Source organism: Sphingomonas mangrovi, assembly GCF_047975845.1.
Classification (GTDB): domain Bacteria; phylum Pseudomonadota; class Alphaproteobacteria; order Sphingomonadales; family Sphingomonadaceae; genus Sphingomonas.
The window spans coordinates 1-57,671 of sequence record NZ_JBIUCZ010000016.1 but is presented as its reverse complement, the minus strand read 5'-3'; the positions used below and the strand labels follow the sequence as shown (position 1 = coordinate 57,671).

Here is a 57,671-nt window from a genome sequence, read left to right as displayed (position 1 = left end):
CACGCCCGCCATCGCGGCGACGTCGGCGATCGTGGGCGCGCCCTTGTGCCGCGAGGTTCCGCTTCGGGGTTTGCGCGTCGAGCCGGCTGCCATAAGGCTCCGTAGCATCTGTTCGGCATCTGCAAAGCAGCAAGTGTGGCGCGTCGGAAAAGCTGATAGCGTTATCAAACACGTTCTCCTATTCGGAGGCGGATAAAAAGACGGAGAGGGAAGAAATGCGTCGCGTGAGCTATTGGGCGGTAGCGGCCCTGATGGGCATGGTGGCAAGCGGAACGGCGGCGCAGGTCGCCACCCCGGCAAGCTGGCCGGAGGCGAAGAGCCCCGCCGCACTGGTCGATGCCAAGACCGAAGCGAAGATCTCGGCACTCCTCGCCAAGCTGTCTCTCGAAGAGAAGATCGGCCAGATGATCCAGGCCGATACGTCCGCGATCACGCCCGAGGACCTGCGCACCTATCCGTTAGGCTCGATCCTGGCAGGCGGCAGCTCGCCGCCGATCGGCGCGCCCGACCGCTCGCCCGCCGCACCATGGGTGGCGACCTCGCAGGCGTTCAACAAGGTCGCGATGGAGAAGCGGCCTGGGCACGTCGCCATCCCGCTGATGTTCGGCATCGACGCGGTGCACGGCAACAACAACGTGGTGGGCGCCACGATCTTCCCGCACAACAGCGCGCTGGGGGCGATGCGCGAACCCGCGCTGATCCGCCGCATCGGCGAAGCGACCGCGGCCGAGACGGCGGCGGCAGGGATCGACTGGGCGTTCGGCCCGACGCTGGCGGTGCCGCAGGACGATCGCTGGGGCCGCGCCTACGAAGGCTATTCGGAGGACCCCGCGGTCGTCGCCTCCTATGCCGGCGCGATGGTCGAGGGGCTGCAGGGCAAACCCGCAAACTGGGGCATCCAGAAGGGCCATGTCGCGGCCAGCGTGAAGCACTTCCTGGGTGACGGCGGCACCAAGGACGGCATCGACCAGGGCGACGCTCAGGTCGACGAGGCGACGCTGATCGCGACCCACAACGCCGGCTACCCGGCGGCGGTGAACGCCGGCACCATGACGGTCATGGCCAGCTTCTCCAGCTGGAACGGCGCCAAGATGCACGGCAACAAGTCGCTACTGACCGACGTGCTCAAGGGCCGCATGGGCTTCGACGGCTTCGTCGTCGGCGACTGGAACGGCCACGGCCAGATCCCGGGCTGCACCAACGAGAACTGCCCCGCGACCTTCAACGCCGGCCTCGACATGGCGATGGCGCCGGACAGCTGGAAGGGCCTGTACACCACCACCCTCGCCGCGGCGAAGGCGGGCACCATCCCGATGGCGCGCATCGACGATGCGGTGCGCCGCATCCTGCGCGTGAAGATGAAGCTGGGCCTGTTCGACGCGCCGCGCCCCTATGAAAGCCGCCCGCAGGTGATCGGATCGGCCGAGCATCGTGCGGTCGCGCGCGAGGCGGTGGCGAAAAGCCTCGTCCTGCTCAAGAACAGCGGCGTGCTGCCGGTGAAGGCGAGCGCCAACATCCTCGTTGCCGGCGATGCGGCCGACGACATCGGCCGCCAGTCGGGCGGCTGGACGCTCTCGTGGCAGGGCGACGGCAACACCAACGCCGATTTCCCCGGCGCGACCTCGATCTACGCGGGCATTGCCGCGGCCGCCAAGGCGGGCGGCGGCACCGCCACGCTGTCGGCGGACGGCAGCTTCACCACCAAGCCCGACGTCGCGATCGTGGTGTTCGGCGAGCAGCCCTATGCCGAGATGCGCGGCGATGTGCGCTCGCTGGAGTTCGAGGCGGGCGACAAGCAGGCGCTGGCGCTGCTCAAGAAGCTGAAGGCGGCGGGCGTGCCGACCGTGTCGGTGTTCCTGTCGGGCCGCCCGATGTGGGTGAACCCGGAGCTCAACCAGTCGGATGCGTTCGTCGCCGCCTGGTTCCCGGGGTCCGAAGGCGCCGGCATCGCCGACGTGCTGATCGGCGGCAAGCGGGACTTCACCGGCAAGCTCGCCTTCAGCTGGCCCAAGACGGCCGCGCAGTTCGTGCTGAACCGCGGCGCGCCGGGCTATGACCCGCTGTTCCCGTTCGGCTATGGCCTGAGCTACGCCAAGGGCGGCACGGTGCCCGCGCTGAGCGAGGTCGCCGGCATCGACGCGAGCCTCGCCAACACCAGCCTGTTCTTCGCACGCGGCCGAGTGCCGGCGCCGTTCCAGCTGTCGCTCGATCCGGCGATCGGCCGCGCAGCGGTGGACAGCGCCAACGCGCAGGAAGGCGCGGTGCAGCTGAGCTGGAAGGGCAAGGGCACGGCCAAGATCACCGGCCCCGACCTCGCCCTCACCCGCGAAACCAACGGCGACCTGAACCTGCAGGTCACCTATCGCGTCGACAAGGCACCCACCGGGCCAGTCGGGCTGGCGCTGGGCGGCGGCCGCGTCGACATCGCCTCGACCCTCGACAAGAGCGCGGGCTGGCACATGCTGCGCGTGCCGCTGAAGTGCTTCCGCGATGCGGGCGCGACGATCGACAAGGTCTCCAGCCCGTTCGCGCTCGACGCGGCGGCACCCTTCTCGGTCGCGATCTCGGACATCCGACTCGCGACCGATCCCGCGGGCGCGGTATGCCCTGCCAAAGGCGGAGGGAAGTGATGACGCCCTCGCGACGCGACGTGCTGGCGGCAGCGGCGGCTCTGTCCCTTGTCGGCGCGCCGGCGCATGCGGCGCCGATCACCTGGGGCGAGACCGTCCAGCTTTGGCCCGGAAAGGCGCCGGGCACGCCGGCCCGCCTGCCGGTCCCCAAGGCGAATCAGGGGTCCAGCGATCCGGACGTCAACGATCGCGCGCTGACGGGCATCGATCGTGCGACGCTGATGGTGCGCCGCCCGTCGGCATCGAACGGCACGGCCGTGCTGCTGATACCGGGCGGCGGCTACGGCTTTCTCGCAATCGACAACGAGGGCGAGGAACAGGCGCGCTGGCTGACCGCGCGCGGGGTCACCTGCTTCATCCTGAGCTATCGTCTGCCGGGCGAGGGCTGGGCCGATCGCGCGCTGGTGCCGCTGCAGGATGCGCAGCGGGCGATGCGGGTGATCCGCGCACGCGCGGCGACCTATGGCGTCGATCCCAAGCGCGTGGCGGCACTCGGCTTTTCGGCCGGCGGGCATCTCGCCGGCAGCCTCGCGACCCGGCACGACGAGCGCACCTACGCGCCGGTCGACGCTGCCGACCAGCAGTCCGCTCGCCCCGATCTTGCCGGGCTGATTTATCCGGTGGTGAGCCTTTCCGCACCTTTCACCCACGGCGGCTCGCGCGACGCGCTGCTGGGGCCGGACGCGGGCGAGACGCTGCGGCGCACAGCCTCGGTCGAGACGCGAGTCACCGCGACGACGCCGCCGATCTTCCTGGCGCATGCCAGCGACGACGGCTTGGTGCCGATCGCCAACAGCATCTCGCTGTACCAGGCGATGCTCGACCAGCAGCGCGAGACCGAGTTTCACGGCTTCGACAAGGGCGGCCACGGCTTTGGCGTGCGCCTGCCCAAGACCGTGCCGGCATCCGCTTGGCCCGATCTGTTCGTCGCCTATGCCAAGCGACTGGGAGTGCTGCCGGCATGAAGCGGATCGCGTTGCTGCTTGCCGGTGCGGTGATGCTCATCGCCGCCGACGAACCGCAGTATCAGAGCAGCCCGGAGCGTCGTACCGTCACCGAGACGCGCGATTGGGGTCCGTGGGGCGGGCCGTTTCGCGACAAGCTGGTCCCGTCGCTGATGCGGGATTTCGGCGAGCGCTATCTCTACGCGCCGGCCAACGCCGCCCTGCCGCCGCCGGCGCAGGGGGAGCAGCGGGTCGTGTTCCTGGGCGATTCGATCACCGATGGCTGGGATCTGGCCAAGTCCTTTCCCGGCAAGCCGTACGTCAATCGCGGCATAGGGGCGCAGGTGACGGCGCAGATGCTGGTGCGGTTCGAGCATGATGTCGTCGCGCTGCAGCCCGCCGCGGTCGTGATCCTGGGCGGCACCAACGACGTGTCGGGTTTCCTGCAGGTCGAGACGCCCGAGACGATCCTCGCCAACATCACCGCGATGGCCGACATCGCCGACGCGCGGGGCATCCGCGTGGTCCTGTGCGGGCTGCTGCCGGTGAACGACTATGGCGAGAACCGCGGCTACATGACCAAGGAACGACCGCCGGCGACGCTGCGCGCGATCAACGACGGGCTGCGCGCACTCGCGGCGGCGCGGGGCTATGCCTTCGCCGACTATGCCGCCCCGCTGGCGGACTCACGCGGAATGCTGACCGACGCCTACACTGGCGACGGGCTGCATCCGAACGCGGCCGGCTACGCGCGCATGGCGCCGGTGGTGCGTGCCGCCATCGCCGAGGCGCTGGCCCGCCCGCCGAGAAGACCGCGCCGATCCTGATGGCACCCCCGGCTAAGACGGGGTGTTTGCAAAAGGGATGTCCCCTGTCTTTTCGTCATTCTGACGGAAGTCAGGATCCATTGCCGTGCCGCTTGAGCCTCTGGCGCTGCGTGTCTGGATGCTGACTTCCGTCAGCATGACGGACGTTTTGCAAAGATGCCGCACAAGGAAGGTGCCGCGGGATCACGGGCGGACGCTGTCGCTGACCCCCTGCAAGGCGCGGTAGGCCAGGTTGCGGAACGTCGCCTTGCCCTCGCCCGCCACATACAGCCCAGGACGCAGGCTGAGAAAGCCGTCCGCGACATTGTGGTTGTAGCCGGAGACCTCGAACGAGCGCTCCTTGGTCCAGCGCTTCCCGTCGCGGCTGTAGAAGAAGGTGACGACATTCTCGTCGTTGACCAGCCGCAGGTGCAGGCGGCGCGTGTCGATCTGCGCGCCGGCCGGCCAGCGTTCCTCCTGCCCGATGCGATAGGCGTGGAGCTTCTCCTGCCCGAGGCCGAGGCCGCAGAACAGCTTTTCGTTGTAGAACAGGATCAGCCCAGCCTGGGCTGCACCCTCCAACTCCACCTCGACCCGCACCTCGTAGGAGCGGTCGCCCGCCAAGAACAGCAGCGGCGAAGCATCTGCAGGACCGGTCCCCTGCCCCGCCAGCGTCAGCGCGCCACCGGCGATGCGCGCGCGATCGAGATAGCCCGGCGCGGGTGCCCAGAAGGTCAGCTTGTTGCCGATCGCGTCCGGGCCGAAGCCCGACAGCGGCTGGCCGTGGGCTCCGCCCTTCCCACCGGGCTTCGGCAACGGGCGCGACAGGTCGCCGCCGGTGGCGCGCGGCCACCCGTCGGCGGTCCACTCGATCGGCTCCAGCAGCATCTGGCGTCCCAGCGTGCGCAGGCCGTTCTCGTAGCCGTGGTAGACCAGCCACCACTTGCCGTCCGGCCCCTCGATCGCCGTCGCATGGCCGCGCGACCACCAGGGCTCGTCGCGGCTGACGGTGCGGACGATCGGGTTGTGCGGGCAATTCTCCCACGGCCCGTCGATCGAGCGCGAGCGGGCGACCACCACCATGTGGCTGGTCGGCGGCCCGGCGGTACCGCCCTCGCCGGAGAACATGTAGAACCAGCCGTTCTTGCGGGTGATCTTCGGCCCTTCGAGCGCGAAGCCCTCGATGATCCAGTTCTCCGGGATGGGCCAGCCGTCGTACACATGCTGGACCTTGCCGACCGCCGACAGGCCGTCGTCGCTCAGCTGCACCCGGTTGCCACCGTTGAAGAACAGGTAGCGCTTGCCGTCCTCGCCCAGCGCATGGCCGGGATCGATGAGGCCGTCGATCCGCATGTCGATCGGCTCGCTCCACGGCCCCTTCATGCTGGGCGCGTGGATGACATAGGTCTTGAGCGCGCGGGCGGGATCGGCGTCATCCAGCACCGGGATGTAGATGAAATAGCGCCCGTCGTGCTTGGCGATGTCGAGCGCCCAGACGTTGCCGATCGGCGTCTTGAGCGCGGCGGTGACCGGAGTCCAGTTCACCAGGTCGCGCGAATGCCAGATCGGCACGCCGGGATAGTAGAGGAAGGACGAGAAGGCGGCGTAATAGTCGTCTCCGTCCTTCAGCACGTTAGGGTCCGGCCGATCGCCCGCCAGCACGGGGTTCCGATAGGTGCCGTCGCCCAGATCGGCCCGGCGCTGGCCTTCCACCGTCGTGCCCCAGCGAGCGCGCGTGGGGGCGGCAGGCGCCGTCTGGCCGGCGGCCAGAGCCCGGCCCGGCAGCGTCGCGCCGGCCGAGGCCAGCGCCAACAGGATCGTCTCGCGGCGGTTCACCGTCATCGTTTCTCTCTCGCCTGGTGCTGTTACTGTGCGGCGCCGGCCGGCTGGACCGACACGAGCACCACGTCGTTGGTGCTCATCTTCACCGTCATCGCATGGCGACCGTCGCGGCCGACCCGGACGGTCGTCTGCTTCTCGGGCAGGTCGCGCGTTAGTGCCTGCAACTCGGCGAGCTGCGCGGCGCTCAGATCTTTGGGCGAGCCCATTTCCAGGTAGCGCGTGTGCGCGTCGTTCGCCTTGAAGCCGACGCGGCGGACGGCGATGCGATAGCGGCCGGGCTGAAGGCCGGCGAACCGCAGCTGGGTAGGCTCGGACGGCTTGGCCGGCAGCACCTTGGTGAAGAACGGGCGGTTGCTTACGGTTTGCTCGGGCTGGCGCCAGGCCCACAGCACGACGTTGGTCGCGCCGCCCTCGGTCGCCGCCAGCGCTTCGCCGTCACCGGTGGCGATCTCCTTGCCGGTGAGCTGGTTCATGTACTTGTACGCGAACCATGCCGGCTTGCGGATGCCCTCGCGGTTCATCAGTCCGAAGCCGCCGTGGAACGGCGTCGGCGGCGGACCGGCTTCCTCGAACAGGTCGCTGTACGCCCAATAGCTCATGCCCTGCGCGATCCCGCGGGTCGCGAGCAGCTTGGTGAGGATGTACGGCCCGCTGATGTAGCTGTCGTGGACGGGATCGCGCGGATTGTAGCTGGCGCTCCACTCGGTGAAGTAGAGCGGCAGGCCGCGATACTGCGTCGCATCGATCTGAGCGCGGACCTTGCGGACGTCGGCGACGATCGCGTCGGGGTTGGTCGACAGCTTGTTGTCGTCCTCGCCCTTCTCGTCGAGGAACCCGCCCTCCACGCCATAGGCGTGGGTGGTGACGAAATCGATCGGGATGCGGCGCTCGGCCGTGAAGGCGAGCAGTTCGGGCACCCAGGCCGCGCCTGCGGTTGCCGGGCCGCCGACGCGCAGGGTGGGATCGACCGCCTTGATCGTCCGGGCGCTCGTCTCGTACAGGTCGAAATAGGCCTTCTGATCGGCGTCTTCCCAGAAGCCGTCGAGGTTCGGCTCGTTCCACACCTCGAAGAACCAGCTGCGGACCTCCGCCTCGCCGTAGCGGGCGCGGGCGTGGCGGACGAAGGCCTCGACCAGCGCGGCCCAGGCCTCGGGCTCGGGATGCGAGGTGTTGCCCTTCCAGTAGAACAGCGTCTGTTGAGAGGTCGCTATCGCGGTGGGGGTGAAGCCGAGCTCCACGAACGGCTTGATCCGTCGCGCGAGCAGGGCGTCGATCAGCGCGTCGATCTTGGTCCAGTCGTACACGGTCTTGCCGTCCACCACGCGGACGGTGCCGAGCTTGTCGTGGAACAGCCCGTGGAAGCGGATGTAGCGAAAGCCGAGTTCGTCGACCGCCGTCCGCAGCTGCGCCATGCTGTCGTCGCGCATCAGCGTGCCGGGATAGTCGGCACCGACCGAGAAGTTGAACGAGCGGTCGATCGGCGCACCGGCGCGCGCCAAATCGACGTCGATCTGCCGGGTCTGGGCGAATGTCGGCGTCGCGGTGGCGATCGCCGCCGCCATCAGCGCCCGGCCGGCCGCGCGGCGCAGGGTCGTGGCGGGGTCGTTGATGCGCATGGTGCTGGTCTCCGAAAGGCTCAGGCTGCGCAGTGGCGCGCGATGAACTGGTCGTGGGGCGGCATGGCCGCGGCGGTCTGGCCGATGACGCTGCGCAGATGCTGCAGGAAGCGTCCCGCCTCCGGTGCAGGAAGCGTGGCGACCAGCGGATCGACAGAGGCCGGCATGCCCGCCTGCCCCATCAGCACCGCGATCCAGCTGTCCTCGGTGAAGAGGCTGCCCGGCTCGGGCAGCACCCGGCCGCGGGCGCGCCACAGTTCCAGCTTGTGCGCCAGGCTGTCCGGCGGCGGCGTGGCGCGGCAGTGGCGCCAGAAGTCGAAATCGTCGCGCTCGCTGGCGTGATAGTGGAGGATCAGGAAGTCGCGGACCTGCTCATATTCGGCACGTCCCAGCCGGTTGTAGGCCTCCCGCTCGACCGGCGCGTGGCCGCTGTCGGGAAACAGGCTCATCAGCCGGGTGATGCCGGACTGGATCAGGTGGATGCTGGTCGATTCCAGCGGCTCCAGGAAGCCGCCCGACAGGCCGATCGCGACGCAGTTGCGCTCCCACAGCCGCTCGCGCATGCCCGCCACGAAGCGCAGCGGGCGCGGGTCGGCAGCAGGCGCGCCGTCGAGACCCTGAAGCAGCGCGTCGGCGGCCTCGTCCTCGCCCACGAAGGCGCTGGCATAGACATGGCCGTTGCCGGTGCGGTGCTGGAGCGGGATCCGCCAGCGCCATCCTGCCTGCTCCGCCGTCGCGCGGGTGTAAGGCCGCAGCGGGGTGGTGGGTGCACTCGGCACCGCCAGCGCGCGATCGCACGGGAGCCAACGCTGCCAGCTGGTGAAGGGCACGCCCAGCGCCTCGCCGAGCAGCAACGAGCGGAAGCCGCTGCAATCCACGAACAGGTCGCCTTGGATCCGGCGCCCGTCGGCAAGCTGCACCGCGCGGATGAAGCCGTCTTCGGGCGCGAGATCCACCCGGCCGACCCGCCCCTCGACCCGCGCGACGCCACCCCGCTCGGCGATGCCGCGCAGGAAGCGGGCATAGAGCGCCGCGTCAAAGTGGAAGGCGTAGCGCAGCGACGACAGCACCGCGGCGGGATCGCCGCTCGGTCGGGTGAACCGCCCCATGCGGGCCGCTACCGACGCCAGGCAATAGTCGTGCAGCGATCCGGTGTCGGCGATCGGCGGATCCATCCGCGCTTGCCGTAGCCAGAGCTGGTGGAACTTGATCCCCTCGACGTCGCGGCCGAAGGTGCCGAACGGGTGGAGGTATCGCTCTCCGCGCTGCGCCCAGTCGACGAACTCGATGCCCAGCTTGAAGGTCGCCCCGGTCGCGCGGACGAACGCATCCTCGTCGATGCCAAGGAAGCGGTTGAAGTCGAGTAGCGGCGGGATCGTCGCCTCGCCCACGCCGACGGTGCCGATTTCCTCGGACTCCACCAGCGTCACCGACGTGCCCGCCGCCGTGAGCCGCGCGAGCACCGCGGCTGTCATCCATCCGGCCGTCCCGCCGCCGACGATGACCACGCGGTCGAGCGGCGTTGCCGTCACCTCACCACGCCCTGCGGCGGACCGAAGCTGCGCGTGCGGGCATAGTCGATCAGTTGGCGGTTGCTCGGCAGGTTGGCGATCGCGAACGCCGCCTGCCGCTCCACCTCGGCAAAGGCGCGGCGCGCGTTGTCGACGTAGCGATAGGCGCCAGCGCGGGCGGACAGGTCGGTCTGCCAACCCATGCCGTAGAGGACATATTGCCAGCTCGCCTCGGTGAAGATGTCGACGTTCGTGTCGATATCGATCTCGGTCGGCGGCCGAAAGCGCCAGCGCTCGAGCAGGTCGTGCAGGCTGTCGGGGATCGAGGATGCGGCGACATTGTCGCACCAGAACGGTGAATCCCGGCGTTCCGAGATGCAGTAATGCAGCTTGATGAAGTCGCGTGCGCGTTCGTAGCGCTGCAGCATGTTGGCGTTGAACTGGCGCGCCGAGGTCTCGTGGTCGCCGCCCCAAGGAAACAGATTGGCGACCAGCCCCGCGGCCACCTCGGAAAAGACGATGCCGGTCGCCTCCAGCGGCTCGAAGAAGCCGCTCGACAGGCCGATGGCGACGCAGTTGCGGTGCCAGTTGGTCTCGCGATAACCCGCGTCGAAGCGGATCTTGCGCACCTCCTGGGTTCCGCCCGCATCGCCGACATAGGCGCGCAGCAGTTCCTCCGCGCGGGCATCGTCGGTATGCGCGGAGGAGAAGACATGCCCGATGCCGCGGCGGCGGTCGAGGCCGATGTCCCACATCCAGCCCGCCTCCTGCGCGGTGGCGAGCGTGTAGGAGACAATCGGCTCGCGCTCGTCTCGATACGGCACCTGGATCGCCAGCGCGGTGTCGCAGAACAGCACGTCCCGGCATGAGCGATAGGGCACGCCCAGCGCCTTGCCGATCAGCTCGGCGCGAAAGCCGGTGCAGTCGATGTACAGGTCCGCCTCGAGCCGGCCATTGCTCTCGGTCGACACGCCCGCGATCGCGCCGCTGTCGTCGAGGCTCACGTCAGTGACGCGGTCCACCAGATGGGTGACGCCATTTTCCACCGCCTTGTCGCGCAGCAGCCCGGCCAGCGCGACGGCGTCGAAGTGGAAGGCGTAGTTCAGCGGCGCGACATAGTCGGGGTGGCTGGGCAGCTTGGGCGCGCGGTGCGCGTCGGCCGCCTTCTTCTGCGGACTGCAGACTTCGTCCCAATTCGCGTCGCCGCCGTGGCCGAGCAGCCAATAGGGCAGCAGGTCGAGGCCGTTGTCCGACTGGGCGAGTTGGAACGGGTGGGTGTAATGATCCGGGCCGGGCGATCCCGGCGTGAAGCGCCAGTGGGCGAACTTGGCGCCCTGCTTGAAGCTCGCGCCGCACTTGCGGACGAGGTCGACCTCGCGGATGCCGATGGTCTGGAGCGTGCGGCGGATGGTGGGGAACGTCCCCTCGCCCACGCCGAGGACGCCGATTTCCGGCGATTCCACCAGGGTGATGGCGACCCCGCCCGGCAGGTCCGCACTCAGCCGCTTGGCGAGGTAGCCCGCGGTCAGCCAGCCGGCCGTACCGCCGCCGACGATCAGCAAGCGTTTGCGCATGGCGCCTCTCTATCACAGCAAGGGTGGCGCCGGGAGATGCCCCGGCGCCACGAAGTAGGTCAGAACACCAGGCTGATGCTGGTGGCGATACGGCGATCGCTCTGGAACCAGCTGCGACCGACCAGCTTGCCACCGGGATAGCCGCCCATCAGCACGCGCTGGGTCGAGTTGGTCAGGTTCTGCGCCTGGATGCCGAACGAGAAATTGTCGTTCACCTTGAAGCGGATGCCCGCGTCCAGCTGCCCATAGGAGTCGCTGTACGTCGGCAGCGCGATCTGCGTACCGACCGCTTCGCCCGTGGTGGGATTATATACGACGCCCGGCGCGGTGTAGTACGAATAGGTCGGGTTCGTACCGCTGGCGTTGGTCGACTGCAGATATTTCGACCGCCAGGTGTAAGCGATACGCAGCGAGAACGGGTCCTTCTCGTACAGGAAGGTTGCGTTCACATTGTGCTTCGACAGGCCGACCAGCGGCGCGTCGGTGTGGATCGCGCCGTTGATGTCACGATACACGTCGCCCGGGTTCTTGCTGTCGATGAACGTATAGTTCGCCTCGACCCCGATGCCGGAAAGCCAGCCGGGCAGCATGTCGAAGAAGTACCGACCGCCAACCTCGACGCCCTTGATCTCTGCGGCCTCGGGCGAGTTGGCGTAGATCGTCGCGGCGCCCAGGGATTCGAACGTCGTCCCATCCGTGAAGGTCGCCGTGATCGGCTGCTGCGTCAGCGAGAAGATCGCCGTGTCGAGCAGACGCTTGTAGAAGGGTGCGATGTGGAAACTCGAACCCGCACGGCCATAATATTCGAGCGAGAGGTCGAAGTTATGCGCTGTGGTCGGCTTCAGCGTCGGATCGCCGCTTTCCAACGTGAAGTTGGTGAAGATGCCGGGCTGGCCCGCCACCGGGTTCGTCGAGGTGGCGACTCCCAGCGTGCCCGACGAACGCAGCGCGGTGAAGCTCTGGTTGTCGAGCGTGATGTTATAGCCACCGCGCAGCTTGAACGAGTCGCTCAGCGCATATTCGACGTTCACCGACGGGAGGACACGGGTGAACTTCGCACCGGCCGACCGAACACCCGACTGCTGAGCCAGCGTGACCGTCTCGCCATCACTGTTGATGAACTGCACCGAGTTCTGCTGGAAGAAGCCGCTGCTGGTGTTGTCGATGTGGACGAGACGTGCGCCGACGTTTCCCGAGAACTGACCGCCCTCGCGCCCGAAGCGGACCAACGCATATCCGGCCCAAGTCTGGGTACGGTAATCGGTGCGGTCGTCAGGCTCGATGAATCCGATCTGTCGAATGCCGCTCCCACCACCATAGCCGGTGGTCGGCAGCGGCCCCGATGCGGAGCAGTCATATTGCTGCGCTTCGCTGCAGAAGCCAGCGGGCGGCGACTGGGTCAGCTGTTCGCGATCGAGGCGGCTGACCAGATCGTAGGACGGGAACAGCAGCTCGCCCGGGATGACCGCATCGCCGCGGAAGAAGTTCTTGAACGTGTGCCGCTCGATGTCGCCCGGCGCCGCGTTGGCGAAGGTGAGCTGCGGATCGCCGTTCCAGCCACGGCCGAGCGCGGCCCAATTGTAGCCGTTGTTGTAGTCGCGCTCCGTGCGCTCCGACCAGCGGCCGCCGACCTTGACCGAACGGAAGAAGCTGTCGTCGAAGCTGTACTCGAGGTCGAGATTGGCGGAGTCCAGACGGCCCTTGTTGTTCTCGTTGTGCGGCATCGACGCCGACCAGAGATAGTTGGCCGGATTGTCGAAGATCGCCTGCGAACCCGTGGGCACGCTCACGACCGGCAGATCGCCCGTCAGGTCGAAGCCGAAGCTGGTCGGGAAGTTGAGGTCGCGGAACACGTCCAGGCGGTTCAGGACATTGGTGGATTCGACGCGCTGGATCGCACCCTTGATCGACAGCGGGCTGTCGGCCGGGGTGAACTGCGCGGCGAGCGAATAGTCGCGGGTGACGGTTTCGCTGTCCCACACGCCCTTGTTGCCGCCGCTGACGATCGAGCCGCCGCTCGGCAGGAAGGTGTTCTGGTCGCGGACGAACACCGACGGGCTGGAAACCAGCAGGCCGTTCTCGTCGAACTGCGATTCGGACGGGTTCACCGCCAGCACCTGCGACGCGACCTGCGCGCCATAGTCGCTCGACAGGTTCTCGTAGCGCGACTGGAAGAAGGTGCCGGTCAGGGTGAAGGCGTCCGACGGCGCCCACTGAACGGCGCCGTAGATGCCGGTGCGGTCGCGCTGGAAGCGCTCGTCACCATAGGCATAGCCGCCCGGGACGTAATAGTCGTCACCTTCCAGGCGGGTGCGGAAGTAGGGCTCGACGCGGAAGAACTGCGACAGCTGGGTGAAGCGGCTGCGTGCCACGTCGACCATCACGCCGATGTCGCCGATGCCGGTCTCGAAGTTCTTGGAAACCAGGATCGAGCCGGCATAGTCGGCGTTCTGCGCCAGGTCGCCCAGGCTGAGTTCGCCGGTGGCGGCGATGTGGACATCCTGGTCGCGATAGTCGAACGGCAGGCGCGTGCGCAGATCGATCTGGCCGCCGGTGCCGCCCTCGATCAGGTCGGCGGTCGACGCCTTGTAGACGTCCACGGCGCTCATCAGTTCGGGCGTCACGTCGCCCCACAGCAGCGCACGGCCGCCGTTGGCGCTGAAGATCTCGCGGCCGTTAAGGCGCGAGGCCACGCCGGACAGACCGCGCACCTGCACGCCCGAGCCCTGCGCGGAGAAGTGATCGGGGTCGTTCAGCGCCGAGAAGCGGACGATCGACACGCCCGAGACGCGCTGCAGCACTTCGGTGATCGAGTTGTCGGGCAGCTTGCCCGCGTCATCCGCCACGACCGAATCGACGATCGTCTCGCTGCGACGCTTGCGGTCGTCTGCGGCCTCGAGCGCGGCGCGACGGCCGGTAACAACGATCTCGCCATCGCCTGCCGCTTCCAGGTCCGGACCGGCGGCCTGCTGAGCAGCGTCGGGCGTGTCCTGCGGCTGCACCCGTGCCCAGGCCGGCAGTGCCGCCCCAACCGCAGCGAGCGCCAACGCGGAGGCACCCATGCGAAGTGCCTCGGCCTGCACCGAGCGCGAACGATGCCAACGAGAAATCATTGCGAAAATCCTCCCCTATGTCCGTAGCCGCCGCCGCTTGACGGGCAGCAATCCTACGGTAGCGCTCACATTATCGCGCTTTGCGTCACAAGCCAACTGGAAATTACGGCAGTGTGACAGGAGGGTCGGAGTAGCAGCCAGACACTGCAGTGCAGTACCCTAAGTCAATAAAGGTCTGTTTTTTAATAACATACTCAACGATCGCCCGTGTGCATGAGAACGCGGTGCAGCATTTCGGCAGCAGAAATAGCATCAAAGCGACCGCTAACAGTACCAATGCCGGTCCACGGCAACGTTGGTGCAACCAGGTGGTCTTATCTAGGCAATACGTCCTGTCTGCGCAGCACCACCTCTCGATGGGCGGTGATGATCTTCTCGCAAAGCGCAAGCCGTTTGGAAATCGGAGTTATCCCGTTTGCCGACTGGTCGAGCGCCCTCCACGGTGCGCGTTAGTGGCAATCCCTCCCGTGCTTCGTGCCGCCCCTCTTACCGAGGACCACTCATGAAGCCTCCTCGATCAGCGTCGGCTCAGACGACGGTCACCGTCGTGGCGATCGAAGCTGCCGGCATCGTGCCTTCGCCGGCCGACGCCACGGCGAACCGGCCGCGAGCGCGGATATCCGCCGACGAGCTGCCGATCATCACCTCGATCGCGCCGGGCTCGATCGCCCACGTGCCCGCCTTCCAGAAAGCGAGTTGCGCGTGAGTCAGCGTGAAGCGCACCGTACGCCGCTCGCTCGGCCGCAGCGACAGGCGATGAAAGCCGCGCAGCTCGCGCACCGGCCGCGCCACGGACGCGATGGGGTCTCGGATGTACAATTGCACGACTTCGTCGGCCGCCACGCTCCCGGCGTTGGTCACCGCGACGCTTACCACTGCACCGTCGGGGCGCTGGTCGATCGCGAGCGCGCCATAGTCGAACCGGCTGTAGCTGAGGCCGTGGCCGAACGGGAACAGCGGACCGACGTCGACGTCGCGATAGCGGGCGCTGTCGATCGCCAGGTCCGGGTTCGCCGGACGGCCGCTCGGTACATGCGCGTAGGTCATCGGCAGCTGGCCGGTCACGCGCGGCATGCCCATCGGGAGGCGGCCGGCAGGCGCGGTCTTGCCGGTCAGCACCTCGGCGATGGCGGGGCCGCTTTCGATGCCGAGAAACCAGGTTTCGAGCACCGCAGGAATGTCGGTCAGCGCTTTTTCCAGCGCGAGCGGGCGGCCGTTCATCAGGATCGCGACGATCGGCTTGCCGGTGGCGCGTATGGCGTCGATCAGCGCCTGCTGCTTGCCCGGCAGCGTGATGTCGGACCGGCTGCGCGCTTCCCCGCTGAGGTCGTAATCCTCGCCGATCGCGAGCAGCACCACGTCCGCGCCGGCTGTCGCGCGCGCCGCGGCGGCTGGATCGGTGCCGGCATCATAGACCGCCTGCGGCATCGCCGCGCGCAGCGTCACCGCATCCTCGGGCCGGCCGCGCGCGCGCCACGATCCGATCGCCGAGGACGCGTCGTCCGCGAGCGCGCCGATCAGCGCGACCTTTGCGCCCGGCTTCAACGGCAGCACGTCGCCGTCGTTGCGCAGCAGCACGGTCGAGCGCACCGCCATGGCGCGTGCCTTGCCGCGCGCGAGCGGTGCCGCCTCGCGCTTGGCGTCGCCGAAGCCGTAGGGATCGTCGAACAGGCCGAGCCGCGCCTTGGCGGCGAGGATCCGGCCGACCGCCTCGTCCACCAGCGGCAGCAGCGTCGCATCCGCCTGGACGGCTGTGGCGAGGTACTCGCCATAGGTGCCGCTCGCCATGTCCATGTCGACGCCCGCACGCAGCGCCAGCGCGGCCGCCTCCGCCGGGGTCGAGGCGACGCCGTGATTGATGAGCTCGCGGATCGCATTCCAATCGCTGACGATCAGCCCCTGATAGCCCCAGCGCCCGCGCAGCTGGCCGCGGACCAGTTCCGCATGCGCCGTCATCGGCACGCCGGCGACATCGTTGAACGCGGTCATGAAGCTGCCGGTGCCCGCGCGGATCGCGGCGTGGAACGGCGGCAGATAGACTTCGTGCAGCGTGCGGTCGGAGAGTTCGGCGCTGTCATAGTCGCGCCCGCCGGCGACCGCGCCATAGCCGACAAAGTGCTTCGTGCACGACAGCATCCGGTTGGGTGCGGAGGGATCGCCTCCCTCCAGCCCGCGCACCTGCGCCTCGGCCATGCGGCTGCCGAGATAGGCGTCCTCGCCCGCCCCCTCGACCACCCGCCCCCAGCGCGGATCGCGCGCCACGTCGACCATCGGGGTGAAGGTCCAGTGCAGACCGGCCGCGCGCGCCTCTTCGGCGGCAAGCGCGGCGGCCTGCTCCATCATCGCCGGATCCCAGCTCGCGGCGAGTGCCAGCGGCACGGGCAGGATGGTGCGATAGCCGTGGATCACGTCCATCGCGAAGAGCAGCGGGATGCCCAGGCGCGATTCCTCCACCGCCACCTTCTGCAGCTTGCGCAGCGGCTCGGCGCCGGCGACGTGGAGGAACGAGCCCATCTCGCCCCGCCGAACGCGGTTCAGCATGTTTTCGTCGAGGCGCGAGTTGAGCGCCTTCTGCCGGCCGCCGGCGATCTGGTTCATCTGGCCGATCTTTTCGGCCAGCGTCATCCTGCCGATCAGGTCGCGGATGCGCGCGCTGTGATCGCGCGTGTTCCGCGCGATCGCGACCGGTGCCCAGGCGGAAGCGGCGAGCAACGCGCCCGTCGTCATCACATCGCGCCGGTTCACGCCACCGACACCGCCCGCCGCTCCCGCGCGGAGCGGTAGATCGCCTCGATCAGCCGCATGTCGCGCAATCCCTCCTCGCCCGAGGCGCGCAGCGGAATGCCCGTCAGGATGCTCTCGCACAGGTGGTCGAGCTGGCCCACGAACTGGTTCTTGCGCGGCACGGGCAGCGTGACCTGCTCGGTCTTGCCCTCGTGGTTGGTCCACATCTTGTGGCCTTCGTAGGACGTCGCCGGCTCCAGCCCGACCCAGCCTTTGGTGCCGGAGGCGCGGAAGCCGTTGTGGTTGGAGGAATAGCTGGAGACGCAGTTGGCGATGAGACCCGACGGGAACTTCAGCTGGAAGTCGATCCGATCCTCGACGTTCTTGAAGCGCGGATCGCTCCTGTCGGTCCATTCGGTCGCGACCAGTTCGACCGGCTCCTCGCCCGAAAGATAGCGCGCGGCATTGAGACTGTAGATGCCGATGTCCATCAGCGATCCGCCGCCCGACATCCGCTTGTCGAGCCGCCACTGACCGCCCTGGGCGAAGAAGCCGTGCTCGGCGGTGATCAGCGTCGGGCGACCGACGAAGCCGGTCTTCACCAACTCGATCGCGCGCCGATTGTGCTGCTCGAAGTGGCAGCGATAGCCGATCATCAGCTTGCGGCCGGCCTTCTTGGCCGCGGCGATCATCGCCTCCGCTTCGGCGGCCGTGGTCGCCATCGGCTTCTCGCACATCACATGCTTGCCGGCTTGGCTGGCGCGGATCGCATATTCGGCGTGCATCGCGTTCGGCAGCACCACGTACACGACGTCGATATCCGGATTGTCGCGGATCCTGTCGTACTCGGCGTAGCTGTAGCGGTGCGTCTTCGGGATGCCGTACTCGGCGCCGTAGCGCTCCAGCTTCTCCGGCGTGCCGCTCACCAGCGCCACGAGGCGGGCGTGCTCGCAATTCTTGAACTGCGGCATGATCTGGCCCGTGGCGTAGCCGCCCAGACCGACCACGGCATAGCCGATCTTGCGTTTGGGGACGCTCTGCGCCTGTGCGCCGTCGAGCAGCGCAGTGCTCGCCAAGACGGCACCGATCCCCTGCAGCACGCTGCGCCTGTTCCAGCTGATCATGGTCTCTCTCCCGTTGCCATCATCGTAGCGCTGTTACCGCTCCCGCGCGAGACGGAAACGCTGGGCACGGGCACATGCGCGCTCGTCGAGGGCCTCGCTGGCGGGCGCTAACGCCTGGCCATCGCGCTATTTCTTCGGCAGCTTGATGCCCAGCAACACGAGCTTCCCGTCGATCCCGAACCAGTGCGGCACGCCGGCGGGGACCAGGAGGACGTCTCCGGGGCCGAGCCGCCGCGTCACACCGCCGTCGATCCGGCTTCCCTCCACCAGCCCCGGCTGCGTCTCCTTCGCATCCGCCATCGTGCCGCCCGAGACGAGCGTTCCCGCCCCTTCGATCACCAGCGCATATTCCGCTTCGTCGGGGTGGACCGCCGGTTTGCCCGGTGCCTTCCAATATTCCAGCGCCGCGACCGTTTCGCCGTCCCTCACCAGCGGCTCATAAGCGAAGGTGGCATTCCCCATCCGCGCCGCCATCGCGGCGACCTTGGCGCGAATGTCTGCCGCGCTGGCGGCATCGGCCGGCGCGGTCTGCGCCGCCGCAGGAACGGCGACGGTCAGCAGCGCCGCGGACAGGAACATGGCAGATCGGGAATGGGGCACCGGCTTTCCTCTTTCCTAGAAACGCTCGACAATAGAGACCGTCACCCGAGAGATACACCATGTCCGCAGATGGCAAACGCCACGCCGCCGGACAGCCGATCGGAGGACAGGATGTTCAAGGAAGTGGTAGCAGCGGTTTCGTTGCTCGCAGCGGCGCCCGCCGCGGCACAGGAACAGGACGACACGATCGAGCTGCGCCGCGGCGACATGATCGTGCGGCTGATCCCGTTCGGCGCCACCGTTACCCAGATCGAAGTTCCGGACCGCGCCGGCAAGCGCGCCAACGTGCTGCTCGGCTTCGAGAGCCCGGCGGCGTTCCGGGCGAACAATCACAAGGCGTCGTTCGGCGCCACCATCGGCCGCTACGCCGGGCGGATCGCCGGCGCCCGCTTCACGATCGACGGCAAGCCAGTACAACTGGTCGCCGACGACGGTCCGAACGCGCTGCACGGCGGCGGCCCGGCGAAGTTCGACACGCAGGAATGGACCGTGCGCGAACGCAGCGCCGATGCGGTGACCTTCACCCTCGACAGCCCGGACGGGTTCCAGGGCTTCCCGGGGCGCCTCCAGGTGGCGGTCACCTATCGCCTGCTTGCCGGCAATGCCCTGCGCATCGACTATGAAGCGCGCACCACCAAGCCGACGGCGCTGAACCTGACCAACCATGCGTATTTCAACCTCGCCGGCGAAGGCAGCGGCTCGATCCGGGAGCAGACGCTCCAGATCCTCGCCGACCGCTATGTCGTGACCGATGCAGGCGGAATTCCGACCGGCGCCTTTCCGTCGGTGGCCGGAACCCCGCTCGACCTTCGCGAACCGCAGCCGCTCGGCAAGGGCATCGACAGCCGCGTGCCGCCGATGGGACCGCGCGGCTACAACCACGCCTGGGTGTTCGACAAGCCGGCGGACGCGCTCGCGCCGGTCGCACGGCTGGAGGATCTGGCCTCAGGCCGGACGCTGACGGTGGAAACCACCGAGCCGTCGATCCAGGTCTATACCGCCGGCTACCTGGACGGAAAGGATCGCGGCCCCAGCGGCCGGCTCTTGCAGCCCTTCGACGGCGTCGCATTGGAAACCCAGCATCTGTCGGACAGCCCGAACCAGCCCAGCTTCCCCAGCACGCTGCTCCGCCCCGGCGAGACGTTCCGATCGACCACAATCTGGCGGTTCGGGGTCAGGCGCTGAGCCCCGGCCGGTCGGCGATCACCAGGAGCGGTGGATCGCAGGCCGAGCGGACCTCCCGTCTCGGCGAACGCGCACGCCGCGCCTCGGTTCGCTGCTGCCACCACGCTGGCAACAGCCCCCCTCTACGCAGGCCCCTCGGCGGCCATCCCGGTCGCGGAGGACCCGAAGATGCTGACGCTGTTCCACGCCCCCCGCTCACGATCGACGCGGATCATCTGGCTGCTCGAGGAGTTGGAGGCGCCCTTCCAACTCCGGCATGTCACGATCCGCTATCGCGATGGCCGGGGCGACGGACCCGATCCTGCCAATCCCCATCTCGACAAGAAGGTGCCGGCACTGCTGCACGACGACATGCTGGTGACGGAAAGCGCGGCGGTGGCAGTCTATCTCGCCGATCTCCAGTCCGACGCGGGTCTGGCCCCGCCCATCAGCGATCGGCACCGCGGCCCGTTGCTTTCCTGGATCAGCTGGGTCGAGGGCGAGTTCGGTCCTGCCATCTTCCAGCGCCTGGCCGCAGGCACGGAGAAGCCCGCGCCATGGCACGTCACGCGGCAGCCGCGGACCCCGGCGGCGTGACCCGGCGGGATGCCTAGCTGGGAGCGACAGGGGTCCTGGTGACCGTCGCGCTGCTCACCATCGGTCACGCCATCGCTCGCGCCGCTGGTGGCGGGCCTGTAGGGTCGCCCCGATGCGCCGCGCCGACCGCCTGTTCGAAATCGTCCAGCTTCTCCGCCGCGCATCCGTGCCGCTGACCGCGGAGGCGATCGCGACTGAGCTGGAGACGAGCCGGCGGTCGGTATATCGCGACATCGCCGCCCTGAACGCTCAGCGCGTGCCGATCCGCGGCGAGGCGGGGATCGGCTATGTGCTCGAACGCGGCTTCGACATGCCACCGCTGATGCTAATCTCGGACGAGGTGGAGGCGGTGGTGCTCGGCGTGCAATGGGTGCTGGTCCACGCCGACGAGGGGCTCACCCGCGCGGCGGCCGACATGCTTGCCAAGGTGGCCGCGATCGTCCCAGAACGGCTGCGCGCCGCCATCGACGAACCGGCGGTGATCACCCCGCCCCCCCGAAGCGAGCGGCTCGACGCCGGCGTCGACGTCGCACGCCTGCGCGCCCGGAGCCTGCAGGGACGCAAACTGCACATCCGCTACGCCGACGAAGGCGGCCGCGTGACGGAGCGCACCGTATGGCCTTTCCTGGTCGGCTACCTAGACCAGGTCCGGATGCTGATCGCCTGGTGCGAGTTGCGCCGCGACTTCCGGATGTTCCGGACGGATCGGCTTTCGGCGATCGAGTTCCGGGAAGAACGCTATCCTGAACATCGAGCCGCCCTGAGGCGGCGTTGGCTGGCGATGATGAACGAACGGCGGGATTCGGGCGCGATACAAAGCCGTCGGGAATGACAGGCTCCGGGATCCATCAGGCGGCGAGATAGAATGGAACGCAAGTTCCGAAGATCAGCGGCGGGTCTATCAAGCGCAGCGTAACGCCGGACGCGGATGCGCGCCGAAGGTGGAACCATGTGAAGATGCTCACATGCGAGACGCCGTCGTATACCGCTTGTGAGGGCACGATATACCAGCTGCCGCCACCAGCCGCTCACAAGCTGAACATGCGCACAGCTCACAGACTCGTGAGCATCGGAGTCGTGATCGTGACGCACTCTCATCCCTGGGTTCGATCGAATGCATCAGGGTCGAGATGACGTAATTGGGGCCTGACCAGCACTCAGCTGGCGGACAATCGCATGATCGATCCGGCTCCTGACAAAAAGGGGCGGGTTGCGCCCGCCCCTCTTCGTTTTTGCCGAGTTGGCCGCAATCAGAAGCTGATGCGCGCCGTGGCGGTGAAGCGGCGACCCAGCGCGTCGTAGGTCGACGGATAGGTGTTGCCGCTGTTGTACGAGGTCGAACCGATCGAGTTACCCACCAGCGGCGGCTTCTTGTCGAACAGGTTCTGCGCGACCAGCGTGAGCGAGAAGTTCTCGGTCACGGCCAGGCGCGTCGTCAGGTCAAAGATGTCGTAGGCGTTGATCTTGTTGAAGTTGAACTCCCGATCATAGGCCGGCACCACGCCCTCGAACGCAGGATCGCTGTCCGCAAACTCGTAGCGGACCGTGTCGATGTGACGCCACAGCAGCGACACGTCGACGTCGTCGAAGCTGAGCGTGGTGCGCTGCGACCACGAAAACTCCGGCTGGATGGAGGCGCAGTTTTCGCTGTAGAGGCCCACGCACTCGCGGTTCAGGCCGGTCGGAACCGCCTGGAATTCGCTGCGGTTCGTCCAGTTGCCGTTGAAGTTAAGCCCCAGCGACGCAAAGCCAAGGTCGCGCGTGTAGTTCACGACCAGGTCGATGCCGTCGGTCCGCAGCTTGCCGAGGTTCGACAGCGCCAGCGGAAGGCCAGGCGTGGTGGCATAGTCGCCGCTCAGGCTGCCGTCGATCGGGTTGCGACGGATCGCCAGACACGCCGGGTTGGTCACGCTCAGTTCGGTGAAGCAAGCGTCGATCGCGTCACCCGGTGCGGGCTGGGTGATCGCGTCCTCGATCTTGATGTGGTAATAATCGATCGAGGCCGAGAAGCCCGGCAGCGCGCGCGGGGTGAACACCGCACCGACCGTCCAGCTGTTGGACGTTTCCGGCTTCAGCGCAATATTGCCGCCGCCGGTGTTGTTGGCCTGACCCGCGTTCGGAACCGGGATCGAGCCGATCGCACCTACCGGTGCACCCTGCGCGATGCAGACGTCGCGAAGCGCGCCGGTCGGGGCCGGGCGTCCCGCGATCTGACCGCCGCTGGCGTCAATGTTCGCGCAAGGATCGTCCGACAGGTTGGTGAGCGTGGTGTTCACCGGATCGAACAGCTCGGAGATATTCGGCGCACGGACGGCGTGGGAATAGTTGCCGCGCAGCATCACGCCGACAATCGGTTCCCAGCTGCCGCCGACCTTCCAGGTCGTGGCGTCGAACGACGGATCGCCCACCGCATCGATGCCGTAGCTAGAGTAGCGCAAGCCGGCTTCCAGCGTCAGGCTTTCAAAGAACGGCCGCGCGCTGACGAGCGGGACGTTCACTTCGCCGATCGCCTCGGCGACGTGATAGCCGCCCGAAATGTTCGGCGCAGCACCACCGGCGCCGCCCAGGTCGCCGCTCTGCGACAGCAGGTCCGACTGCTGCGATGCGGTGTACTTACGATACTCACCGCCGATCGCGAAGCCGATCGCCTCCGATGCGAATGGGCTGGTGACGCCGAAATCGCCGCTGATCGTGCCGCGTGCCTGCGCCAGAGTGGTGCGCACGAGAATCTGGCTGTTTGCGCTCAGGAAGTCGATCGCCTCCGGCGTGATCGACCCTTCCGGTCCGAAGACGTTGACCGGGACGCAGCCATTGGCTTCGTTCTGGCAGCTGACGGTGCCGTCGGCGTTACGGGTAACCAGCAGCGACTGGGCCATACGCGAATTGAGCGTATAGCCCTGCTGCGTCTGGATGTTCTCGCTCTCGCCGTACGCGCCGAACAGGTCGTAGCTGATCGAGCTGGTGATCGCACCGCGAACGCCCAGGCGATAGTCGAACAGCGTGGTGGTGAAGTCGGAGGTGCGCGGCCCAACCTCGGTCGCACGACGCGACAGGCTGGTGCTCACCGTCTGGTAGCCGGCATCGCCCGGGTTTGCGGTCGCCGCGGCATCGCACTGCGCCTGGGTCAGATACGGCGTGTAGCCGACCCCCGGATTGGTGTCGAAGGCGCAAAAGGCGTTGCGCTGCGCCGTCGACAGATAGGGGTTGTTGAGGCTGATCGTGACCGGAATGCTGAACGCACCCGACGGGGCGATGATCGTGCTCACGGTGTTCTTGGAGAAGATGCCGCGCGTGTAGACCTCAACCGCGGGCGAAATCTCGTAATTCGCCGCCGCATACATGTTGTAGCGCTCGAACGGCGTCTGGAAGATGTTGAACGGGTTGAAATTGTAGGGATCGAAGGTCCCGTTGGTGCGGAAGCCGCCGTCGTTGGTGATCTGACGATTCCCCTGCACGGCGTTGCAGGCGACGGTGAAACCCTCGCCGCAGTTGGCGGTGATCGAGTCCGCGAACAGCGGGTTCACGCCGGTGAAGCGCGAGGGCACCGTCGTGCCGGAACCGCTGATGGCGCCGGTGAACGAATCGATTGCGGACAGCGATACGTCGCGAGCGCCCTGATAGACCGCGTCGCTGCTCTGATAGCCGATGCTCAGCACCGCGTTGCCGCGGCCATCGTCAAAGTTCGCGCCGATCGTCGCGTCGAGGCGGAACACGTTGCCGTCGCCGCGTTCGGTGATCTGGTTCGACGCCTGGATGTCAACGCCGGCAAAGTCGGAACGGGTGATGAAGTTCACCACGCCGGCGACGGCATCCGCACCATAGGTGGTGCTCGCGCCGCCGGTCAGCACGTCGACCCGCTGGACCAGCGCCAGCGGCACGTTGTTGAGGTCGAAGCGGCCTTGCAGCTCGGCAGGAGTGATCCGCACGCCGTCCAGCAGCACGACGTTGCGGTTGGAGCCCAGCCCGCGCAGGTTGACGAAGGACGCGCCGCCGTTGCCGTTGTTCACCGAGCTGCCGATCGACGGCACCACGCCGGGCAATTCACGCAGCAGCTGTTCGGCGACGTTGGTCTGGCGCAGTTCGATCTCGTCTTCCGAAACGACGGTGACGGGCGCGGATGCGACGAGGTTGGGGTTCCGGATCAGCGACCCGGTGACGATGATGTCGCTGGTGCTCGTCTCTTCGGAGACCGTTTCTTCCGACTGCGGCTCGACCTGCGCATAGGCCGGGCTTGCCGCCAGAGCGGCAGTGATCAGCAACGTCGACGCCATCAGGCGACCGCGATACCCGTTCTTCATCAACGACATTCCCCCTAGGATGAACCCACGCCCACCACGCTGCACAGCGCGGTGGAGCATTGATCCTATGCAGCGATGGAAACGAACGACAGGGCCTGTCGCAGCGCAACAAAGTTTTTTGAAACCTCTGTGTCTTTGACACCACGGTTACAGATTCGGTTTGACCGTCTCCCCCAGGCCCCTAAGCTTTCCAACATGGTACGGGAGGAATAGGTGCTCAGCAGCAGTGGTTTTCTGATGACAGTCCTCGCAACGCTGACTTTGCAGGCGCAGCAAGATGCGCCGCTGCGGGCGAGAGCGACGAGGCCAGTCGACGCCATGCTGGCTTGCCGGGAAACGCCCGATCCGCAGGCACGTCTCACCTGCTTTGACCGCGAGGCCGAACGCCTCGCCGCGGCGCGTGAGCGCGGCGAGATCACGGTGCTCGACCGCGAGCGCGTCCGCGCCGCCAATCGCTCGCTGTTCGGCTTTACCGCGCCCGCGCTCGACTTGTTTGCGGAAGAGGAAGGTCGCGAAAAGCGTGCGGAGCCGCTGCGAGAGATCGAGAGCGTGGTGAAGCAGGTCGCGGGCGGCAGCGCGGGGCTGGCCGTGCTGCGACTGGAGGACGGGTCGGTGTGGCGGCTAACCGAGAGTGCACGGATCGCCCCGCGCGTGGGCGATACGATTCGGATCGTACGGGGTCCGCTCGGCAGCTATCGTGCGGCGATCGACGGACGCCGGCTGGTGCGGATCGTTCGCGACCGCTGAACCGTCATTGTTTTCGAAGAACCTGGGGATGGTTGCGATGGTACGAATCTATCTTGCCGGTGTGACGGCGGCCTATCTCGTCGTACCGCTGCCGCTAGCCGCGCAGGTCGCACCGTCTGCCGTGCCGCCCTCGGCGCCGACCACCACTGCCGCCGCCGAGGACCAGCGGCTGCTCGCGTTCCTCGACGCCGCGTTCGATGCTTCGGCGGCGCTGAGCCCGGAACGGCTCACCAGCCTGGGGATCAAGACCAGGCAGGACCGGCTCGACGACTATACCGATGCTGCCCCTGCCCGCGCCGTCGCGCTGCAGGAGCGGCAGCTCGCCGAGATGAAGCAGCGCTTCGTCCCCGCCCGGCTGGGCCCCGCCGGGCGGCTGAGCTATCGCCTGTTCGAAAAGAACGTCGAGACCGCGCGACGCCAACTCGCCTTCCGCCGCTACGCCTTCCCCGTGTCGACCAACGGCAGTCCGGCGGGCCAGATCCCCGTTTTCCTCATCAACGAGCACCGCATCGATACGGTCGCCGACGCACGCGCCTATATCGCGCGGATTGCCGAGACCGAACGCGTCCTGCGCGAGGTTTCCGCGACGATGCGGGCGCAGGCGGCGCAGGGCATCGTCCCGCCCAAGATGGTGTTCGCCCCCGCGCGTGGCGACGCGCGCAAGGTGCTCGTCGGCGCGCCGTTCGAGAACGGTGCCGACAGCACGGTGCTGGCCGATTTCCGCAAGAAGGTCGCCGCGCTTGACGCACCCGCCGCGACCAAGGCGGAGCTCCTCGACCAGGCGCGCGCGGCGCTGACCGGGCCGTTCCGGCGCGGCTTCGACACGCTGTTCGCCACCCTCGACGAAATCGAGCCGCAGGCGAAGGGCAACGACGGCGCCTGGAGCCTTCCGGGCGGCGATGCCTATTACCAGGCGCGACTCGCCTATTACACCACCACCGACCTCACCGCCGAGCAGATCCACCAGACCGGGCTCGCACAGGTCAAGGCGATCCGCGCGGAGATGGAGGCGGTCAAGAACCGCATCGGCTACCAAGGCGACCTCGCCGCCTTCTTCGACGCGGTGCGCAGCGATCCGGCGTTCAAATATCCCGACGGCGACGCCGGGCGTGCGCAGTATCTCGAGGACGCGCGCGGCGTGATCGCGCGGATGATGGCGGCGGCCCCCCGCTATTTTCACCGCCTGCCCCAGGCCAAGCTGGAGGTTCGCGCGGTTGAGCCGTGGCGGCAGGAGACCGCGGCGGTCGCTTTCTACAACCGCCCCGCGCCCGACGGATCGCGCCCCGGCATCTTCTACGTCAACCTGGCGGACATGACCCAGGTGTCGAAGCAGCAGGTCAATGCGATCGCGGTGCATGAGGGCGCGCCCGGCCACCATTTCCAGATCGCGCGTGCGCAGGAGCTGCCCGGCCTGCCCAAGTTCCGCCGCTTCGGCTCCTACGGCAGCTATGTCGAGGGCTGGGGGCTCTATACCGAGCGTCTGGCGCGTGAGATGGGCGCCTATCCGACGCCGGAGACCGAGTTCGGGATGCTGTCGCTGCAGATGTGGCGCGCGATCCGGATGGTCGTCGACACCGGCATGCACGCCAAGCGCTGGAGCCGCGAGCAGGCGATCGCCTATTTCACCGCCAACGCCCCGCTATCCCGACGCGACATCGTGAAGGAGGTCGACCGCTACCTCAACAATCCCGGCCAGGCGACGAGCTACATGGTCGGCCAGCTCAAGATCGCCGGGCTGCGGGCGAAAGCGGAAGCGGCGCTGGGGACCCGCTTCGACATCCGCGACTTCCACGAAGCCGTGCTCGCCAACGGCGCGCTGCCGCTCGACGTGCTGGAAGAGCAGGTCGACGGCTATATCGCGGCGAAGCGCGGATAGCCTCCAGCGCCACGTCGGCAACGCGGAAAGGGTGCGTTCAACTCAGCATTCGCTCGGTAACTAGCCGTTCCAGCAGGGTCAGCGGCATGGGGCCGTCGAGCAGCACCGCGTGGAAGGCGCGCGGATCGAAGGCGGCGCCCTGCCGCGCCTTGACCGCGTCGCGCAGCCGCACCCAGACGGTGTGGCCGATCTTGTAGCTGCACGCCTGGCCTGGCCAGGCGGTATAGCGGTCGATCTCGCCCTGGCTGCGGCCGCGCGCGATGCCGGTGGTGGCGATCAGATAGTCGGTCGCCTGCTCGCGGCTCCAGCGCTTGTGATGCATCCCTGAATCCACCACCAGCCGGGTGGCGCGGAACAGCAGCGACTGGAGATAGCCGACCTGGCCGAGCGGGTCGCCCTCGTACATCCCCATTTCGTCGGCGAGCTGCTCGGCGTAGAGCGCCCAGCCCTCGGTATAGCCGCTGAAGCCGCCGCGCCGCCGCAGCATCGGGATGTTCTCGGCCTCCAGCGCCGACATCACCTGGAGATGGTGGCCGGGCACCGCCTCATGGTGGGTGAGCGTCGCCAGCCCGAACTTCGGCCGGTCGAAGGTGTCGCGCAGGTTGATATAGTAGATCGCCGGCCGCGCCCCGTCGAGCGAGGCGTTCTGGTAATAGCCGCCCGGCGCCCCCGCCTGGATCGACGGCGGCACCCGTCGCACCTCGACCGGGGCCTTGGGCAGCGTCGCGAACTGCTCGGGCAGCCGCTTGCCCATCGCCACGATCTGCGCGTTGAGAGCGGCGAGTAGCGCGTCGCGCCCGGCATCGGTGTTGGCGAAGAGCTGGTCGGGGCGTTCGTTGAGCGCCACCAGCCGGGCACCGACGCTGCCCTTCGTCATACCCTGCCCCTTCAGGATCGTGTCGATCCGCGCGCCGATCTCGGCCACCTGCGCCAGACCGAGGCGATGGATCTCGTCGCCCGACAGTGACGTCGTCGTCGCCGCCTCGGCAGCGGCGCGGTAATAGGCCTCGCCGTCGGGCAGCCGCCACACGCCGGCGTCATGGCTGGCATGACCGCGCAACTCGGTTATGAGCGAACGCTGGCGATCAAGCGCCGGAAACACCTCCTGTTGGACGATCCGCTCGGCACGCGCGACGTGCGCATCGGGCAGCCCCGCTGCCTGGAGCTTGGCGGCGAGCGAAGCCACCATCACCGTCGCCGCGGGCGGCTGGTCGCGCAGCGCCGCCAGCTGTTTGAGCGTGGTGTCGAGCAGATAGTCGGGCGCGAACACGCCGCGCGCCGCATCGGCGCGTTGCCGCTCGCTGTCGGCATCGATCGCGGCCGGGAAGGCGGCGAGCCGCGCGACATAGGCGTCGGCGTCGGCGGCATCCTTGATGCGGTGCTGGGAATCGAGGAAGTCGGGGACGTTGCGATAGGCGCCGGTCAGCTGGCTGAGCACGTACGGAGCATAGCGCCCCATGCTTGCGCCATAGGCAAAGCGCTCGCCGCCGGCGATGCTGCGCTGGAGCTGGTAGGCGACGACTTCGTAGTCGAGCCTCGCCGAAGCGGACAACGACGCCGGGTTGATCTTGCGCAGCTCGGCGAGCTCGCGCTTGCTGCGAGCGAGATCGGCAGCGATCCCCGCGGCCGAACCGTCGCCGAGCTGCGACTTGAGCGCCGCGCGTGCGCCGGTATCGAGCCCCAGCCGCGTTGCCCCCTCGGGATCCTCGGCAAGGCGATCGTAGAAGAAACGATCGAGCAGCGTGCGCAGCCGTGCGTCGGGGACGGCATCATGGCTCGTATCCCGCTGCTGGGCGGCGGCGGGGACGGCGGCGGCAAGAGTGGCGGCGCCGGCACTGCCGAGGAAAGAACGACGGTCCACGCGTATCTCCGACTGACTGCAAGAACGGCGTTGTACCCGCCAGCGTGGGCCGTGCTACCCTGCAATCTCACGAGGACCACCTCGGCCGCCACCGCATCGGGATAAAGTGCGCAATTCCGAGCAGATAGGAAACGGCAGCGGCTAAGAACCGTCACCACCGCTTGAAGCAAGCCGTCCCTTTATTCGATCGGACGGTGCCAGTGTTTCATACGATAACGATCCGGAGCAGATTTGAAGAGAGCACCTAACCACAAGCGCCTAAATCACCGTCTTCCCTAGGCGTTTAGGCTAGCGTTTTTGCGCGGCAAGAATAGACCAACAGCGGTTTGAAATGTTTGCCAACCTACATCAAGGATGGCGTTATCTACCTTCAAGCCAGCGACTGCCCGCCACAGGGAGACATCTGCCGCTATCGCATAAACTTCCTGAGAGGCGATCCGGCCCAGTCTGCCAGAGGCTCACGATGTCGCTGCTGAGCAGCTTCTACAAGGGAATGGCCAACCGGATTGTCGTGGGCCCAATCGCGGCGAGGTCGACCCTTCCCCCATGAGCCTGCGCGATCTGGCGGGCTAAGCTGAGGCCGAGCCCTGTTCCGGCCGGCTTAGTCGTCACAAAGGGGCGGAAGATCGCCGTCGAAAGGTCGGGTGGCACCCCTGCCCCATTGTCGGTGACGTCGACGACCAATGCGCTGTCATCGTACGCGGCGGACAGATAAACGGCGGGGCTGGTCGCGGTGCCGGTTGCTGCCTCAACGGCGTTCTGAAGCAATGCCCAAATCGCCTGGTTCATCTGATCCCGATCGAGGGTGGCACAAAGATCCTCGGCGACATCGACGGTCAGCTTCACGTTCGGCCATCGGCTGGCGAAGAGCCGGGCAACATCTTCGACCAGTGTCGTCACGGACGTCTCCTGTTTCAGCGGCGGAGGCAGCCGCGCGAGTGTGCGGTAGGCCTCAGTGAAGCGCTGCAGACCTTCGGCGCGGCGGGCCAGCGTACCGAGAATCTCTGCGAGCAGCGCCGGGTCGCGCTGTTCCGCCAACGCGGTGACGCCGCTTTCGGCCAGCGCCACGATCGGCGTCAGTCCATTGAGCATCTCGTGTCCCAGCACCTGGATCATCTCGGCGCTGACGCGCGCTTCGGCGGTGCGCTCCTCGCTCTCTACATCAATCAGCGCGACCACCGATTGCGTCCCCACAACCACGCGGTCGGCACGCCAGCTCCGCCCGGCGTGGCGCAGATGCGTGGCGTCGGGATCGAGCAGCGGCGTTGGCGGCGGCAGCAACCGGTCGTCGGTATCGAACAGCCGCCGGGCGGCGCGATTGAGCGCTCGCACCGCAGCGCCATCAACCCGCACCAATGGCGTCGGCGAGGCATCGAGCAGCAACCGCTGCACCGCCTCCTCCCGCTCCGGCTCGCCCGCGATCGGGTACGCGGCCGGGTTTTGTCGACGAAGCGCGGTCACGATCAGCGCCCCGCACCACACGGCGACCAGCACCGCTCCTGCTAGCGCCAGCCACAGGCCCTGCGACCAGGCCGCTCCCGCCGCGGCGCCCGCCACAGCGAGCACGAGCGCGAACGTCGAGGCGGCGTGGGTGCGTCTAAAGTCCATGCTGCGCCATGCGCCGATAGAGCGTCCCGCGGCTGATGCCGAGCGCTGCGGCGGCGCGCGAGATGTTGTGGCGATGCTCCTTCAGCGCTGCCTCGATCATCAGCTTTTCGGCATCGTCCAGCCCGAAGGTGGGCGCCCCCACTGCTTGGGCCGCTCCTTCATTCAAACGGGCCGGCCGGATCGCGGCGACGTCCACGGTGCCATCGTCCGACAGCAGTACCGCGCGCTCGATCACCGCCGCGAGTCCGCGTACCTCGTCGGGCCACTCGGTCACCGCGATGATCGCCTCCGCCGCCGGCGTCAGCCGCACCGCGGCATGGCCATAGGCTTCTTGGCCCAGGGCGGCGAAATGGCGCGCGAGCAGCACCGCATCGTCGCGCCGTGCGGATAGCGGTGGCACGGCGATGTCGATCGTGCACAACCGGCGGCGAAGCGGCGGCGTCAACGGTTCGACGCCATCGGCGATGCTGATGCAGCGCAGTCCAGGGGCAAGCCGGTCGAGCAGACGCGCCTGCGCGACCGCGTCCAGCCGATCCGGATGGCGCAGCAGGACCGTGCCGTGCGCCTCGTCAAGCAACCGCCACTGGTCGGAATCGCGTACGTCGATCCGGCGGAGCGTCGCGCCGGCGTCCAGCGACGCCGCATGTACCGCAGTCGCGATCAACGTCCGCCCCGATCCGGACCGACCGGTCACGCAGACATTGGCCACAGTCGGTCCGACGCGGCGAACCAGCGCGCGCACCTCGGCCATCGCGGCAGACTTGCCGATGATACCGGCGCCGCCGCTGACGCGGACCGGTGTGGCGACCGGCTGGGCGTGTCTTGTCATCACCGCCGCGCATTTGGCGAGCAGGTCGTCCTTACGCCACGGCTTCATCACGAAATCTCGCGCGCCCGCCTGCATCGCCGCCACCGCGATGCGGATGCCGCTGTGCGCGGTGATGACGATCACGCGTGCGCGCGGATCGTCCGCCATGATCCGCTCGATGCACGCGAGGCCTTCGTCGCCGCTCGACCGACCGGGGGCGAAGTTCATGTCCAGCAGGATCAGGTCATAGCGGCGGCGCGCCAGCATCAGGAACGCGGCATCCGGATCGGTCGCGATGTCGAGACGGTGCCCCGCGAGGCGGAAGAGGATCTCGGTCGTCCGCGCAATGACCGAGTCATCCTCGACCAACAAGATGTCCCAGGCGGTTGCAGTGGTTTCCGACTGTCCAGTTCCGGACATGGTGTTCAACGCCGTCATGGCGTCGAACGGCATGGAGGAAGAAAACTCTTTCATCATAGCACGTTGGCGTTTCCGGCGCTGAACGGTGACAGGTCACCCATGATGACGGAACAGCCGATACACGCAAGCGCCGCATCCGGCCTCGCCATCGGCCGCCGGCTGGTGCTGCCGGCGCACCCCTGGCGGCAGCGACGTGCGAGGCCGGTCGCGCTGGCGATGGTCTGCGCCGCGATGATGCTGTGGCGCCAAACCCCGGCACCTGGCTCGACCGACATAGCAGCCCCGACCAACATCCGCTTGAAGGCAGCGTCATGATCCGTCTTGAGAACATCCAGCGCCGCTACGTCTCCGACGAGGTCGAGACCACCGCGCTCCACGACGTCGACCTCCACGTCGCAGCGGGCGAGTTCGTCGCGATCATGGGACCGTCGGGCTGCGGCAAGTCGACGCTGCTCAACACGCTCGGCACCGTCGATCGCCCGACCGCCGGCCGCTATCTGTTCGGCGACCGCGACCTGGCGACGCTCGACGAACACGCGCTGGCGCGCTTCCGCGGCGAGACGCTGGGCTTCGTCTTCCAGAGCTTCAACCTGATCGACGAACTGACGATCGAGGAGAATGTCGCGCTGGGCCTCGCCTATCGCAAGGACGCCGGCGACCGCCGGGCGCGGATCGCGGCGGCGATGGACAAGGTAGGCATCGCCCATCGCGCGCGCCACTATCCGCACCAGCTTTCGGGCGGCCAGCAGCAGCGCGCCGCCATCGCTCGCGCAATCGTCGGCGATCCCAAGCTGATCCTGGCGGACGAGCCGACCGGCAACCTCGACACCGCCAATGGCGAGCAGGTGATGAACATCCTCACCGGACTGAACGCCGAAGGGGCGACGATCGTGATGGTCACCCACTCGCCCAGCCACGCCGACATGGCGCGGCGCCGCATCGACATGCTCGACGGCCGCATCGTCGCCAGCGCCGTTCGCGCGATCTGAAGGATCGGACGATGAACCGCTTCGCACTCGCCTCGCTCTACCGCGCGTTGACGCGCCACAAGCTTTACGCAGCGCTCAACATCGGCGGGCTGGCCGTCGGGATTGCGGTGTTCTCCGTCCTGGCGCTCTACGTGCGCTTCGAGACCAGCTTCGAGAAATGGCTGCCGCACCATGATGAGATCTACCTCGTGCAGACCGAACTGCATCTACCGGCTAGTCCGCTCAACGGCGCCTATCCGGGCACCATGGCTGGACTGCTGGAGCAGATGCGCTTGGATTTCCCCGGCATCGTCGGGACCCGCATCCGCGGTGGCAAGGACAGCGGTGCACTGATCCAGGACGGCCAAGCTACCAGAGCCGACGTCGCGCAGGTCGATCCGTCGTTCTTCGAGGTCTTCGCATTGCCGATGGTGTCCGGCGAAGGCGCGGCCGCGTTGCAGGATCCGTCTGCGGCATTCGTCAGCCGCACGGAGGCTCGCCGGCTGTTCGGAGCCTCCGATCCTCTCGGGCGCACCATCACGGTCGCCGTCGACGCACCCGAACGCTATCGGATCGCCGGTGTCTTCGACGACTTACCGACGACCACCGACCTGAAGGCATCGATCCTCCTTCCGATCCCACGCAAGCCACCACCGGCGCAATGGGACTGGTACACATGGGGCACTGCGGGCGTCAGCACATTCCTGCGCTTTCCGGACAAGACGGCAGCACGCGCATTCGAGGAAAAGATGCCGGCGTTCATCCGTCGCCATGCTGGGCAGGATCTTGGACCTGCACCCGACAAGGTCATTGGCCTGCCGCTGCTGCCGATCACCCGAGTCCACCTCCAGCCGCCCGGCGTGGAAAGTGCCGGGCGCAAGCTCACCGTCATCACGCTCGGCATCGTCGGCGTACTCACGCTGCTGATCGCGATCGTCAACTATGTGAACCTGGCGACGGCCCGGGCGGGATTGCGTGCCCGCGAGGTGGCGATGCGCAAGGTGTTGGGCGCCGATCGCGCCACGCTGGTCCGCCAGTTTCTCGGCGAGGCCTGTGTGACCGTGGCGATCGCGGCCCTAGCCGGGTTGATCCTCGCGGAGGTGAGCTTGCCGCTCGTCAACGCCGCCGGCGGTCTGTCGCTGACATTCCCATACGCATTGGTTCTCCCGCTGCTGATCGCGATGGTTCTGATGATCGGCGGCTTGGCTGGCCTGTATCCGGCGCTCCTGCTGGCGCGCTTCCCCGCTGCTGCGGTCCTGGCGTACGCCCCGACACCTGGCGGCGGACGGGCTGCCCGACGAACTCGCGAGGCGTTGGTGGTCGTCCAGTTCGGCCTCGCCATCGCGTTCATCATCGGCACAGCCGTGCTTGTTGCGCAGACGGCACAGACGCGTCGCTCGGACTTGGGTTTTCGGCGCGACGGCCTGCTCGTCATTCCATCGCTGGCGGACAAGCGGGTGTTTGCCGACCGGGCGCAGCCGTTCCTCGCGGCTCTGCGCCAAGTACCGGGCGTCATCGCAGTCGGCGACGGAAGCGCCGGTCCCGGGGGCGATGGCGAAACCAATATCGACGCGATCACGATGCCGGGCACGCCGGACCCTGGCGTGACTATTACGGCGCAAGGTGTCGGCCCGGACTTCTTCCGCGCGTACGGCCCCACGCTGCTCGCCGGCCGCTTCTTCGACGATACACACGCGACCGATGATTCGAGCGACTGGACCCGCTGGAAGCAGGGCCGCAACATCATCCTGAACCGTGCCGCCGTAGCCGCGCTCGGGTTCCGTTCACCCGCCGAGGCGGTGGGCAAGACCGTTGGCGGCGCTTATCCTCGGACCATCGTCGGGGTCATCGACCGGCTGCGCTTCTTCTCGCCGCGAGTACCGGAGACGGCGACCTATTATCAATATCACCGGGAGGGGGTGCCAAAGCCGATCGCCGCCGTCCGCTTCACCGGGGAATCTGCCGCGATGTTGGATCGTGTGCGAATGACCTGGCAGCAGTTCCTTCCCGACGTTCCGCTGGTCGTCGCCACTGCCGATCAACGGCTTGCGTCCTTTTATGCAAGTGACGAGCAGGCGGCGCGATTGTTCGGTGTCGGTGCCGGGCTGGCGGTTGTGATCGCGTGTGTCGGGCTATGGGGCCTCGCCTCTTTCAGCACCCTACGCCGGATTCGTGAGATCGGCATTCGGAAGACGCTTGGCGCCTCGTCGGCGGACATCGTCAAGCTGCTCGTCGGTCAGTTTCTCCGCCCCGTCCTCATCGCCAACCTGATCGCTTGGCCGCTCGCGTTCGTGGCGATGCGGACATGGCTCGCCGGGTTCCACGACCGCATCGCGGTGTCGCCGCTTTACTTCATCGGCGGGACCGCTCTCGGGCTGGTCATTGCCGTGCTGACCGTGCTCGGTCAGGCGGTGCGTGCAAGCCGCGCAACCCCGGCCTGGGCTCTGCGCCACGAATAACGACGGTCGCCGCCGCCTATCCCGCCGCGGTGAGCCAGGACACGGGCACTCTATCGGCGGCAGTAGCGCCGCCATACGGGCTACCGCCTACGCTGGCCGAGGCACGAACCCAGGCGGCCGCAATAACCCCCTGCTGTTCCAATAGCGGCGCGGAGCGGAGGCGGCCTGGGCGCGCGTCAGCCAAGCCCGACCGGACAGCGCGCCGACGCGCGACCTCGCGGACCGCTACGGGGCCGCGGCCATTTAACCGGCGGCGGGAACGGCCACATTCTAGCCGCTCCCCCTGCCGATGGCTGGATATTGGCACGAGCTAATCGTACCGCCGGAGCATCGCGGCAATCCAAGCCTTGTTGCGGCTTTACCCTGCCGACTACGTCTATCGTTCCTGTTCGACCCGCTAACGGCGAGGTTACGCAAACGGAGGTACGACGATGAAGATGATTGCCCTAAGCACGCTGATGGTATCGCTGGGGTTGGGTGCCTGCGCCTCTACTCGTGCTGGCGATCCTGCCGGTGCGGCGGAATGCAGCGCCGATGCTGCCGCGACGCTCGTGGGCCAAGTTCCGCCTGACGACGCTACAATCCTCCACCGCACCGGCAGCACGATCGTCCGGCGCATCGCCCCCGGTGACCCGACGACCAAGGACTATCGCGTCGAGCGCATAACCGTGACGGTCGAAGATGGCCGGGTAGTTTCCGCTTCCTGCGGATGAGCGCTGGAAGGCGGTGAATTTGCTCTTCCTCGCCACGGGCCCCTACCGCTGCTCGCCCACCGCGCAGCGTAGGGCCCTTTCGAAGATGGGGCGGGTCCTGGGCCGACTGCATCCGTCAATGGTCCGAGAGTCTGGGCAAACCAGGTCGTTGAGGACAGCCGCCGCCTCATCGACGCCAGAGGTGTCTCGCCGCGGCGCCTGATCGTCCGCGTGACCGTGCTGGGAGGTGGTCGATCGAGGCAGCTCGACCTCACGTCCGGCATGACCGTCACCGTCCATCCATCATCTCACCCAGTCGCGGCGTTCCGTGAGCCGAGTTCGGCCGGCTAGGACCTGAGGTGGGTAATCAGCGGACGTGAGGGGGCGATTGGCTTACCGACCCGACGAGCCCTGCCCGTACGCACGACCGATGAAAAGGGTGGTGACCACATTGGCGAAGCGGCGGTGCTGGACGATCTGCCGGAGGCGCAGTGGCTGCTGGACGACTGCGGCTACGACGCCGATTGGTTCAAGAATGCCTCAGTGGCCGAAGAGGCCTGACCGTGCTGAAGCGCGTGGAGATCATTCCCCCGCCGCCTACGTATATGCAATTGACTCGCGATAGCGGTGTTGCCAGAGGCATCGGCATTCTTGGGGGACATGATGCGCAACATCTACATCTCGGCGCTGACGTGCGCCTTGTTCTGGACCGATGCCGCAAACGCTCAGCAGGCGGAGGACGAACCGCAAGGCGCGGAGATCGTAGTCACGGGCGAAAAGTCCAGCCGCACGCTGCAGGACACGCCGACGAGCGTTGCGGTGACCACGCCCGAGCGAATTCAGCAGGAGAACATCCTCACCATCCAGGATATCTACAACCGCACCGCCAACATCGCCGAAACTTATGGTGGCGCCGGCTTCACGATCCGCGGGATCAACAACCAAGGCGTGGGTGCCGGCGGCAACGCCGACACGGCGACCGTCTATGTCGATGGCGCGCCGATCCCCCGCGAGGCGCTGTTCGGAGGCCCGACCGACCTGTGGGACATCCAGCAGGTCGAGATCCTGCGCGGCCCGCAGTCGACCATTCAGGGGCTCAATGCGCTCGCTGGTGCGATCGTACTGACGACACGCGACGCCTCGACCACCGAGTACAGCGGTGACGCGCGCGTGCTGTGGAGCGAGTTCAACGACCGGACCTTCTCGGCCGCAGTCGGCGGCCCGTTGATCCGGAGTGAACTCGGCGTGCGGTTCTCGGCCGAGCGACGCAACGATCGCGGGCTCATCCGCAACGTCACGCGCGGCGGCTATGACGACGCGCTCCAATCGCTCAACCTGCGCGGCAAGCTGAGATGGACGCCAGGCGCGCTGCCGGGGCTGGAAGTGCAGGCGAGCTACAATCGCGTGCGGCGCGACGGCGGCTATTTGTACGAATACACCCGAACCGACGTGCCGAACTTCTACGACAACCGCGTTTCAACCGGGAATGCGCCGAGTCGCGGGCATGTCAGAAGCGACATCACCGTGCTCGACGCCAGCTACGAAATCACGCCGCGACTGCGTCTGTCGAGCATCACGTCCTTCAACAAGACCCATACGCGTGCAACGATCGACACCGATGGCACGGCGGCGGACTTGCAGGTAGTCGACAACACCAACGACTTTCGCACCTGGACGCAGGAACTACGTCTCAACTACGACGGCGAGCGGCTGAGCGGCGTGCTGGGCGCCTGGGCCTATCGCCGCTCGGGCGGGCTGGTCGCCGCAAACCGGCTGAACATCACCACGCCGACCGGTACGATCGCAGCATTGTTGCAGGGCGGCGGCTTCCCCGCCGCGACGGCGACGCAGATCGCCAACCTCTATACCGACGCGCTGCCGGTTATTCCGATCGCCTATGCCGCCGATGCGCCGCAACTCGTGCGCACGGCGGCGCTGTTCGGCGATGCACGCTACCGCCTCACCGACCGGCTCTCGCTGATCGGCGGCTTCCGCTACGATCACGAGGCGAACCGCTACACGGCAGAGACGGTGGCAACCTTTGCCGGCACTTTGCCGACCCCGACCTCATTCGGCGCGCCGGGAACCCCCTTGTTCCTCGCCATCTCGGCCGTCAATCAGGGCGTGCTCGGGCTCGTGCAAGGCGCCAATTCGGCGCGGGCGAGCAATGCGCGCAGCTTCGATGCCTTTCTTCCCAAGGCGGGGATCAGCATGGAATGGACGCCCGACGTCACCACCACCTTAACGGTGCAGCGCGCCTATCGCTCTGGAGGATCCAGCCAGAACCCGGCGCGCGCCCTGCTGGTGCCCTATGACCCCGAATATAGCTGGAACTATGAGGGATCGTTGCGCTCGCGCTGGCTGGACGGCAGGCTGACGCTGAATGCGAACCTCTTCTACATCAATTGGAAGAAGCAGCAGACGAACGCCTTTTTCGGCCTGAACGAGTTCGACTACAACACGGTCAACGCCGGCAAGTCGCACCTCTACGGGTTCGAGATCGAGGCACAGGGGCGGATCGGCCACGCGGTCGACGCCTACGCCTCGGTCGGTCACGTCCGCACCAAGTTCGACGATTTCACGCTGCCAAATGGCGCAACCAGCGCCATCGATCTCGCCGGGTCGGAATTCCCCTATGCGGCGCATTGGACGGTCGCAGGCGGGGTGAATGCGCGCGTCGGTCCTGTCGTCGGCAATCTCAACGCCAACTATCGGGGGCCGGCTTACAGCGATGTCGGCGTCACGCAGGTGCAGGGGAAGTTGCCGGGGCGCACCGTCGTCAATGCGCGGATCGGCTGGGAAGTGGAGCGTTTCACGCTCTTCGCCTACGCGCGCAACCTGTTGGACGAAGCGTACAAGCAGTATGATTTCGCGAGCAGCAACCGTGCGATCCTCGGCGACCCCCAGACGTTCGGCGGCGGCCTGGAGGTGCACTTCTGATGCTGGCAGTGGCTGTGGCCAGCGCCGCGGGCGGCGCGAGCGGCGCCGTACTGCTGCGCCGCGCCTGGGCCGATCGTGCCCGTGATCGCCCGGCCTTGGTCGCGGCAGGATGGATCGTGCTGCTCGCCACCCTGTTGCTCGGCGCTTTGGCGGTCGGCCCCGTAAAGGGCGTGGCGCTGGCAACCGCGGCGGTCGGCGTCGGGGCAATCGGCGTCGTGGCGCAGGGGCGCGTCGTGCGGACGGCGCGCGTGTCGCGTGACAGCCTCGCGCTCGAGCCGCTGGAAGGTCCATCTCGTGCGTGGCGCGGCTGGCTCAAGTTCCTGCTTGCCGGACCGCTTGGCATGACGGCCGCAATGGGAATCGCCTTCTGCTACGCTGCCTGGACGCCCGGTGACCCGCGCACGCGGATCATCGTCGGCGGGCTGTTGATGCCGCTGGCCTGGGCACTGGCAATGACCTGGACACTCGCGGACCAGCGCCTGCTACGCGCGCTGGCGGTGCTGATCGGGACGACGATCGCCGGCTTCGCGCTTGCGGCGATGCGAGGACTGGCGTGAACGCGACAAAGGGGAAGAGCCGGTGGCCGCTATCGCCGGCGACGGTCCGCGCGGTGCTCAGCGGACACGGCATTCTCGGCCTCGCCTTCGCTGCAGTGATCTATCTGGTGTGCCTGTCGGGCACGCTGGCGGTCTTCGTTCACGACCTAGAACGCTGGGAACAGCCAGCCGCGCCGGTCGTCACCCGGATCGACGATGCGGCGATGGCGCGCGCGCTCAATACCGCGGGACGGCAGGTGCCGGCCGACACGACCCTTTATGCCGCCTTGCCGTCTGTCGACGAGCCGGGCGCAGCGATCATCGCTCATTCGTCGACGTATAAGCGCGAGTGGGCTGTGGATGCGCAGGGCGCCCTCGTCGAAAAGGCGACGGCGTTTTCGGATTTTATCCTGAATCTTCACATCGCGCTGCACCTGCCGCGTAGCTGGGGCGAGTTCATCGTTGGGTTGGCGGGTGTGGCGCTGTTGTCCTCGCTCGTGTCTGGCATCCTCGCGCATCCGCGCGTGTTCAAGGATGCTTTTCACCTGCGCCTCGGCGGATCGAGGCGGTTGCAGGAGGCGGACCTGCACAACCGGCTCGGCATCTGGGCGCTGCCGTTCCACGTCGTGATCGCCCTTACCGGGGCGCTGCTGGGGCTCAGCACATTGATCGTCGGTGTGCTGGCGATGCTGCTGTACCGCGGCGATACGGCGAAAGTGTACGGCCTTTTTCTCGACCCGCCACCCGCGATAAACGCGGCGCCCGCTCCGTTGCCGCCGCTTTCCGCGGTGCTTTCCGAGGCGCGCCGCCGCGCACCTGGCGCGGATCCGCACCAGCTGACGATCGAGAATGCCGGCCGCGCCGACGCGCGCATCGCTGTTACGTCGGAGCGCCACCGACTGCTCGTGCCGCAGGATACAACGAGCTTCGATGCGACCGGCCGCGTGCTCAAGGACCAGCATCCGCAAGACCTGGTGGCGGGTACGCGCATTCTCGGCGGGATCGGCCAGCTGCATTTCGGATGGTACGGCGGAGTGCCCGTACGCATCCTCTACGGTCTTCTCGGCCTTGCGCTCTGCGTGGTGACGTCGAGCGGGGTCACGATCTGGCTGGCACGACGACGCGATAAGGGACGTGCGGTACCACGATGGGAGCGGCTGTGGGTAGCGGTCGCCTGGGGTCAGCCGCTCACCCTTGCACTGGCGGCACTGGTGGCGATCATGCTGCCCATCGCGACGGCGGTTCTCGCGACATGGCTCGGCGCAACTGTGGCGCTGCTGCTTGGTTTCTACACGCTACGCTTCCCGGCCACCGCGGCCGCGCGTTGTCTGCGCCTCGCACTGGCCGTAGCGCTGATCACGCTCGGGACGTGCCATCTCGCCACCTCTCGCGCAGCCGTGGCCGGCCTCGGTATCGACATCATGCTGCTGATCGCTGGCGCCGGCACCCTGCTGACACGTAAGTACGTCCGCTTCATGGCGTAAGCCCGCGTCTGGATCACGCCAGAGCTAGCACGGTGAATGCGACGAAGGAGAGAAGATGGGCAGAGCAAGGTAATCCGCTGGTCGTCGAAGCTCCCTGGGCCTGCGCTGCCGACTATGGTCAGCAGAGCTGGACGCTCGCCCCGCACAACAGTGCACCATCTACTCTCCTACGACGCGAGTCAGAAGACGCATACCGACATGTTCAAGCCGCCTTTCTCGCTTGCCAACTCCGGACTTGGCCAGGTCGGCGCCGCGGCTGCTTCTGCGAACCGGACCCGCCCCATAAAGACCTTCAAGTTATAGAAGAGTCGGCTCGCTTTCTTGCGACAGGCGGCAGTTCATGCGACCGGGGGCAGAGAGGTAGCAAAGTCCCTGAGATCGCCCCGAACGCCTTGATCGCCCGACTGCGCATTCCGTGTTTCGCGCCAAAGAGGTTCTCCGCGGCGGCGTTGCGACCTACCGGGCACCGAAAAAATCGGGGCGTCGCGTTCGTACCGCCCAAACGGTGGAAAGCGACGCCCTAGGTCACGCCCTGCCAGACGTTCTTCCGGTCAGAAGGTCAGACGTGTGGTGATCGAGAACTGCCGGTCGTTGACGAAGTAGGACCGCGGCGCCATCTGACCATCGCCGTTTAGAAGATACGACGTCTTGGTGACATTATTGAGCAGGTTCTGCCCTTCCACGCCGATCTTGAAGTTCTTGTCGACCGTGAAGAAGATCGATCCGTCGAGTTGTCCGCCTGCCAGGGCGTATACCGGCAGGAAGGGGAAACAGCAGTCACGGTTGGTCAACAGGAACTTCGACCGCCAGCTATAGGCGAAGCGCGCATAGATGTTGGCCTTGTCGTAGAACGCGGCGACGTTGAAGTTATACTTCGACAGCCCGGTGAGCGGCAGATTCTCGTAGAGGGAACCCGTGTCGACGGGCGGCGCATTGTTTAGGTCGGGATTCGACGGCACCCCGTTCGGGATATCGCCCGGCTTCACGTAAGTGAAGGTTGCCTGCGCACCGAGCCCCGACAGCAGCCCCGGCAGGAAGTCGTACGTCTGCTGGTAGCTGAGTTCGAAGCCCTTGACGTCGCCCTTGCCCGGCGCGTTGGCCGGGCCGTTGATCAGCACGTCGAAGGTCTGGCCGTTGTTGGCCAACGTCCGGGTATAACCATAGTTGTCGAGGATGATGTTCGACAGCTGCTTGTAGAACACCGCGCCAGTCAGCGAGCCGACCCGGGCAAAATACCATTCCGCGGTGAGGTCGAACTGCTTGGCCTCGACCGGGCGGAGGAACGGGTTGCGCGCGGTCGACTGGAAGCCGAACGAGCTTGACGAGTTGGCCGCGCTTGCGGTGCCCGGCGTGACCCCCGTAAAGTTGCGCAGGTCCCCGAAGTTTGGACGCGAGATCGCCTTAGAGGCGGCGAAGCGGAACAGCAGCTTCGGCGTGGCCTGAAGCTTTATGTTGAGGCTCGGCAGCCAGTGGTTGAAGCTCTGGGCCGCGACCTCCGGGAAAGATTCTCCGTTGGCAAAGTCGAGCACCGCAGTCTGCTGAGCCGGTGTCAGCAAGCAGAAAGCGGGGATCGTGTTGCCGGGAAGGACGGCGCCGCAGAAGTCCGCAGCGTTGGTGTAGCTTCCGAGGATCTGGCTTTGGGACGGGAAGGTCAGCGCTCCATAGGATTGGTCCTTGGTATGCACGAACCGCACACCGATGTTGCCGGACAGCGACATGCCGTTGCCTAAGTCGTCGACGCCGAAATCGGCCCGGGCATAGGCGCTCCAGGTGGTCTCCTTATTCCGGTAATACTCATTCGATCGGAAATAATCGTCCACCAGGTCGGTGCGATCCTCGAGCGCCACATAGGTGCCACCGCCCGCGGCGGCCACACGACGCAGCATTTCCGTCAGCGCATCATGATCGCGAAGCACCGCGTCGGAAATATAGTTCGTCGCTGGCGGCTGGGTCGAGTTGTTGCGGTAGAAGTCCGAGTAGGGGAACAGCGTGACGTTGCTGGCCTCCGTTCCCAGTGCGATCGGGCCACCGCTCGTCCAGGTCTCCGACAGCGCACCCCAATTGTTGTAGTCGTTGGTACGCACCGTCTGGTCGCGCTTGGCATAGCGGCCACCGACCCGCACCTTGCGCAGAAAGCTGTCCTCGCTGAAGTCGTATTGGACGTCGCCGCGGAATGCCCATTCTTCGCCGTCGTTGTCGGTGCGATTGTTCATCGCGTCGTGGAAGTAGATCGACGACAGGTTGCTGAAATACTCGGCTGGGTCGCGGCCCTGCGGCTCGAACGTCACCTGCGGGTGCTTGCCCGTCACGTCGATGCCGAAGCCGCCGTAGCTGGTGGTACCGACATTGTCGTCGATGCTGTCCGAGTTCGATTTCACATATTGCGCGTCGAGGTTCAGGTGCAGTCGCTCGACGGGATCGATCTTGGCGTTGAACGAAAAATCCTGGGTGACTGCCTTTCCCTCGGTGTAGCGGTTCGCGAACACGATCGGGCCGCCGTTCGGCGCGAACTGCGTAAGCTCGCCATAGCCGCCACCGGGAAGATTGCCGGAGATCGGCCCTGTCGGCCGGTACAAGGATCCGCTCGTCAGCACGCCGTTGCCGTCATAGGTGGGCGTCGTCCCCGGTACGGGCTTGATCAGCACGGAGTCCGTTAGGCTCAAGCTCGGCTCAATTGTATGCTCGATCCAGTTCTGCCGCGAATCCGTGCGGAGGTACTGACCGGTTAGCAACACGGTGCCGGCAGCGTTCTCGTATTGCGCGGCCGCCGACACGCCGATGCGCTCGCGGTTGAACGTCTGAGTCCGATTGCCGCCGCCCATCGGGACGTAGACCGATTCGCGACCCTCCGGCACCGGATAGGTGTCGAACAGCGTCGCCTGATACTGGGTGCCGGCATTGACGACGCGCCCCTCGCCCGCATCCTGAACGCCGTTGCCGTTGGTGTCGTCGTTGTACCGCGGCAGGTAGGCTGACACGAAGACCGCATCCGCGCGGCTGAACTGCTGCGAATAGCTGCCGCTTGCGAGCACGCCGATGCGGCCCCCGTTCCCCAACTCGAACTGCTGGCTATACAGTCCCACGACGGATGGCGCGCCGCGCTGCGCCAGATCGCCGTAGTTCATGCTCCCGGAGAGGTAGATCAGCCGCTGGTCCTGATCGAACGGCTTGCGGGTGTTGATGTTGACGGTGCCCGAGATGCCGCCCTCGATCAGGTCTGCGGTGAGGTTCTTGAACACCTCGACCGATCCGATCAGCTCACTCGGCACGTCGTTGAACCCGATCTCGCGCCCGCCCGAGGCGGCGAAGGTATCGCGGCCGTTGAACTCGCCGCGGACATAGCTCAGGCCGCGGATGACGACGCCTGATCCCTCTACCGAGAAGTGGGCAGAATCGGTCGGTGCGGCGAAGCGACTGATTGCGACGCCGGGCACTCGCTGCAGCGCTTCATTGACCGAACGATCCGGCAGCGCGCCGATGTCCTGCGCGGTGATCGCGTCCACAACGGTGTCAGAGTTCTTTTTGATGTTCTGCGCGGTTGCCAGGCTCTGGCGAACGCCGGTGACGACGATCTCGTCACGGCTCGTGTCCGGCGCCTCTACTGCGGCATCCTGCGAGCTGCCCGACGTTCCAGTGGTGCTGCCCGCCTGATCCTGAGCGGTGGCGCCGGTTCCGGCGTCCACGCCAGGCGTGCCGGAGGTTGTTCCCTGCGATCCGCTGGCGACCGGCTTGGTCGGTGTCGCGTCGTCGTCATTTTGCGTGCCCGGCGCAGTCTGCGCCCATACCGGCGTCGCCGCACAAATCAGCGCCAGTCCCGATACCCCCAGCCGCAGGCGATGCGCGCTGCGGCGGCTCACGGCACGCAGTCCACGATCCGTAGTCATGCCCTCTTCTCCCTCATCCCTGGACCGCCTTCCGGTTCAACGCCGGAAAGTCTGGTCGCTCCGATTTCAGCCAGCTGCCTTCGAAGCACATGTTAGCGTATACATGGCCAGCATCCGGTCAAGACAAGTATCGTCCCTTGCGATACTTGCTTCGCAGGGTAGGTTCTCGGGCAACAGGTGGCGCAACGACGTCGCAAGGAGGGGGCGACTTTTGACCGTTTCGGAGCCTATCAGGATCGTAATCGTGGGGGGCGGAACGGCGGGCTGGATGACGGCAGCGGCGCTGGTGAGCCTGGTGCCTGCGGCGGCGGACGTCCACCTCGTCGAATCGACTGATATCGGTATCGTCGGTGTGGGCGAGGCGACCTTGCCCCACCTCCGCGCGTTCATCACCCGGATCGGCATGGACGAGGCGGCGTTCATGGCTGCCACGCACGCGACCTTCAAGCTTGGGATCGAGTTCCGCGACTTCGGGCGGGTCGGCGATTCCTACATCCATCCGTTCGGCACCTACGGACAGCAGCTCGGCCAGGTCGGCTTCCACCATTACTGGCTGCGGCGGCACCACGCCGGCACCGTCGCGCCGATCGAAGTCTTTTCTGCCGCAGTGACCGCAGCCCGCGCGTGTCGCTTCGCGCGACCGGGCCCCGATTCCGCCGATCTGGCCTCGAGCTTCGGCTACGCCTATCAGTTCGACGCCACCCGCTTCGCACCGTTCCTTCGCGCCCATGCCGAGACGCGCGGCGCGATGCGGACCGAAGGCCGGGTGACGGCGGTGGACCGCGATCCGGCGAGTGGCGACGTCCGCGCGATCCTCCTTTCCGACGGTCGGCGGATCGAGGGAGATCTGTTCATCGACTGCTCGGGGTTTCCCGCGCTGCTGATCGGCGAGGCGATGGACGCGCGCTGGGAAGACTGGTCCCACTGGCTGCCCTGCGACCGGGCTGTGGCGGCGCCCTGCGTCGCGCCGCCGGGGCCGATCGAGCCGTTCACGCGCGCGACGGCGATGCCGGCCGGATGGCGGTGGCGGATCCCGCTGCGCCATCGCATCGGCAACGGCTATGTCTATTCCAGCGCCCATGTCTCGGACGCAGCGGCGGCAGATGCGTTGGTCGGCGCGCTGGAGGGGCCCCCGCTCGCCGAACCGCGGGTGCTTCGCTTTCGTGCCGGTCGGCGGCAGCGCAGCTGGGTGGGCAACGTTCTGGCCATTGGGCTCGCCTCCGGCTTTCTCGAGCCGCTCGAATCGACCAGCATCTATCTCGCGCAGATGGCGATCACCCAGTTGATCGAGCATTTCCCGGGTCCGACTGTCGCCGCCGCGGACCGGGACGGCTTCAACGCCCAGGTGGATGCGGAATATGATCGCATCCGCGACTTCCTGATCCTCCACTATCACGCCACGACGCGACGCGATTCGCCGTTCTGGGATCATGTCCGGACGATGCCGATCCCGGACAGCCTGGCGGAAAAGATGGCGCTGTGGCGCAGAACCGCCCAGGTATCCCGCTACACCCACGGCCTATTCCTCGAGCCGAGCTGGATCGCCGTCTACCTTGGCCAGGGCATCGTTCCGGACGGGTGGGATCCCCGTGCCGATCTGCCGGACGCGGCGGCGCTCGACCGTGCGCTCGCCGCATTGCAGCGCGGCGTCGCCGCTGCGGCCGCCCGCCTTCCCGACCATGCGGCCTATCTTTCCCAGCAGGCGATCGCCGCGTGACAGGGGCCGCAAACTGCCGCGCGGCGCCGCGGGTAATCGCGATCGTCGGGGGTGGCCCGATCGCGCTGTTGAGTGCGATCGCCTTCGCCCGCGCATTGCCGCTTGCCAGCGTGGCCGTGATCGCGACCCCGGACGATCCCGCCGCGCTCGCGGATCGGCTGCCGGTAGCCCTCCCGCCAGCGCTCGCGTTCCTCGCCACGCTGGGACTCGACGAAGCGGCGCTGCTCGCCTCCGGTGCCACTCATCGCATCGGCGAGCGGTTCGACTGGGGCGAGACGCCCTTCACCCTTGGGGTCGGCGAACGGGCACCGCCCGTCCACGGCGCTGCGCTCCACCAGCTTTGGCTTGCGCAGGGTGCCGTCGGCCGCTTCGATGCGCTGCTCCCGGGCGCCAGCCTCGCGGCGGCGGAGCGCTTCATCCACCCGGACGATGCTCCCCGATACCCGCTCCTGTCGCAGCTCGACTTCGCACTGCGGCTCGATCCGGACCGCATCCGGTCGCTGCTGGGGGAGCGTGCCCAGGCGATGCGGATCGCCATCGTTCGAAGCGCGAACGTTTCCGCCACTCACTGCGACACGGGCATCGACGCTCTGCTGCTTGACGACGGCAGACGGATCACGGCCGATCTGTTCGTCGATGCAAGCGGCCCAGCCGCCTGCCTGCTGCCCGATGCCGCCGTCCGGATCGACTGGTCGGCAGCGCTGCCGGTCGATCGCCTGCTGCTGGCGGATGGCTCCGGCGGTCCCTCCCCCACCGATCGCTACACCGCCCATCGGACGGGGTGGAGCGCCACCTGGCCGCTTGCCGACCGGAGCGTCGAGGCGCTCGGCTATGCGAGTACCGTCACCGGCGACGCGAGCGCGACGCGCCAGTTCGGCAGACCGGCGGCAGCCGTGGAGCGGATCGCGCTGCGCCCCGGCCGTCTCGCGACCCCGATGGCAGGCAATCTGCTGGTGCTGGGCGATGCCGCCGCGGCGGTGGGGCCACTCGGCTGCCTCGGCTTCACGCTGGCCTGCGCGCAGCTGGAGCTCGCTCTGAGCCTGATGCCGGGATGCGCGGCCGAGCCGTCGCTGGCCGCCGAGTATAATCGCCGGGCGACGCTCCGCGCGGACCACATGCGCGACTATGCCGCGAGCTTCTATTTCGCAGGCAGCCCGCAGCGCGGCGAGTTCTGGCACCCGCTGCGCGCACGCCCGGCGCCGGCGGGACTTGCTGCAGCGCTCGCCCAGTTCCGCCAGCGCGGCACGCTTCCACCGGTCGAGGAAGAGATGATGGCCGCGGGCCAATGGACGCAGGCGCTGCTCGGCCTCGGGGTGCGGCCTGCGCGGATCGATCCGATCGCCCTTTCGGTACCGCCTGCAGCGGCGGCGGCTGCGCTCGAGCGGCTTCGCGGCGCCGTTCGTAGCGTGTCGGCAGCGTTGCCGCCCTACCCCGACTATCTCAACGCAGCGACGCGAGGCGCGCGATGAGCGGCGCACCGATCGGCCGCGTGGTGATCGTCGGCGGGGGCACGGCGGGCTGGATGGCGGCGGCCGCGGCTGCGCGATTCCTGGATGACGGCCAGCGCACCATCAGCCTGATTGAATCCGAAGCAATCGGGACCGTGGGTGTCGGCGAAGCGACGATCCCGCCGATCCGCGGCTTCAACGCCCGGCTGGGCATCGACGAGGCGGCGTTCCTGCGCGCGACCGGCGGCACGGTGAAGTTGGGCATCGAGTTCGTCGGCTGGACCGACGGCACCGATCGTTATCTCCACCCCTTCGGCACGCACGGCAGGGACATCGAGGGGCTGAACTTCCACCAGCTGTGGCTGAAGCTTCGCGATCGCGACGGCATCGGGCCGATCGAGGACTATTCGATGGCGGCCGTCGCGGCGCGGCACGGCCGCTTCGCACCGCCCTCGCCCGATCCCCGCTCGCCGCTGTCGGGCCTGGAATATGCCTATCATTTCGACGCCAGCCTCTATGCAGCCTTCCTGCGCGAGCGTGCCGAGGCGCAGGGCGTGCGTCGGGTCGAGGGCCGGATCACCCATGTCGATCAGGATGCCGTCACCGGCCATGTCCGGGCGCTGCGGCTCGACGGCGGCGGGGTCGTCGAGGGCGACCTGTTCCTCGACTGCTCGGGCTTCCGCAGCCTGCTGCTCGGCGAGGCGATGGCCGTCGGCTACGAAGACTGGTCGCACTGGCTGCCATGCGACAGCGCGATCGCGGTGCCGACGGAGCGAGTCCGGCCGCTCCTGCCGTACACGCGGGCAAGTGCGCGGACCGCAGGGTGGCAATGGCGTCTCCCGCTCCAGCACCGCACCGGCAACGGCCACGTCTATGCCAGCCGCTTTCTGGATCATGACGCAGCGGAGCGCGTGCTGCTCGCCAACCTTGATGCACCTACCACCGCTGCCACGCGACGCCTTTCCTTCACCGCCGGCCGGCGGAACCGGATGTGGGAAGGCAATGTGGTCGCGCTCGGCCTCGCCGGCGGCTTCCTCGAACCGCTCGAGTCCACCAGCATCCACCTGGTTCAGGCCGGTATCTCCAAGCTGTTCGCCCTCTTTCCCGACATGCGTTTCACGCCGGTCGAACGGGACGAATACAACCGGCTGATGCGCAGCCAGTATGAGACGATCCGCGACTTCATCATCCTCCACTATCACGCGACCCGACGCGAGGATTCGCCCTTCTGGCGGCACGTGCGCACCATGCCCATTCCCGACACCCTGGAACGCAAGATCGCGCTGTTCCGGGAGAAGGGCCGCATCTTCCGCTACGACGACGAGCTTTTCGCCGTTCCGAGCTGGGTCGCCGTGATGCTCGGACAGGGCATCGTGCCCGAAGGCTATGATCCGGTCGTCGACGCGCTCGACGAAGCCAAGCTCGTCGGCGCGCTTCGCCAGATGCGCGCCGGCTATGCCAACGCCGCCCGACAGCTGGCGATGGTCGAATGAACCCGCGTGCGTTTCCACGCCCCACCCCATCTGAGGAGTATCGCCCCTTGACCGACCACCGCTGTCTGACCGACCGCCGATCGATGATCGTCGCGGGTGCCGCGCTCGTCGGCGCCTGCGCGGTGAACCCGCAGCTGCCCCGGCCGACCCGATCCGACTCGCCGTTCGTCCGCGTCGAGGGGACGGGGTTCCGCCGTGGCGACGAGGCCTATCGCTACGCCGGCGCCAACATCTGGTATGCCGCCTGGCTCGGCGCGGACACCGCATACGGCGATCGCGCCCGGCTGGGCCGCGAGCTCGACCGGCTTCAGGCCCTCGGCATCCGCAACCTCCGCATCCTCGGCTCGGCCGAGCTTTCGCCGCTCAAGAACTCGATCACCCCGGCCTTTCGCGACGAGAGCGCCACCTACAATCAGGATCTGCTCGCCGGGCTCGACTGGACGCTCGCGGAAATGGCGAAGCGGGACATGACCGCCGTCGTCTATCTGACCAACTTCTGGGAATGGTCGGGCGGGATGATGACCTATCTCTACTGGGTCAACGGCGGCCGCTACATCAACATGAACGACCCGGCGCATCCGTGGCCGGAGTTCGCCGACTTCAACGCCGCCTTCTACACCAGCGGCCAGGCGCAGGCGATGTACCGCGACTATGTGCGGGCTGTCGTCGGTCGCACCAACAGCGTCACCGGGCGCCGCTATGCCGAGGATCCGACGGTCATGGCGTGGCAGCTCGCCAACGAGCCGCGCCCCGGCGGCTCAGAGGCGGTGGCCGTGCCGAACCTGCCGAACTTCTATCGCTGGATCGACCAGACCGCCCGCTACATCAAAACGCTTGCCCCCGATCAGCTCGTCTGCACCGGCTCGGAAGGGTTGAAGGGATCGATCGAGCGCGAGGCGGTGGTGCTCGACGCGCACCGTTCGCCGGCGATCGATTACCTCACCGCCCATATCTGGCCAAACAACTGGAGCTGGATGGACGCGGGCAATCTCGCCGGAACCTATGATGCGGGTGCCGCCAAGGTCGCCGACTATCTCGACACCCACGTCCGCCTGGCAACTACGCTCGGCAAGCCGCTGGTGATCGAGGAGTTCGGCTACCCCCGCGACGGCGCCGACGCCTATGACCCGGCGGTGTCGACACACTTCAAGGACCGCTTCTACCGTCAGATCTATGCCGCGGTCGAAGCCAGCGCGCGGGCCGGCGGCCCGCTTGCAGGCTCGAACTTCTGGGCCTGGAACGGCGAGGCGCGGACGCCGCATCGCGACTACCGCTTCCAGCGCGGCGATCTCGGCTACATGGGCGATCCCCCGCACGAGCCGCAGGGCTGGTACGGCGTCTTCGACAGCGATGCATCGACCCAGGCCGTGATCCGCGCGCACGCCACGGCGCTGGCGGGGATCTGATGGCGACGCAGCACCTTTCCCGAGCCTCGCTCCGGCCGATCGGCTCCGCCGCGGCGCTCCTGCTCGCCGCCCTCCCCCTTTCCTCGGCGGGCGCGCGCGAGCCGGCACCTCCCGCAATCGCCTCGCCGGATGGCGGCGTCGTCCTGACGCTGGGGACCAATGCGCAGGGGCAGCCGACCTACCGGGTCGCACGGCGCGGCCGCACGATCCTCGCGCCGTCGCTGCTGGGGCTCGAATTCGAACGCTACGCCAAGCTGTCGGACGGGCTGCGCATCACCGCCGTCGACCGCAGCACCGGCACCGATCGCTACACGCTGCCGGCGGGCAAGGTGTCGTCGGTCGCGGAGCGGTACAACCAGATCGTTGTCCACTTCGCCGAGCCTGCCGGGCAACAACGGCGGCTCGACCTGGTGGTGCGTGCCTATGACACCGGTGTGGCGATGCGCTACGCGATCCCGCAGCAGGCGTCGCTGCCCTCGGTGCGGCTCGTCAACGAGCTGACGCAGTTCGCCTTTCCCGCGGACTATGGCTGCACCGGCCTCAACCTCGGCAGCTTCGGGACCAGCCACGAGGGCGAGTATGATCCGGTGCGGGCCGGCATGGTCCGGCCGCACAACCTCTACGAACTGCCGTTCGTCTGCCGTACCGGCGACGACGGCCCGAGCTTCGCGATTGCCGAGGCCGCGGTTGAGAACTGGCCGGCGATGTACCTGACCGGTACCGAGACCGGCGCCCTCGGCGTGGCGGCCAAGCTCACCCGCCGGCCCGACGATCCCGACATCGCGGTAAAGGCCGATGTGGGCAGCGGCCTCGTCTCGCCGTGGCGGGTGGTGATGATCGCCGACGAGCCCGGCAAGCTGATCGAGAACACGCTGCTCACCAGCCTCAATCCCACTGCCCGCGGCGACTTTTCGTGGGTGAAGCCCGGCAAGACCGCCTGGGACTGGTGGTCGGGTCCGGTGCTTTCGAGCGTGCGTTCGCCCGGCACCAACGACGAGACCGAGAAAGCCTATATCGACTTCGCCGCCAGCCTGAAGCTGCCGTACATGATGGTCGACGACAACTGGTATGTGGCGAGCGGCAACGGCCCGTTCCTCAACGAGGGCGCCGACCCGACCCGGCCGATCCCCGAGCTCAACCTGCCCGAGCTTGTCGCCTACGGGCGCGAGCGCGGCGTCGGCCTGATCGTCTGGGTCCATTGGCAGTTGCTCGACCGCGACATGGATCGCATCCTCGCCCAGATCGAGCGCTGGGGGATCAAGGGGATCAAGGTCGATTTCATGAACCGCGACGATCAGGAGATGATCGGCTTCTACCATCGTCTCGCGGACGCGACCGCGCGACATCACCTGCTGCTCGACCTGCATGGCGCCACCCACCCCTGGGGGATGACGCGGACCTGGCCCAATTTCCTCACCCAGGAAGGCGTGCTGGGGGCCGAATACAACAAGTGGACGCGCCGGATCACGGCGCGACACAACGTCACCCTCGCCTATACGCGAATGCTGGCCGGGCCGCTCGACTATACGCCGGGCGGCTATCGCAACCGCACGCCCGAAACCTTCCGCATCCAGGCGGTGGCCCCCGAGGTGCAGACGACGCGCGGACAGGCGCTGGCGATGTACGTGGTGTACGAAAGCCCGCTGCAGTCGGTCGCGGACTCGCCCGATGCGTATCGCGACCAGCCGGGGCTCGAGTTCCTCTCCGCGGTGCCGGCGAGTTGGGACGAGACGCGCTTCCTCGCCGGAACCCTCGGCAGCTATGTCGCGGTGGCGCGGCGCAAGGGCCGCACCTGGTACGTCGGGGCGATGACCGACGCCGCACGGACGGTGACGCTGCCGCTTGCCTTCCTCGGCAAGGGGCGGTTCGCGCTGCGCAGCTGGCAGGATGGCGCCGCCCCAACCGAACTCGTCGACCAGCGCGGCACCGTCACCGCCGCCGACCCGCTGACGCTCACCCTCGCCGCTTCGGGCGGCGCAGTGGCCATCCTGGAGCCGATCCGATGACAAGATCCCCGTCCATGCCGTTTCTGCTCGCCGCCGCGATCGCCGGCATCGCCGCCGCGCCCTTGGCAGCACAGGGGCCGGCTGCCCCCGTCAAGAGCACGGCCGAGGAAGAGGCGGAACAGCGGCTCCACACCGACTGGGCGTGGCTCGGTCGCTATCGGGAGGCGAACGCCGCACTCGTGCCAACCTCGGCGCCGCGGATCGTCTTCATCGGCGACTCCATCACGCAGGGCTGGATCGACAAGCTTCCCGGGCTCTTCCCCCCGGATCGCATCAATCGCGGCATCGGCGGCCAAACGAGTTCGCAGCTGCTGCTGCGCTTTCGCCAGGACGTGATCGCGCTCAAGCCCGCCGCGGTGCAGATCATGGTCGGGACCAACGACATCGCCGGCAACACCGGGCCGATGACCGCCGAAGACACACAGGCGAACATCATGTCGATGGCGGAACTGGCGCGCGCCCACGGCATCCGCGTGATCCTCGCCTCGATTCCGCCGGCTGATCATTTCCCGTGGCGCCCGGGCTTGGAAACCGCGCCGAAGATCGCACGGCTGAATGGCTGGCTGCGACGCTACGCCGCCGAGACCGGCGCGACCTACGCCGATTATTGGGGGGCGCTGCACGAGGGGGACGCGCTGACGCCGGCGCTGACCTATGACGGGGTGCACCCCAATGACGCGGGCTATCGCGCGATGGGGCCGGTCGCCGAAGCGGCGATCCGGACGGCGCTTGCCAAGCCGGCGCCGCAGGGGCTGGCGCGATGATCGCGGTTGCGCTCGCGCTCACGGCCGTCGCCACGCCCGCGCCGGTCGTTTCGACCGAGGCCGGGCGGGTGCGCGGCGAGGCGCTGCCGGGTGGCGGCGGCGTGTTCCGCGGCATCCGCTTCGCGGCGCCGCCGACAGGTCCGCTGCGCTGGCGCCCGCCGCTTCCCGCCAAGCGCTGGCAAGGGGTGGCCGATGCGACCGAACCGCATGCCGCCTGCCCGCAACCTTCCTACGGCAGCTGGAACCAGGCCGCCGCGGACAGCTCGGCGGAGGACTGCCTGTTCCTGGACGTGCGGACGCCCCGCATCGACCCCGCGGCGAAGCTGCCGGTGCTGGTGTGGATTCATGGCGGCGGCAATCGCGGCGGCGCGGGCGGCGGGACGGTCGAATCGCACATCACCGACGCCGGGATCGTGCTGGTCTCGATCCAGTATCGTCTCGGCGCGCTCGGCTTCCTGTCGCATCCCGCGCTGACGGCGGAACAGGGCGGCGCATCCGGCAATTACGGGCTGATGGATCAGCAGGCGGCACTACGCTGGGTGCAGGCCAACATTGCCCGGTTCGGCGGAGATCCCGCCCAGGTGACGATCGCCGGAGAGAGCGCCGGAGCGCAGGACGTCGGGCTGCATATGCTCGCCCCGGGATCCCGCACGCTGTTCGCACGCGCCATCGCCGAGAGCGGCACGCCGGGCTTTGGGGTCCCCCCGCGCACCCTCGCCGAGAATGAGCGCGTCGGCGCGGCAATCGCGCGCAAGGCAGCGCTTCCCGCCAAAGCCAGCGCAGCGCAGCTTCGTGCCCTTCCCGTCGCTGCGATCCTGCAGGCGCAGGAGACCGTCGAAGCGCCGGGCGTCGAGGACAACAGCTTCATCTGGCTGCACGCGGTGGTCGACGGTCGTGTGCTGCGGGAGACGCCCGCCGAAACGCTCGCCGCTGGCCGCTTCGCACGCGCGCCGTTCCTGATCGGGGTCAACGCGCAAGAGTTCACCGGCTACTCGGGCCGCGACTCGGAGCCCGTCATCGCGCGAGAATTCCCTCGCAACACCGCCGCGGTCCGCGCCGCCTATGGCCTCGACCGCACGCCCGCCCCGGCGCCCGATCCGCGGCTGGGGGACGTCGCGATGCAACTCGGCACCGATCTCGTCTTCCGCTGCCCCACCATTGCGGTGTCGAAGGCGCTGCGCGCCCGCGGCAATCCGGTGTGGCAATATCAGTTCGACTATGCGCCGGCCGGCGAGACGGTCAATCACGCGAGCGAGACCCGCTATGTGTTCGATCTGCCCAAGCCAGGCCAGCCGCCGCTGCAGGCCTATTGGCTGAACTTCGTCCGCCGCAGCGACCCGAACGGCCCGGGCTTGCCGCACTGGCCGGCCTATGACCTCGCGTCCCGCCCGTATCTCGAGTTCGCGCAGACCGGCCCGGTTGCCCGAACCGACCTGCGGGGGACGGTCTGCGCGCCGCGGACGACGCCATGATGGGGCGGCGAATCCAGACGGCGCGGCTCTGGACGGCGGGAGCCGCCGCAGCGGCGGCGGCGCTGCTTCTGGGTGCCGCGGCTCCCGAACCGCCGCGCCCGGAAATCCGCATGAGTCAGATCGCACTTGAGCGCGCCGGACCGAAGACCGCGATCCTGGTGACGGCGCAGGCCGCCGCCCAGCACTGGACCCTGCGCGATGCGGCGGGCGCATTGGTTGCCGAGGGCGAGACGATCCCCTTCGGGGCCGACGCGGCTTCCGGGGAACGGCTCCAGCGCATCGACTTCAGCGCGGCCCGTCCACCGGTCGGCACCGGCTATCGGCTGCGGGCGGGAAATGCCGAGAGCCGCCCTTTCGCGATCGCCGCCCGGCCCTACGCCCTGCTCGCCACCGCCGCGATGGCGTTCTTCTACCAGCAGCGCAGCGCGGTGCCGATCCTGCCCGGGTTCGTCGAGCGACCGGATCTTGCGCGTGCCGCGGGACATCCGGCGGACCGGGTCACCTGCTTTGCGGGCACCGATCAGCGGGGCGTCCGGTGGCCCGGCTGCGCTTATTCGCTCGACGTGACCGGCGGCTGGTATGATGCCGGCGATCACGGCAAATACGTCGTCAACGGCGGCATCGCCACCTGGACGCTGCTCGACCTGCATGAGCGGCTCGCAGCCTGGGGCGCGGGCGACGCGTTCGCCGATGGGCGTCTCGCGGTGCCGGAGGCAGGAAATGGTCGCGACGACCTGCTCGACGAGGCTCGCGTCGAGGTCGAGTTCCTGCTTTCGATGCAGGTACCGCAAGACACGCAACTGGTGGTCGCGAAGACCGCGGGCGGCGGCAAGGCGGCGGGAGACTTCCGCACCATCGCCGCCGGAGGACTGGTGCACAGCAAGGTTGCCGACACGCAATGGACCGGCCTCCCCACCCGGCCGGCGGACGACCGGATGCCCCGCGCGCTGTACCCGCCGACCACTGCCGCGACGCTCAATATGGCTGCGGTGGCAGCGCAGGCGGCGCGGATCTGGCAGAAGAGCGATCCCGCCTTCGCTGCGCGCGCGCTGCTCGCCGCGCGCCGCGCCTGGGCGGCGGCCGAGCGGCACCCGGCGCTCTTCGCGAGCAGCGACTTCACCGGCAGCGGCGGCTACGGCGACGAAGCACTGGACGACGAACGGTTCTGGGCAGCGGCCGAGCTCTATGCGACCACCGGCGAACAGCCCTTCGAACAGGCGGTGATGCGCGCGCGCTTCCTCGCCCATCCCCAGCCGGACCTCACATGGGGCTCGGTCGACCAGGCGGGACTCGCCACCCTGGCGACCATGCCCGCGGCAGGTGCTGCCCGGGACGCAGCCCGCGCGGCGGTGCTGCGGCTGGCCGACGGTTTCCTCGCCGAGCGGACGCGCAGCGGATACCGCCTCCCCTATGCCAGCCATGAGTATGACTGGGGATCCAACAGCGTTCTGCTCAACCGCGCGCTACTCCTGGGGGTCGCCTGGCAACTCACGCACGAGGCGCGCTACCGCACCGCTGCCGTCGACGTGATGGACTATTTGCTCGGCCGCAATGCGCTCGACCAGTCGTACATCACCGGATTCGGCGCGCGGCCGATGCGCTTTCCGCACCACCGCTTCTGGCATCCGGTCGATCCGCGCTACCCGGCGCCACCCGCGGGGGTGGTCTCCGGCGGTCCCAACAACACCGCGTTCGCCGACGACGTGGCGGCGACGATGCGCGGCCGATGCGTCGGGCTGACCTGCTGGACCGACGACTGGCGCGCGTTCTCGATGAACGAGGTCGCGATCAACTGGAACGCGCCGCTCGTCTGGGTTGCGGCCTTTCTGGATGCGACCCGCCGGTCTTAGTCCGGCGGACCCGCCCGGCCCGATCCCGCCGTCCGCGACGTGCCTGCGGCAACCCAATCTCTCTCCTGCAAGGCTCCCCCCTCCATGCCTCTTCGTGTCGACCGTCTCGAACTTTTGGGCCCATCGGTCGCTCGGCCGGAAGACGGGCTGGTATGCGGCGGAGGTTCCATCCCATGGAGCAGTGATGCTGCGCATCCTGTCCGGCACGTCCCTCACGGCAGCGATCGATAAGGTTCCTAGCGGACGATAGCGTCGACCCCGGCGACCAGCGGCTATCGGGCGCGCACCTGCCCAGTGCGGTATGCGGCGATCACCCGGCGGCCGGGTACTTGCCGGTCGAGAGGCCGCGGAGCGCCTAACCCCGCTCGACGTCATGCTCAACCACCGCCGCGGCGAAGCGCCAGAACAGACGTCGCGCTTGGCAACACAACTCGCCGCACGCGGGCTCAGACTCGCGACCTGCAGTCTTGCGCAGCCGTGTGCCACGTCCCGCGTTGGTCCACGCCACTGTGCGCTTTCTAACCGGAGGTGGGCATAGACGCGAGACGCCCCCGCGAGCGTTGGCTCGCGGGGGCGTAATGTGTTGTGGTTGCGGGGACAGGATTTGAACCTGTGACCTTCAGGTTATGAGCCTGACGAGCTACCGGGCTGCTCCACCCCGCGCCGAGGAGTTGAGGGTTGTGAATGGG

36 protein-coding genes and 1 tRNA gene (1 of these 37 running past the window's edge) are annotated in these 57,671 nt (G+C 67.6%); 22 read left to right on the top strand and 15 right to left on the bottom strand.

Annotated elements, in window-relative coordinates; all coding sequences use genetic code 11:
- Nucleotides 1-93, bottom strand: the 5' end (the start) of a protein-coding gene (locus ACBY01_RS09760) for a LacI family DNA-binding transcriptional regulator (RefSeq protein ID WP_416460621.1). 1,002 nt of this gene lie to the left of the window's left edge; 93 of the gene's 1,095 nt are visible here — the first part of the coding sequence; it begins with the start codon at nucleotides 91-93; the stop codon falls past the left edge of the window.
- 122 nt (nucleotides 94-215) lie between these two features.
- On the opposite strand from ACBY01_RS09760, the gene ACBY01_RS09755 reads away from it, so the two are divergent.
- Genes ACBY01_RS09755 through ACBY01_RS09745 form a run of 3 tightly spaced genes read left to right on the top strand, consistent with a single transcriptional unit; the run spans nucleotide 216 to nucleotide 4,401 of the window.
- On the top strand, nucleotides 216-2,630 hold the full coding sequence (locus ACBY01_RS09755) for a glycoside hydrolase family 3 protein (RefSeq protein WP_416460620.1): 2,415 nt from the start codon (nucleotides 216-218) through the stop codon (nucleotides 2,628-2,630).
- Nucleotides 2,630-3,595 (top strand): alpha/beta hydrolase, encoded by a 966-nt coding sequence (locus ACBY01_RS09750; RefSeq protein ID WP_416460619.1) that lies wholly within the window; start codon nucleotides 2,630-2,632, stop codon nucleotides 3,593-3,595. The genes ACBY01_RS09755 and ACBY01_RS09750 overlap by 1 nt, the downstream gene beginning before the upstream one ends.
- Nucleotides 3,592-4,401, top strand: coding sequence for a GDSL-type esterase/lipase family protein (locus ACBY01_RS09745; RefSeq protein WP_416460618.1), 810 nt, complete (start codon nucleotides 3,592-3,594; stop codon nucleotides 4,399-4,401). Before ACBY01_RS09750 ends, ACBY01_RS09745 begins: the two co-directional genes overlap by 4 nt.
- A 183-nt stretch (nucleotides 4,402-4,584) precedes the next feature.
- Here the strand turns inward: ACBY01_RS09745 and ACBY01_RS09740 are convergent, their stop codons facing one another.
- The 8 genes from ACBY01_RS09740 to ACBY01_RS09705 form a co-directional block, all read right to left on the bottom strand.
- Nucleotides 4,585-6,222 (bottom strand): family 43 glycosylhydrolase, encoded by a 1,638-nt coding sequence (locus ACBY01_RS09740; protein WP_416460617.1) that lies wholly within the window; start codon nucleotides 6,220-6,222, stop codon nucleotides 4,585-4,587.
- A gap of 23 nt (nucleotides 6,223-6,245) precedes the next feature.
- Nucleotides 6,246-7,838 (bottom strand): GH39 family glycosyl hydrolase, encoded by a 1,593-nt coding sequence (locus ACBY01_RS09735; protein ID WP_416460616.1) that lies wholly within the window; start codon nucleotides 7,836-7,838, stop codon nucleotides 6,246-6,248.
- 20 nt (nucleotides 7,839-7,858) lie between these two features.
- Nucleotides 7,859-9,370 (bottom strand): tryptophan halogenase family protein, encoded by a 1,512-nt coding sequence (locus ACBY01_RS09730; protein WP_416460615.1) that lies wholly within the window; start codon nucleotides 9,368-9,370, stop codon nucleotides 7,859-7,861.
- Nucleotides 9,367-10,923 carry a tryptophan halogenase family protein gene (locus ACBY01_RS09725; RefSeq protein ID WP_416460614.1) on the bottom strand — a complete coding sequence of 519 codons (1,557 nt, stop codon included), beginning with the start codon at nucleotides 10,921-10,923 and terminating at the stop codon, nucleotides 9,367-9,369. Before ACBY01_RS09725 ends, ACBY01_RS09730 begins: the two co-directional genes overlap by 4 nt.
- A 59-nt stretch (nucleotides 10,924-10,982) precedes the next feature.
- Nucleotides 10,983-14,036, bottom strand: coding sequence for a TonB-dependent receptor (locus ACBY01_RS09720; RefSeq protein ID WP_416460613.1), 3,054 nt, complete (start codon nucleotides 14,034-14,036; stop codon nucleotides 10,983-10,985).
- Nucleotides 14,037-14,564: 528 nt separating this feature from the next.
- On the bottom strand, nucleotides 14,565-16,781 hold the full coding sequence (locus ACBY01_RS09715) for a glycoside hydrolase family 3 N-terminal domain-containing protein (RefSeq protein WP_416460612.1): 2,217 nt from the start codon (nucleotides 16,779-16,781) through the stop codon (nucleotides 14,565-14,567).
- Nucleotides 16,778-17,884: a Gfo/Idh/MocA family protein gene (locus ACBY01_RS09710; RefSeq protein WP_416460611.1), complete on the bottom strand. Its 1,107-nt coding sequence runs from the start codon at nucleotides 17,882-17,884 to the stop codon at nucleotides 16,778-16,780. The genes ACBY01_RS09715 and ACBY01_RS09710 overlap by 4 nt, the downstream gene beginning before the upstream one ends.
- Before the next feature lie 126 nt (nucleotides 17,885-18,010).
- Complete coding sequence (locus ACBY01_RS09705) at nucleotides 18,011-18,463, bottom strand: cupin domain-containing protein (protein ID WP_416460610.1); 453 nt, start codon at nucleotides 18,461-18,463, stop codon at nucleotides 18,011-18,013.
- 90 nt (nucleotides 18,464-18,553) lie between these two features.
- Between ACBY01_RS09705 and ACBY01_RS09700 the strand changes: the two genes are divergently transcribed.
- The 3 genes from ACBY01_RS09700 to ACBY01_RS09690 all read left to right on the top strand — a co-directional run bounded on the left by ACBY01_RS09700 (nucleotide 18,554) and on the right by ACBY01_RS09690 (nucleotide 21,077).
- Nucleotides 18,554-19,669, top strand: coding sequence for an aldose epimerase family protein (locus tag ACBY01_RS09700; RefSeq protein ID WP_416460609.1), 1,116 nt, complete (start codon nucleotides 18,554-18,556; stop codon nucleotides 19,667-19,669).
- Between the two features lie 168 nt (nucleotides 19,670-19,837).
- Entirely contained in the window at nucleotides 19,838-20,245 is a 408-nt protein-coding gene (locus ACBY01_RS09695) for a glutathione S-transferase family protein (protein ID WP_416460608.1), read from the top strand.
- A gap of 112 nt (nucleotides 20,246-20,357) precedes the next feature.
- Nucleotides 20,358-21,077, top strand: a complete 720-nt coding sequence (locus tag ACBY01_RS09690; RefSeq protein ID WP_416460607.1) for a helix-turn-helix transcriptional regulator — start codon at nucleotides 20,358-20,360, stop codon at nucleotides 21,075-21,077.
- Nucleotides 21,078-21,495: 418 nt separating this feature from the next.
- Here ACBY01_RS09690 and ACBY01_RS09685 read toward each other — a convergent pair whose 3' ends face one another.
- Nucleotides 21,496-24,543 carry a TonB-dependent receptor domain-containing protein gene (locus ACBY01_RS09685; RefSeq protein ID WP_416460606.1) on the bottom strand — a complete coding sequence of 1,016 codons (3,048 nt, stop codon included), beginning with the start codon at nucleotides 24,541-24,543 and terminating at the stop codon, nucleotides 21,496-21,498.
- Nucleotides 24,544-24,756: 213 nt separating this feature from the next.
- On the opposite strand from ACBY01_RS09685, the gene ACBY01_RS09680 reads away from it, so the two are divergent.
- Nucleotides 24,757-25,290, top strand: coding sequence for a hypothetical protein (locus ACBY01_RS09680; protein WP_416460605.1), 534 nt, complete (start codon nucleotides 24,757-24,759; stop codon nucleotides 25,288-25,290).
- Between the two features lie 37 nt (nucleotides 25,291-25,327).
- Nucleotides 25,328-27,166, top strand: a complete 1,839-nt coding sequence (locus ACBY01_RS09675; RefSeq protein ID WP_416460604.1) for a DUF885 domain-containing protein — start codon at nucleotides 25,328-25,330, stop codon at nucleotides 27,164-27,166.
- Between the two features lie 37 nt (nucleotides 27,167-27,203).
- Here ACBY01_RS09675 and ACBY01_RS09670 read toward each other — a convergent pair whose 3' ends face one another.
- The 3 genes from ACBY01_RS09670 to ACBY01_RS09660 all read right to left on the bottom strand — a co-directional run bounded on the left by ACBY01_RS09670 (nucleotide 27,204) and on the right by ACBY01_RS09660 (nucleotide 31,896).
- Entirely contained in the window at nucleotides 27,204-29,027 is a 1,824-nt protein-coding gene (locus ACBY01_RS09670; RefSeq protein ID WP_416460603.1) for a DUF885 domain-containing protein, read from the bottom strand.
- Between the two features lie 483 nt (nucleotides 29,028-29,510).
- Entirely contained in the window at nucleotides 29,511-30,635 is a 1,125-nt protein-coding gene (locus tag ACBY01_RS09665; RefSeq protein WP_416460602.1) for a sensor histidine kinase, read from the bottom strand.
- Nucleotides 30,625-31,896: a sigma-54-dependent transcriptional regulator gene (locus ACBY01_RS09660; protein ID WP_416460601.1), complete on the bottom strand. Its 1,272-nt coding sequence runs from the start codon at nucleotides 31,894-31,896 to the stop codon at nucleotides 30,625-30,627. The genes ACBY01_RS09665 and ACBY01_RS09660 overlap by 11 nt, the downstream gene beginning before the upstream one ends.
- 278 nt (nucleotides 31,897-32,174) lie before the next feature.
- Here ACBY01_RS09660 and ACBY01_RS09655 point away from each other — a divergent pair, with 278 nt between their 5' ends.
- The 6 genes from ACBY01_RS09655 to ACBY01_RS09630 all read left to right on the top strand — a co-directional run bounded on the left by ACBY01_RS09655 (nucleotide 32,175) and on the right by ACBY01_RS09630 (nucleotide 40,942).
- Nucleotides 32,175-32,852 carry an ABC transporter ATP-binding protein gene (locus ACBY01_RS09655; protein ID WP_416460600.1) on the top strand — a complete coding sequence of 226 codons (678 nt, stop codon included), beginning with the start codon at nucleotides 32,175-32,177 and terminating at the stop codon, nucleotides 32,850-32,852.
- A gap of 11 nt (nucleotides 32,853-32,863) precedes the next feature.
- Nucleotides 32,864-35,290 (top strand): FtsX-like permease family protein, encoded by a 2,427-nt coding sequence (locus ACBY01_RS09650; RefSeq protein WP_416460599.1) that lies wholly within the window; start codon nucleotides 32,864-32,866, stop codon nucleotides 35,288-35,290.
- Nucleotides 35,291-35,721: 431 nt separating this feature from the next.
- Entirely contained in the window at nucleotides 35,722-36,003 is a 282-nt protein-coding gene (locus tag ACBY01_RS09645; RefSeq protein WP_416460598.1) for an I78 family peptidase inhibitor, read from the top strand.
- 639 nt (nucleotides 36,004-36,642) lie between these two features.
- Nucleotides 36,643-38,922 carry a TonB-dependent receptor gene (locus ACBY01_RS09640; protein ID WP_416460597.1) on the top strand — a complete coding sequence of 760 codons (2,280 nt, stop codon included), beginning with the start codon at nucleotides 36,643-36,645 and terminating at the stop codon, nucleotides 38,920-38,922.
- Entirely contained in the window at nucleotides 38,922-39,479 is a 558-nt protein-coding gene (locus ACBY01_RS09635) for a hypothetical protein (RefSeq protein WP_416460596.1), read from the top strand. The genes ACBY01_RS09640 and ACBY01_RS09635 overlap by 1 nt, the downstream gene beginning before the upstream one ends.
- The gene (locus ACBY01_RS09630) at nucleotides 39,476-40,942 is read left to right on the top strand and encodes a PepSY-associated TM helix domain-containing protein (RefSeq protein ID WP_416460595.1); all 1,467 of its coding nucleotides are present in this window, start codon (nucleotides 39,476-39,478) and stop codon (nucleotides 40,940-40,942) included. The genes ACBY01_RS09635 and ACBY01_RS09630 overlap by 4 nt, the downstream gene beginning before the upstream one ends.
- 551 nt (nucleotides 40,943-41,493) lie before the next feature.
- On the opposite strand, the gene ACBY01_RS09625 is transcribed toward ACBY01_RS09630, so the two are convergent.
- Nucleotides 41,494-44,799 (bottom strand): TonB-dependent receptor, encoded by a 3,306-nt coding sequence (locus tag ACBY01_RS09625; RefSeq protein ID WP_416460594.1) that lies wholly within the window; start codon nucleotides 44,797-44,799, stop codon nucleotides 41,494-41,496.
- A gap of 268 nt (nucleotides 44,800-45,067) precedes the next feature.
- Between ACBY01_RS09625 and ACBY01_RS09620 the strand changes: the two genes are divergently transcribed.
- Genes ACBY01_RS09620 through ACBY01_RS09585 form a run of 8 tightly spaced genes read left to right on the top strand, consistent with a single transcriptional unit; the run spans nucleotide 45,068 to nucleotide 56,982 of the window.
- On the top strand, nucleotides 45,068-46,543 hold the full coding sequence (locus ACBY01_RS09620) for a tryptophan halogenase family protein (RefSeq protein WP_416460640.1): 1,476 nt from the start codon (nucleotides 45,068-45,070) through the stop codon (nucleotides 46,541-46,543).
- Complete coding sequence (locus tag ACBY01_RS09615; RefSeq protein ID WP_416460593.1) at nucleotides 46,540-48,012, top strand: tryptophan 7-halogenase; 1,473 nt, start codon at nucleotides 46,540-46,542, stop codon at nucleotides 48,010-48,012. The genes ACBY01_RS09620 and ACBY01_RS09615 overlap by 4 nt, the downstream gene beginning before the upstream one ends.
- Complete coding sequence (locus ACBY01_RS09610) at nucleotides 48,009-49,484, top strand: tryptophan halogenase family protein (protein ID WP_416460592.1); 1,476 nt, start codon at nucleotides 48,009-48,011, stop codon at nucleotides 49,482-49,484. Before ACBY01_RS09615 ends, ACBY01_RS09610 begins: the two co-directional genes overlap by 4 nt.
- A 47-nt stretch (nucleotides 49,485-49,531) precedes the next feature.
- Complete coding sequence (locus tag ACBY01_RS09605) at nucleotides 49,532-50,890, top strand: glycoside hydrolase 5 family protein (RefSeq protein WP_416460591.1); 1,359 nt, start codon at nucleotides 49,532-49,534, stop codon at nucleotides 50,888-50,890.
- Nucleotides 50,890-52,896 (top strand): glycoside hydrolase family 97 protein, encoded by a 2,007-nt coding sequence (locus ACBY01_RS09600; RefSeq protein ID WP_416460590.1) that lies wholly within the window; start codon nucleotides 50,890-50,892, stop codon nucleotides 52,894-52,896. The genes ACBY01_RS09605 and ACBY01_RS09600 overlap by 1 nt, the downstream gene beginning before the upstream one ends.
- Before the next feature lie 14 nt (nucleotides 52,897-52,910).
- Nucleotides 52,911-53,660, top strand: a complete 750-nt coding sequence (locus ACBY01_RS09595; RefSeq protein ID WP_416460589.1) for an SGNH/GDSL hydrolase family protein — start codon at nucleotides 52,911-52,913, stop codon at nucleotides 53,658-53,660.
- Nucleotides 53,657-55,132 (top strand): carboxylesterase/lipase family protein, encoded by a 1,476-nt coding sequence (locus ACBY01_RS09590; RefSeq protein ID WP_416460588.1) that lies wholly within the window; start codon nucleotides 53,657-53,659, stop codon nucleotides 55,130-55,132. The genes ACBY01_RS09595 and ACBY01_RS09590 overlap by 4 nt, the downstream gene beginning before the upstream one ends.
- Entirely contained in the window at nucleotides 55,129-56,982 is a 1,854-nt protein-coding gene (locus ACBY01_RS09585; protein WP_416460587.1) for a glycoside hydrolase family 9 protein, read from the top strand. Before ACBY01_RS09590 ends, ACBY01_RS09585 begins: the two co-directional genes overlap by 4 nt.
- 586 nt (nucleotides 56,983-57,568) lie before the next feature.
- Here ACBY01_RS09585 and ACBY01_RS09580 read toward each other — a convergent pair.
- A tRNA-Met gene (locus ACBY01_RS09580) sits at nucleotides 57,569-57,645 on the bottom strand.
- Nucleotides 57,646-57,671: the final 26 nt, after the last annotated feature.

Excerpts from the sequence above, each read along its gene's own strand:
- ACBY01_RS09755 (WP_416460620.1), top strand. The coding sequence starts at position 216 with ATGCGTCGCGTGAGCTATTGGGCGGTAGCGGCCCTGATGGGCATGGTG.
- ACBY01_RS09750 (WP_416460619.1), top strand. The coding sequence starts at position 2,630 with ATGACGCCCTCGCGACGCGACGTGCTGGCGGCAGCGGCGGCTCTGTCC.
- ACBY01_RS09745 (WP_416460618.1), top strand. The coding sequence starts at position 3,592 with ATGAAGCGGATCGCGTTGCTGCTTGCCGGTGCGGTGATGCTCATCGCC.
- ACBY01_RS09740 (WP_416460617.1), bottom strand. The coding sequence starts at position 6,222 with ATGACGGTGAACCGCCGCGAGACGATCCTGTTGGCGCTGGCCTCGGCC.
- ACBY01_RS09735 (WP_416460616.1), bottom strand. The coding sequence starts at position 7,838 with ATGCGCATCAACGACCCCGCCACGACCCTGCGCCGCGCGGCCGGCCGG.
- ACBY01_RS09725 (WP_416460614.1), bottom strand. The coding sequence starts at position 10,923 with ATGCGCAAACGCTTGCTGATCGTCGGCGGCGGTACGGCCGGCTGGCTG.
- ACBY01_RS09720 (WP_416460613.1), bottom strand. The coding sequence starts at position 14,036 with ATGATTTCTCGTTGGCATCGTTCGCGCTCGGTGCAGGCCGAGGCACTT.
- ACBY01_RS09710 (WP_416460611.1), bottom strand. The coding sequence starts at position 17,884 with ATGATCAGCTGGAACAGGCGCAGCGTGCTGCAGGGGATCGGTGCCGTC.
- ACBY01_RS09705 (WP_416460610.1), bottom strand. The coding sequence starts at position 18,463 with ATGTTCCTGTCCGCGGCGCTGCTGACCGTCGCCGTTCCTGCGGCGGCG.
- ACBY01_RS09700 (WP_416460609.1), top strand. The coding sequence starts at position 18,554 with ATGGCAAACGCCACGCCGCCGGACAGCCGATCGGAGGACAGGATGTTC.
- ACBY01_RS09695 (WP_416460608.1), top strand. The coding sequence starts at position 19,838 with ATGCTGACGCTGTTCCACGCCCCCCGCTCACGATCGACGCGGATCATC.
- ACBY01_RS09690 (WP_416460607.1), top strand. The coding sequence starts at position 20,358 with ATGCGCCGCGCCGACCGCCTGTTCGAAATCGTCCAGCTTCTCCGCCGC.
- ACBY01_RS09685 (WP_416460606.1), bottom strand. The coding sequence starts at position 24,543 with ATGAAGAACGGGTATCGCGGTCGCCTGATGGCGTCGACGTTGCTGATC.
- ACBY01_RS09675 (WP_416460604.1), top strand. The coding sequence starts at position 25,328 with ATGGTACGAATCTATCTTGCCGGTGTGACGGCGGCCTATCTCGTCGTA.
- ACBY01_RS09665 (WP_416460602.1), bottom strand. The coding sequence starts at position 30,635 with ATGGACTTTAGACGCACCCACGCCGCCTCGACGTTCGCGCTCGTGCTC.
- ACBY01_RS09660 (WP_416460601.1), bottom strand. The coding sequence starts at position 31,896 with ATGCCGTTCGACGCCATGACGGCGTTGAACACCATGTCCGGAACTGGA.
- ACBY01_RS09655 (WP_416460600.1), top strand. The coding sequence starts at position 32,175 with ATGATCCGTCTTGAGAACATCCAGCGCCGCTACGTCTCCGACGAGGTC.
- ACBY01_RS09650 (WP_416460599.1), top strand. The coding sequence starts at position 32,864 with ATGAACCGCTTCGCACTCGCCTCGCTCTACCGCGCGTTGACGCGCCAC.
- ACBY01_RS09645 (WP_416460598.1), top strand. The coding sequence starts at position 35,722 with ATGAAGATGATTGCCCTAAGCACGCTGATGGTATCGCTGGGGTTGGGT.
- ACBY01_RS09640 (WP_416460597.1), top strand. The coding sequence starts at position 36,643 with ATGATGCGCAACATCTACATCTCGGCGCTGACGTGCGCCTTGTTCTGG.
- ACBY01_RS09635 (WP_416460596.1), top strand. The coding sequence starts at position 38,922 with ATGCTGGCAGTGGCTGTGGCCAGCGCCGCGGGCGGCGCGAGCGGCGCC.
- ACBY01_RS09610 (WP_416460592.1), top strand. The coding sequence starts at position 48,009 with ATGAGCGGCGCACCGATCGGCCGCGTGGTGATCGTCGGCGGGGGCACG.
- ACBY01_RS09600 (WP_416460590.1), top strand. The coding sequence starts at position 50,890 with ATGGCGACGCAGCACCTTTCCCGAGCCTCGCTCCGGCCGATCGGCTCC.
- ACBY01_RS09595 (WP_416460589.1), top strand. The coding sequence starts at position 52,911 with ATGCCGTTTCTGCTCGCCGCCGCGATCGCCGGCATCGCCGCCGCGCCC.
- ACBY01_RS09590 (WP_416460588.1), top strand. The coding sequence starts at position 53,657 with ATGATCGCGGTTGCGCTCGCGCTCACGGCCGTCGCCACGCCCGCGCCG.
- ACBY01_RS09585 (WP_416460587.1), top strand. The coding sequence starts at position 55,129 with ATGATGGGGCGGCGAATCCAGACGGCGCGGCTCTGGACGGCGGGAGCC.